The organism is Bradyrhizobium sp. BR13661 (assembly GCF_029892425.1).
GTDB lineage: Bacteria > Pseudomonadota > Alphaproteobacteria > Rhizobiales > Xanthobacteraceae > Bradyrhizobium.
This window is the reverse complement of the sequence record NZ_JARXWB010000041.1, coordinates 1-56814: the sequence shown is the minus strand read 5'-3', so window position 1 is coordinate 56814 and position 56814 is coordinate 1. Positions and strand designations below refer to the sequence as shown.

53 protein-coding genes and 7 pseudogenes (1 of these 60 only partly in view) are annotated in these 56814 nt (G+C 61.4%); 16 read left to right on the top strand and 44 right to left on the bottom strand.

What is annotated here, in order from left to right; all coding sequences use genetic code 11:
* The 9 genes and pseudogenes from istB to M2427_RS38095 all read right to left on the bottom strand — a co-directional run.
* Nucleotides 1-668, bottom strand: a pseudogene (istB, locus tag M2427_RS38135) (IS21-like element helper ATPase IstB) (its annotated part extends 55 nt beyond the left edge of the window); the annotation flags it as partial.
* Nucleotides 669-676: 8 nt separating this feature from the next.
* A pseudogene (istA, locus tag M2427_RS38130) lies at nt 677-2167 on the bottom strand (IS21 family transposase); the annotation flags it as partial.
* Nucleotides 2168-2793: 626 nt separating this feature from the next.
* A complete protein-coding gene (locus M2427_RS38125) occupies nt 2794-4671 on the bottom strand; it encodes a UvrD-helicase domain-containing protein (RefSeq protein ID WP_280711958.1) in 1878 nt (625 codons plus the stop codon).
* Nucleotides 4664-6067, bottom strand: a complete 1404-nt coding sequence (locus M2427_RS38120) for an AAA family ATPase (protein WP_280711957.1) — start codon at nt 6065-6067, stop codon at nt 4664-4666. The genes M2427_RS38125 and M2427_RS38120 overlap by 8 nt, the downstream gene beginning before the upstream one ends.
* Before the next feature lie 30 nt (nt 6068-6097).
* A protein-coding gene (locus M2427_RS38115) for an IS3 family transposase (protein ID WP_152343783.1) occupies nt 6098-7266 on the bottom strand; the annotation gives its coding sequence in 2 pieces (ribosomal slippage) (nt 6098-6978 and nt 6978-7266; 1170 coding nt in all).
* 56 nt (nt 7267-7322) lie between these two features.
* Nucleotides 7323-8264 (bottom strand): AAA family ATPase, encoded by a 942-nt coding sequence (locus M2427_RS38110; RefSeq protein ID WP_280711956.1) that lies wholly within the window; start codon nt 8262-8264, stop codon nt 7323-7325.
* 264 nt (nt 8265-8528) lie between these two features.
* Nucleotides 8529-8930: a hypothetical protein gene (locus tag M2427_RS38105; RefSeq protein WP_280711955.1), complete on the bottom strand. Its 402-nt coding sequence runs from the start codon at nt 8928-8930 to the stop codon at nt 8529-8531.
* 13 nt (nt 8931-8943) lie between these two features.
* Nucleotides 8944-9588 carry a hypothetical protein gene (locus M2427_RS38100; RefSeq protein ID WP_280711954.1) on the bottom strand — a complete coding sequence of 215 codons (645 nt, stop codon included), beginning with the start codon at nt 9586-9588 and terminating at the stop codon, nt 8944-8946.
* Between the two features lie 583 nt (nt 9589-10171).
* Nucleotides 10172-10355: pseudogene (locus M2427_RS38095) on the bottom strand (cold-shock protein).
* A 705-nt stretch (nt 10356-11060) separates the two neighbouring features.
* Between M2427_RS38095 and M2427_RS38090 the strand changes: the two are divergent.
* The 5 genes from M2427_RS38090 (at nt 11061) to M2427_RS38070 (ending at nt 18435) form a co-directional block, all read left to right on the top strand.
* A complete protein-coding gene (locus M2427_RS38090) occupies nt 11061-13010 on the top strand; it encodes a sucrose-6-phosphate hydrolase (RefSeq protein WP_280711953.1) in 1950 nt (649 codons plus the stop codon).
* 85 nt (nt 13011-13095) lie between these two features.
* Entirely contained in the window at nt 13096-14205 is a 1110-nt protein-coding gene (locus M2427_RS38085) for a PfkB family carbohydrate kinase (protein WP_280711952.1), read from the top strand.
* 21 nt (nt 14206-14226) lie between these two features.
* Nucleotides 14227-15327 (top strand): hypothetical protein, encoded by a 1101-nt coding sequence (locus tag M2427_RS38080; protein WP_280711951.1) that lies wholly within the window; start codon nt 14227-14229, stop codon nt 15325-15327.
* Nucleotides 15327-17243 carry a hypothetical protein gene (locus M2427_RS38075; protein WP_280711950.1) on the top strand — a complete coding sequence of 639 codons (1917 nt, stop codon included), beginning with the start codon at nt 15327-15329 and terminating at the stop codon, nt 17241-17243. The genes M2427_RS38080 and M2427_RS38075 overlap by 1 nt, the downstream gene beginning before the upstream one ends.
* A gap of 4 nt (nt 17244-17247) precedes the next feature.
* On the top strand, nt 17248-18435 hold the full coding sequence (locus tag M2427_RS38070; RefSeq protein WP_280711949.1) for a hypothetical protein: 1188 nt from the start codon (nt 17248-17250) through the stop codon (nt 18433-18435).
* 76 nt (nt 18436-18511) lie between these two features.
* Here M2427_RS38070 and M2427_RS38065 read toward each other — a convergent pair.
* From M2427_RS38065 to bioB, 9 genes and pseudogenes are all read right to left on the bottom strand, one after another.
* Nucleotides 18512-18697, bottom strand: a pseudogene (locus M2427_RS38065) (hypothetical protein).
* 130 nt (nt 18698-18827) lie between these two features.
* Nucleotides 18828-18998, bottom strand: a complete 171-nt coding sequence (locus M2427_RS38060; RefSeq protein ID WP_280711948.1) for a hypothetical protein — start codon at nt 18996-18998, stop codon at nt 18828-18830.
* 64 nt (nt 18999-19062) lie between these two features.
* Nucleotides 19063-19914: a pantoate--beta-alanine ligase gene (panC, locus tag M2427_RS38055; RefSeq protein ID WP_280711947.1), complete on the bottom strand. Its 852-nt coding sequence runs from the start codon at nt 19912-19914 to the stop codon at nt 19063-19065.
* A gap of 13 nt (nt 19915-19927) precedes the next feature.
* A complete protein-coding gene (gene panB, locus M2427_RS38050; protein WP_280711946.1) occupies nt 19928-20800 on the bottom strand; it encodes a 3-methyl-2-oxobutanoate hydroxymethyltransferase in 873 nt (290 codons plus the stop codon).
* Nucleotides 20801-20825: 25 nt separating this feature from the next.
* Entirely contained in the window at nt 20826-21281 is a 456-nt protein-coding gene (panD, locus tag M2427_RS38045; RefSeq protein WP_280711945.1) for an aspartate 1-decarboxylase, read from the bottom strand.
* Between the two features lie 195 nt (nt 21282-21476).
* Nucleotides 21477-22766 carry an adenosylmethionine--8-amino-7-oxononanoate transaminase gene (locus tag M2427_RS38040; protein WP_280711944.1) on the bottom strand — a complete coding sequence of 430 codons (1290 nt, stop codon included), beginning with the start codon at nt 22764-22766 and terminating at the stop codon, nt 21477-21479.
* Nucleotides 22763-23395: a dethiobiotin synthase gene (gene bioD, locus M2427_RS38035; RefSeq protein ID WP_280711943.1), complete on the bottom strand. Its 633-nt coding sequence runs from the start codon at nt 23393-23395 to the stop codon at nt 22763-22765. Before bioD ends, M2427_RS38040 begins: the two co-directional genes overlap by 4 nt.
* Nucleotides 23392-24546 carry an 8-amino-7-oxononanoate synthase gene (locus tag M2427_RS38030; protein WP_280711942.1) on the bottom strand — a complete coding sequence of 385 codons (1155 nt, stop codon included), beginning with the start codon at nt 24544-24546 and terminating at the stop codon, nt 23392-23394. The genes bioD and M2427_RS38030 overlap by 4 nt, the downstream gene beginning before the upstream one ends.
* Nucleotides 24547-24669: 123 nt before the next feature.
* The gene (gene bioB / locus M2427_RS38025) at nt 24670-25710 is read right to left on the bottom strand and encodes a biotin synthase BioB (protein WP_280711968.1); all 1041 of its coding nucleotides are present in this window, start codon (nt 25708-25710) and stop codon (nt 24670-24672) included.
* Nucleotides 25711-25850: 140 nt separating this feature from the next.
* Here bioB and M2427_RS38020 point away from each other — a divergent pair, with 140 nt between their 5' ends.
* The 4 genes from M2427_RS38020 to M2427_RS38005 all read left to right on the top strand — a co-directional run bounded on the left by M2427_RS38020 (nt 25851) and on the right by M2427_RS38005 (nt 28884).
* Complete coding sequence (locus M2427_RS38020) at nt 25851-26489, top strand: GntR family transcriptional regulator (RefSeq protein WP_280711941.1); 639 nt, start codon at nt 25851-25853, stop codon at nt 26487-26489.
* A 102-nt stretch (nt 26490-26591) separates the two neighbouring features.
* Entirely contained in the window at nt 26592-26891 is a 300-nt protein-coding gene (locus M2427_RS38015) for a Dabb family protein (RefSeq protein WP_280711939.1), read from the top strand.
* A gap of 5 nt (nt 26892-26896) precedes the next feature.
* Nucleotides 26897-28291, top strand: a complete 1395-nt coding sequence (gene pabB / locus M2427_RS38010; RefSeq protein ID WP_280711938.1) for an aminodeoxychorismate synthase component I — start codon at nt 26897-26899, stop codon at nt 28289-28291.
* Nucleotides 28288-28884, top strand: coding sequence for an aminodeoxychorismate/anthranilate synthase component II (locus M2427_RS38005; protein ID WP_280711937.1), 597 nt, complete (start codon nt 28288-28290; stop codon nt 28882-28884). The genes pabB and M2427_RS38005 overlap by 4 nt, the downstream gene beginning before the upstream one ends.
* 121 nt (nt 28885-29005) lie before the next feature.
* Here the strand turns inward: M2427_RS38005 and M2427_RS38000 are convergent, their stop codons facing one another.
* The 4 genes from M2427_RS38000 to M2427_RS37985 form a co-directional block, all read right to left on the bottom strand.
* Nucleotides 29006-30082, bottom strand: a complete 1077-nt coding sequence (locus M2427_RS38000; protein WP_280711936.1) for a relaxase/mobilization nuclease domain-containing protein — start codon at nt 30080-30082, stop codon at nt 29006-29008.
* Complete coding sequence (locus tag M2427_RS37995) at nt 30079-30597, bottom strand: MobC family plasmid mobilization relaxosome protein (RefSeq protein WP_280711935.1); 519 nt, start codon at nt 30595-30597, stop codon at nt 30079-30081. The genes M2427_RS38000 and M2427_RS37995 overlap by 4 nt, the downstream gene beginning before the upstream one ends.
* 415 nt (nt 30598-31012) lie before the next feature.
* A complete protein-coding gene (locus M2427_RS37990) occupies nt 31013-31993 on the bottom strand; it encodes a ParB/RepB/Spo0J family partition protein (protein ID WP_280711934.1) in 981 nt (326 codons plus the stop codon).
* Nucleotides 31983-32744, bottom strand: a complete 762-nt coding sequence (locus tag M2427_RS37985) for a ParA family protein (RefSeq protein WP_280711933.1) — start codon at nt 32742-32744, stop codon at nt 31983-31985. The genes M2427_RS37990 and M2427_RS37985 overlap by 11 nt, the downstream gene beginning before the upstream one ends.
* Nucleotides 32745-33485: 741 nt before the next feature.
* On the opposite strand from M2427_RS37985, the gene M2427_RS37980 reads away from it, so the two are divergent.
* Together M2427_RS37980 and M2427_RS37975 are read left to right on the top strand one after the other, a co-directional pair.
* A complete protein-coding gene (locus M2427_RS37980; protein WP_280711932.1) occupies nt 33486-33746 on the top strand; it encodes a WGR domain-containing protein in 261 nt (86 codons plus the stop codon).
* A gap of 104 nt (nt 33747-33850) precedes the next feature.
* Nucleotides 33851-34156 (top strand): HU family DNA-binding protein, encoded by a 306-nt coding sequence (locus tag M2427_RS37975; RefSeq protein WP_280711931.1) that lies wholly within the window; start codon nt 33851-33853, stop codon nt 34154-34156.
* 17 nt (nt 34157-34173) lie between these two features.
* Here the strand turns inward: M2427_RS37975 and M2427_RS37970 are convergent, their stop codons facing one another.
* Nucleotides 34174-34317 carry a hypothetical protein gene (locus M2427_RS37970; protein ID WP_280711930.1) on the bottom strand — a complete coding sequence of 48 codons (144 nt, stop codon included), beginning with the start codon at nt 34315-34317 and terminating at the stop codon, nt 34174-34176.
* A 61-nt stretch (nt 34318-34378) separates the two neighbouring features.
* Entirely contained in the window at nt 34379-34690 is a 312-nt protein-coding gene (locus M2427_RS37965) for a DUF736 domain-containing protein (RefSeq protein WP_280711929.1), read from the bottom strand.
* 647 nt (nt 34691-35337) lie between these two features.
* Between M2427_RS37965 and M2427_RS37960 the strand changes: the two genes are divergently transcribed.
* Nucleotides 35338-35571, top strand: coding sequence for a hypothetical protein (locus M2427_RS37960; protein WP_280711928.1), 234 nt, complete (start codon nt 35338-35340; stop codon nt 35569-35571).
* Between the two features lie 178 nt (nt 35572-35749).
* Here M2427_RS37960 and M2427_RS37955 read toward each other — a convergent pair whose 3' ends face one another.
* From M2427_RS37955 to M2427_RS37930, 6 genes and pseudogenes are all read right to left on the bottom strand, one after another.
* Entirely contained in the window at nt 35750-36226 is a 477-nt protein-coding gene (locus M2427_RS37955) for a hypothetical protein (protein ID WP_280711927.1), read from the bottom strand.
* Between the two features lie 47 nt (nt 36227-36273).
* Nucleotides 36274-36601: pseudogene (repC, locus tag M2427_RS42185) on the bottom strand (replication initiation protein RepC); the annotation flags it as partial.
* Nucleotides 36602-36810: 209 nt separating this feature from the next.
* Entirely contained in the window at nt 36811-38043 is a 1233-nt protein-coding gene (repC, locus tag M2427_RS37945) for a plasmid replication protein RepC (RefSeq protein WP_280711925.1), read from the bottom strand.
* Nucleotides 38044-38307: 264 nt separating this feature from the next.
* Entirely contained in the window at nt 38308-39324 is a 1017-nt protein-coding gene (repB, locus tag M2427_RS37940; protein WP_280711924.1) for a plasmid partitioning protein RepB, read from the bottom strand.
* Nucleotides 39324-40526 carry a plasmid partitioning protein RepA gene (gene repA / locus M2427_RS37935; protein WP_280711967.1) on the bottom strand — a complete coding sequence of 401 codons (1203 nt, stop codon included), beginning with the start codon at nt 40524-40526 and terminating at the stop codon, nt 39324-39326. Before repA ends, repB begins: the two co-directional genes overlap by 1 nt.
* Before the next feature lie 516 nt (nt 40527-41042).
* Nucleotides 41043-42126 (bottom strand): annotated as a pseudogene (locus tag M2427_RS37930) (hypothetical protein).
* A 140-nt stretch (nt 42127-42266) separates the two neighbouring features.
* Here M2427_RS37930 and M2427_RS37925 point away from each other — a divergent pair.
* Nucleotides 42267-42536 carry a type II toxin-antitoxin system VapB family antitoxin gene (locus M2427_RS37925; protein ID WP_280711923.1) on the top strand — a complete coding sequence of 90 codons (270 nt, stop codon included), beginning with the start codon at nt 42267-42269 and terminating at the stop codon, nt 42534-42536.
* A 299-nt stretch (nt 42537-42835) separates the two neighbouring features.
* On the opposite strand, the gene M2427_RS37920 is transcribed toward M2427_RS37925, so the two are convergent.
* Entirely contained in the window at nt 42836-43204 is a 369-nt protein-coding gene (locus M2427_RS37920; protein ID WP_280711922.1) for a DUF5615 family PIN-like protein, read from the bottom strand.
* Complete coding sequence (locus tag M2427_RS37915; protein WP_280711921.1) at nt 43204-43437, bottom strand: DUF433 domain-containing protein; 234 nt, start codon at nt 43435-43437, stop codon at nt 43204-43206. Before M2427_RS37915 ends, M2427_RS37920 begins: the two co-directional genes overlap by 1 nt.
* Nucleotides 43438-43631: 194 nt before the next feature.
* On the opposite strand from M2427_RS37915, the gene M2427_RS37910 reads away from it, so the two are divergent.
* Together M2427_RS37910 and M2427_RS37905 are read left to right on the top strand one after the other, a co-directional pair.
* Nucleotides 43632-43949 (top strand): hypothetical protein, encoded by a 318-nt coding sequence (locus M2427_RS37910; RefSeq protein WP_280711920.1) that lies wholly within the window; start codon nt 43632-43634, stop codon nt 43947-43949.
* Nucleotides 43937-45070 carry an RHE_PE00001 family protein gene (locus M2427_RS37905; RefSeq protein WP_280711919.1) on the top strand — a complete coding sequence of 378 codons (1134 nt, stop codon included), beginning with the start codon at nt 43937-43939 and terminating at the stop codon, nt 45068-45070. The genes M2427_RS37910 and M2427_RS37905 overlap by 13 nt, the downstream gene beginning before the upstream one ends.
* Nucleotides 45071-45131: 61 nt before the next feature.
* Here the strand turns inward: M2427_RS37905 and M2427_RS37900 are convergent, their stop codons facing one another.
* The 3 genes from M2427_RS37900 to M2427_RS37890 are packed head-to-tail and all read right to left on the bottom strand — an operon-like array spanning nt 45132 to nt 48677.
* Nucleotides 45132-46172, bottom strand: a complete 1041-nt coding sequence (locus tag M2427_RS37900) for a TniQ family protein (protein ID WP_280711918.1) — start codon at nt 46170-46172, stop codon at nt 45132-45134.
* Between the two features lie 5 nt (nt 46173-46177).
* Complete coding sequence (locus M2427_RS37895) at nt 46178-47056, bottom strand: TniB family NTP-binding protein (protein WP_280711917.1); 879 nt, start codon at nt 47054-47056, stop codon at nt 46178-46180.
* Nucleotide 47057: 1 nt separating this feature from the next.
* Nucleotides 47058-48677 (bottom strand): Mu transposase C-terminal domain-containing protein, encoded by a 1620-nt coding sequence (locus M2427_RS37890; protein WP_280711916.1) that lies wholly within the window; start codon nt 48675-48677, stop codon nt 47058-47060.
* A 133-nt stretch (nt 48678-48810) separates the two neighbouring features.
* Here M2427_RS37890 and M2427_RS37885 point away from each other — a divergent pair, with 133 nt between their 5' ends.
* Entirely contained in the window at nt 48811-49917 is a 1107-nt protein-coding gene (locus M2427_RS37885) for an RHE_PE00001 family protein (protein WP_280711915.1), read from the top strand.
* A gap of 162 nt (nt 49918-50079) precedes the next feature.
* On the opposite strand, the gene M2427_RS37880 is transcribed toward M2427_RS37885, so the two are convergent.
* The 9 genes and pseudogenes from M2427_RS37880 to M2427_RS37840 form a co-directional block, all read right to left on the bottom strand.
* A complete protein-coding gene (locus M2427_RS37880) occupies nt 50080-50394 on the bottom strand; it encodes a DUF736 domain-containing protein (protein ID WP_280711914.1) in 315 nt (104 codons plus the stop codon).
* A 641-nt stretch (nt 50395-51035) separates the two neighbouring features.
* On the bottom strand, nt 51036-51962 hold the full coding sequence (locus M2427_RS37875) for a zincin-like metallopeptidase domain-containing protein (RefSeq protein WP_280711913.1): 927 nt from the start codon (nt 51960-51962) through the stop codon (nt 51036-51038).
* Nucleotides 51963-52252: 290 nt separating this feature from the next.
* Nucleotides 52253-52840 (bottom strand): hypothetical protein, encoded by a 588-nt coding sequence (locus tag M2427_RS37870; protein WP_280711912.1) that lies wholly within the window; start codon nt 52838-52840, stop codon nt 52253-52255.
* Between the two features lie 389 nt (nt 52841-53229).
* Nucleotides 53230-53556: a hypothetical protein gene (locus tag M2427_RS37865; protein ID WP_280711911.1), complete on the bottom strand. Its 327-nt coding sequence runs from the start codon at nt 53554-53556 to the stop codon at nt 53230-53232.
* On the bottom strand, nt 53553-53732 hold the full coding sequence (locus M2427_RS37860) for a hypothetical protein (RefSeq protein ID WP_280711910.1): 180 nt from the start codon (nt 53730-53732) through the stop codon (nt 53553-53555). The genes M2427_RS37865 and M2427_RS37860 overlap by 4 nt, the downstream gene beginning before the upstream one ends.
* Nucleotides 53729-53926 carry a hypothetical protein gene (locus M2427_RS37855; RefSeq protein ID WP_280711909.1) on the bottom strand — a complete coding sequence of 66 codons (198 nt, stop codon included), beginning with the start codon at nt 53924-53926 and terminating at the stop codon, nt 53729-53731. Before M2427_RS37855 ends, M2427_RS37860 begins: the two co-directional genes overlap by 4 nt.
* Before the next feature lie 3 nt (nt 53927-53929).
* Nucleotides 53930-54778, bottom strand: coding sequence for a hypothetical protein (locus M2427_RS37850; protein WP_280711908.1), 849 nt, complete (start codon nt 54776-54778; stop codon nt 53930-53932).
* A complete protein-coding gene (locus M2427_RS37845) occupies nt 54775-55251 on the bottom strand; it encodes a hypothetical protein (protein WP_280711907.1) in 477 nt (158 codons plus the stop codon). The genes M2427_RS37850 and M2427_RS37845 overlap by 4 nt, the downstream gene beginning before the upstream one ends.
* A gap of 91 nt (nt 55252-55342) precedes the next feature.
* A pseudogene (locus M2427_RS37840) lies at nt 55343-56716 on the bottom strand (plasmid partitioning protein); the annotation flags it as partial.
* Nucleotides 56717-56814 lie beyond the last annotated feature (98 nt).

The following is a 56814-nucleotide window of genomic DNA, read 5'->3' as shown; positions in this document are numbered from 1 at the left end:
GTCAATCGGTCGAGCAGCGCGGTAGTCATTTTGGCGTCGCCGAACACGCTCGGCCATTCGCCGAAGGCGAGATTGGTGGTCACGATGACGGAGGCGCGCTCATAGAGCCTGCTGACGAGGTGGAAGAGAAGCTGGCCACCGGACTGGGCGAAGGGCAAATAGCCGAGTTCATCCAAAACGATGAAGTCCATCCTGGTCAGATGCTCGGCGAGCCGACCTTGCCGTCCATTGCGGGTCTCGGTCTCGAGGCGATTGACGAGGTCGACTACGTTGAAGAAGCGGCCGCGGGCACCGGATCGGATGCAGCTTCTGGCGATGGCAATGGCCAGGTGGGTCTTGCCTGTGCCGGTGCCGCCAACCAGCACGACGTTGCGTTGTTGGGCAATGAAGCCGCCGCCAGCTAGATCATTGACGAGGGTCTGATTGATCGGGGTGCCGTCGAACTGGAAGTCGGCGATGTCCTTGGCAAGCGGCAGCTTGCAAATGGTGAGCTGGTATTTGATTGACCTGGCTTGCTTCTCGTTGACCTCGGCGTTGAGCAGGTCGCCGACAATGCGCTGAGGTTCGTGCTGGCGCTTGACGGCGATTGCCATGATCTCGTCGAAGGCAGCCTTCATGCCGTAGAGCTTGAGTTCGCCCATGAGGTCGAAGATTTGGGTTCGTTCCATCAGATGGTCCTCCGGAGGTTGTCGTAGCGGGCACAATCGGCGATCGGCGCATGACGGAGCGTCAGTGCGGCTGGCGTCATGATGTTTGCTGGTGGAGCGGGTTCACGTTGACGGGCCAGGATATTGAGCACGACATCGGCGGAATGGACGCTGTGACTGAGCGCTTCGGCACAGGCCGCTTCCACTGCAGGCAGACCGTCAGTCAGCACCGCGTTGAGGATGTCGACCATCTGCCGATTGCCATCGTCGGTGCTGGCAAGCTTGCGCCGGATCCGCTCGATCGCGGCCGGCAGCACCCAGTCTTTGAAAGGAGCACCGTTGCGCAAGGCGCCGGGTTTGCGGGCGAGCACTGGCACATAATGCCAAGGGTCGTAGACGGTATCGCCGCGGCCAAAGGATCGCGGGTGCTCGGCAACGATGCCTCCATCCTGACGGATCACGATGCGATCGGCATAGGCTTGAACCTCGACCGGGCGCCCGACGGCGCTGGCTGCGACCGAGTACTTGTTGTTATCGAAGCGCACCAGGCAGGTCTTCGAGACCGACGCCGTCACCGCATGGAAGCCGTCGAAGCGGCCGGCGTAGGGCACGAGCTTGGGGCGTTCGGCTTCGAACACGTCCCAGATCGTCTGATCGATCAGCTCCGGATGGCGATGTGCCTTGGCGTAGGCGATGCATTTGTCGAGCAGCCAGGCATTTAACTCGTCCAGACTTTTGAACCGCAGCCGCGGCGTGAAGAAGCGCTCCCGGACCAGCCCGACCTGGTTCTCGACCTGCCCCTTCTCCCAGCCCGACGCTGGCGTGCAGGCAACCGGATCAACCAGATAGTGGCTGCACATCTGCAGGAAGCGGCGATTATAGCGGCGATCCTTGCCGACGAAGATCGTCTCAACCGCAGTCTTCATGTTATCGTAGATGCCGCGCGTGCAGGTGCCCTTGAACAGGGCGAACGCCCTGTCGTGGGCGTCGAAAACCATCTCCTGCGTCTCGCGCGGATAGGCCCGCACGAACAGCATGCGGCTGTGGCAGAGGCGGACATGGGCGGCCTTGACCATCACCGTGGTGCCGCTCAGCAGGACCACCTCGTGGCTCCAGTCGAACTGGTACGCTTCGCCCGGTGCAAAGCTCAGCGGGACATAAGCAGCCGCGGTCGATTGCCCGCGTTCTTTGCTCCACCGCCTGGCGTAACGCCGCACCGCATCGTAACCGCCGTCATAGCCGCGGCCGCGCAGCTCTTCGAAGATCCGGATCAACGTCAGCTGTTCACGAGCCGATTTAACCGCGTTCGCCGCGAGCAATCCGTCAAGCTCTACGGCCCATCGTCCCAGCTTTGGCCGCGGCTGCACCTGCCGCTCGTACTCGAAGGAGGTCTCTCCGGACCTCAGCACCTTCCGGACCGTGTTCCGCGACACCTTCAGGTCGCGGGCGATCTCCTTGATCGTCTTGCCCTTGATGAAGTGCTCGCGCCGAATCCGCGCAATCGTCTCCACGACCAGCATCCCCGACCACCTGCTTCATTCCAAAGCAGGCAGCGCAACAGACCAACCTACAGGGGGTCAATTTTGGACGCCGATCCCCCGGCTTAGGGGGTCAATATTGCAGGCCGAATGACACAGAATGGGTGGTGGGCGTTGCCGCCATTGGGATCGACGAACCTGAAGTGCGCTTGCCGGAGAACGGCCCTCGATGCGCGCGATCTTGCGGAGCGAACCACGCGAGCGCCGAACTTACCGCACGATGAGCATTGGATGTCGGCGCGGATCGCGTCGCCAGACGCGCTCAGAAGCTCAGCTCCATCTCGTTCCGACGTCGGATTCTGGCCTGTCATCAACATCGCGAGCTGGTCCACATCGAGTTCGCGGGCGAATCTGACTGAAAAGGCAGTTGCGGGCATTTTCCCCCCAAAGCACATTGATTCTCGTGCGTCGGACAGACGAACGATCGACGCAACGGTACACTAAATATCGGCATTGGCTTGAGGACGAGGTCTCATGAACCCCTACATCCGTGCCGGCAAACACCTCGCCGCTCCCCCGCCCGACGTGCCCAGCCGTCGGCTTTGTTTGCTCCTTCAAGCAACCTTGGATGACCGCAACGGCAACGGCAACACCACTTCGCTCACAGATCACACCACAACCACCTCGGCTTCGCCGCTCGCGAACCACTCGCGCTCGACGACCTTGCGCACCAGCTCCTCGGGCGCCTTTGTGTAGCATACGATGGCCAGGCTCTCCTCCGCCCGACTACAGGTGACATAGAGGAGGCGCCGGGTTCTGTCGTTGCTCGTTTCCGAGCCGGCGGCCAGATTCTTGCGGTCGGTATCGCTGGGCGGTTCAACACCAAAGAGCTTGTCGTATTTGAACAGGAAGCCCCGCGCCTCCTCGTCACTTATAACTACCATGACTCGCGGAAACTCGAGCCCCTTTACGCCTTGATGTGTACCAAACGGTGATTTTCCGCTGACGTATTCGTTGTAGGCCTCAATTTGCTCGAAGTTGGTGTTCAGCATCTCGCGCCAGGCCAAGATCTCTCCGGCCTCTCGCTCCTCACTCTCATCCGAGGAAGTATCGTCCGGCGCCGCAAACGGCGCCAACGCCTCCGGAACATCAAAAAGCCCGCTGGCCGCAACATTCTCCAGCACTTCCCGGAACGTCGGCTTGTGCGACGATGCGAACAACGCGAGCAGAGCATCTGCCGCATTCTTTGCAAGCCTGAGCTGCTCGCTGCCCCCCGATTTGAGAGCGTCCGGAGCGAGCAGAGGTGAAGACTCGCGAACAATGCTTGTGAGGGCAAACGCGTCATTTGACCGCAGCGCTTTGACTGCCGGCAGCACCTGTCCACTGAAGAAATTCAACGACGGAGACGTTCCTTCGAGAAGCGAGGTCTGAACGCGGCTTTCTCGATAGAGCGGGCGAAACATCTCGGCAAAGCCGAACCGCACCGCCGCCATATGGTGTTCCAACGTCAGCGTTTTGAAGTTGCGAGGCTGATCTTTCCAGGCTGGATCGCCTGTGACTTCCGCCATTCTATCGACGACGTGCTGCTCGACGCGCTGCTTATCGCTGCCGGCTTCCTGAACCGCGAACAACCTGACGTGTCCCTCCGGCTTGTCCTCGCGCCCAATCTGAACGACGTCATCCACTTCGCTGCGAATGCGGTTGAGTAGGCGAATGACCCGGTGAGGACACCTATGGTTCATAGCCTTGCGCGGGAAGACCCAGCCGTGCAGGCCTTGGCCAAGATCGACCTTACCGTCGGCGTAAATGCGCTGCATCGTGTCCCCGAGTAAGCCGAGCCCAAAATGCTCCGCATTGTCACGCTGAACTTTCAGCAACGCTTCCATGAGGTGACGGTTCGTATCCTGGCTCTCGTCTACCAGCAAAATCGGGTATCGCGAAATCAAGAGGCGCTGAAGCGTGCCTTTTGACGTGAGAAACTCTGATGTGATGCCGATCACCTCAGCGTGGTTCAACGCGTCTCGGGTCCGATTGTCTCCGGTCGGGCTGTAAACGAACTTCACGATTCCATCGAGAGCGGCCAGGCGCCGCTTGCGGCTCTCAAGCGACCGGACGTTCTCTTGGTAGGTCTTGGTCGACCGATTCTTCGTACCGGCGACTGTTGTCTCAAGCTCCGCAATTCGGTTCGTCAATGACGTCCTTACCCAAGACCGGATGTCCTCATTGTGCCCGGATATCAAGGACCAAGCGAAGGCGTGTATCGTCGAGACGTCAATGCGCGGATCATAGTCCAACCGGCGAAGAATCTCGTCGCAGGCCGCATTGGTGTAGGTGATGACACCGAGCTTTTGCCGGGACAGCGCCAGACGCCGTCCAGAGCTCTGTCTTATGTGCTTGATAGCCTCAACCAAAGAACGCGTCTTTCCGGAGCCGGCACCGGCAAACAGAAAGAAGCTTCTGGGGTGATCCAAGTCCAGGCATGTCGCAATGACCCGATCGGCGTCTGAATCGCGATGATCATCGTCGCTGCGCAGATGATCAGGCATCTGCAACCTCCGGTTCCGTCGAGAGTAGTTCAACCTGCTTTCTTCTCAGTTGGTTGTCCAGCCACTCAAGCCCCTCTCCGATGTAGCGCGGGATCTTGAGACTTTCGAAATCCTCCGCCACCAGAATATTCAGTGCAAAAGCTCCTTTGTCCGCGTTGTTTCGGAGGGCCTCGAATAACTGTTCTCCGATCTTTGCTACGTCCGTTGCGCCCGCAATCGCCTCTCGGAACTTTCGGACCAAGCCCGCGCCTTCCAAGCGCCCGAAGAACGCCATGTTCTCAAACGCGAGCGCATCTTCGAATGTGTAAGGCAGAGCAGTCTGCGCAGTCGTGGCGGTCTCTGGCCAAACGACCTCGACCGGCGTTTGGTACGCCACGCAGACCTCGTGCATCAGAACACCCGGAAGCCTCTTGATTACGGCTCCATCCAGCAACTCATCAAGGCTCGATTTCTGCGGCAACCAGGTTTTGAGCGTGTCGTTGTTCGTCGTAAGCCCGGCACCCAGCTTCGGCTGGGCGGCGTGATAGCTGATCTTCTCTTTGGCCGTTTCTGTTGCAGGAGTCACTTTCCTCTCCTGGGCATCGAGATCCGTGATCACCAATGTGGTGAGCCCTAGGTGATGGACGAGCGGCTTGAGCCTATGTGCATGGCTACCGCCCACCTCGAGAATGGTGACATACCCCTGGTCCACCCTTGGGAAGCCGCGGCGAATGAAGTGCGGAAGTAACACGCGCTCGGCAGTTCCCTCGACAAGGATAAGAGCATCAGCAAAGAATAAATCCGCGTGCTGGGCGCGCAGGTAACGAGCGACAAAGCGCGATGTCTCATCCGACTGTCCGAACGCATTGGTGAGGTTCACGACGATAGAGACGGGAACCGCAATGCCGTTCAAGCCCGCAGGAAGGCGCCGGAAGTATCTCAAGCAATCATACTGGATTTCGTGGGCGACGTGACTGGAATGCGTGCTGACAATTAGCTGAGTCCTCAGCAAAGTGCTGGAACGTAAATCCTCATGCGCCCGGAGAACGTCGTACGCTTTCTTGATAAATACCTGTTGGACTTGCGCGTGCAGGTGCGCTTCCGGCTCTTCAACAAGCACGAGATGCAAGGGCTCGAATTCAGTCGCATCGGGGTTACGTGCGGCCTTGCCAACCCGCATCCATGCGTCGCGAAAGCTCATCAGGCGGAAAATCATGGAGATAAGGTTTTGATAGCCGAGGCCGTTGTTTGCCTCCGGCAACCTCGCGATCGGCACCAATTCGCCGCCTTCGCGCACCACGTCCACTTCGAAGGTAATGGCGGTCTGATGGTTCAGACCGTCTACAGGGTGTATTCGAGTCGCTACCCGCGGCTTGGGATCCGTGACTCCGGGGTATCCAAGCCCTTCGACCTCCATGAATGATCTTCCCCCGATAAAGTGGACGGGTTAAGCGGCTTTTAGCTCCATCTCGATCGGGGGGATATATCCGAGTGCGGAATGGAGCCTTGTCCGGTTATAGAATCCTTCGATGAAGCTGAAGATATCGCGCTGGGCCTCAGTGCGGGTCTTGTAGTTGCGATGATGGACGAGCTCGGTCTTCAGGGTATGGAAGAAGCTTTCCATCGGGGCGTTGTCGTAGCAATCGGCCCTGCGGCTCATTGATGCCGTCATGCCGGCCTCCATAAGGGTGCTGCGATAAGCGTGCGAAGCGTATTGCACACCCCGGTCGGTGTGACAGATCAATCCGGCCTGCGGCCGCCGCTCCCGGATTGCCATCGTCAGGGCTGCGGAGGCGAGCTCGACCTGCATGTGATCGCGCATGGCCCAGCCGACGATCTTCCGACTGAACAGATCCATGACGGCGGCCAGATAAAGCCACCCCTCGGCGGTCGGGATGTAGGTGATGTCGCCGAGCCAGACCCGGTTCGGGGCTTCCGCCGTGAAGTCGCGCGCGACCAGGTTCGGTGCGATCGGCAGGTCGTGACGGCTGTCGGTGGTGCGCACACGGCGTGGCTTTGCGGTGATGGCGCGGATGCCATGCCGGCGCATCGTCCGCTCGATCCGGCCGCGGCTGGCGCTGCGTCCCTGCCTGCGCAGAGCGGCATGGACGCGGGGACTGCCGTAGCGGCCGCTGCTGTCCTGATGGACCTGCCGTATCTCGGCCAGCAGCGCGGCATGGGATTTTGCCCGCTCGCTCACGGGGCGGTCGCGCCAAGCGTAGTAGCCGGCCGGCGAGACCTCGAGCACGGCGCACATCAGCCGCACCGGATAGGTGTTGCGATGGTCCTCGATGAAGCGAAAGCTCATGTTCGGGTTCCGGCAAAGATCGCGATCGACTTTTTTAAAATGTCGCGTTCCATCCGCAGCCGCTCGTTCTCCTGGCGCAACACGGCGAGTTCCGAAGCCTGGTCCGCCGACATCGGCGTCGCCTGCGTGGTGGGGCGCCACGCCGCCGATGCCGGCTCGCGCCGGAGCTTATCGACCCAGCGCCGCAGCACTGAGTCGCGCAGACCGAGCTCCTTGGCTACCGACCCGATCGAGCGGCCGCTCGACACCACCAACCCCGCCGCCTCGCGCTTGTACTCTTCAGTAAACGACCGACGTGCACGTTCCATTCAACACCTCCAGGCTCAACGAGCCTACTACAGGTGTCCACTCATTCGGAGGAAGTTCAGAAGGCGGCTTTGAAGCTTTCGGTGAGGCGGAGGTCGAACGCTTGCTGGGCGGCTTCGATCGCTCGAAGCGCATCCAGATCACTCGCTTCCGGATATTCGGAGGGATCGAGATGCTTTCGATAATAGGCCCGCAGCTGCTCAGACAGACGTTCTGGTGAGCGTGCCGCAAGACCTTCCTCGTCCTCTCGCTCATTCTGTGTGCCGCCAAATCCTCGCTGAGCGTTGATCTCGTTTACTCGTATCAGGCCGGCGAGCGGATCACCGTCGAGCGCGGGAACGAGCGGCGCGAGCTGCTGGGGTGCGGCAATCGAGTTCTCTGGCTCGACGAGCTTCGATGGATCGAGTGGATAGGATCTTACAATTAGATATTGATTTAACCGACGCGTCAGGAAATCCATCATGTCGGCCGGCCAGATTGTAAGGTTCTTCGGCTCGTCCCCTTCGGATCCTGGCAAAGCCCCGGCGCTAGCCCCTCTTATGGCAGTCGCGTCCGTCATTGCCTGCACGAAGGCCTTGTGAAACTCCACGGGATCCTTCGGCTCCAGCCTCAGTCGAACGCCAAGCAAACCTCCGTTCCAATCCAGCGTAGGCACCAGCTTGCTGACGTGGTGGAGTTCGGTTGAAGCGACCCGTAGCCAAACATCGATCGCCGGGAGGTGCGGTGTCCAGATATCGAGGCTGAGGTTTGGTGCAGTTCCGCCAGCGCGCGCCGCCATCCAATCTGCCCCGATCTTGTTCAGCGCGCCCCAATGCACAAGAGTTATGTCGTGGACTTGAAATTGGCGCTGCCTTGGTATGAGAAATCGCCGCATCGCCAGCATTGCCGACGTCTTGCCGCTGTTATTCGCTCCGACAAAGAGCGTCTTCTCCTCAGCGAGGTCGATCCGGACTGAAAGCAACTTTCTGAAATTTACGATTTCGATGAGACTTAGATACATTCCCGCGGGTCCTCCTAAGCGGATCAGAATATTCTGATGCCTACTATCTAGAATAGGTCAATTCGCTTACGACCCCCGACGAGTTGTGGATACGCTACCCACCATCCGCTTTGAATGGCGGGTAGCGTCAGATCATCGAGGAAGAGACCCGCTCTTGGGAGCGCATCCGGTGCTCGCGCGGTGACGTCGCGGAAAGATTTATCGCTACCCTCACCGCGATGTCGCTCTGACGGGCATCCGAGCTTGCTTGCGGGCATTGCGCGATCACCCGCAGGGCGGGATACCGCTGGCCCTGGCATTTGCTTCCGATGTCTCTCCCACCTTGAAGCCGCCGCTCCAGATACTGACCGTCGGATCATCTCCCGATTTCGTATAGCAGTAGCGCGCGGAAGACTGCGCCAATGAGGCATTTGGGTTGTCGATTGCGTTTCGCAAATTGAGGACCGAGGCGCAGTGCAGCAGGATGTCGGTGATGTCGTCGCTGTGCAGAGATGGCACATCCAGGTTTGTGATCATCGTGCGCACGCGTTCATCACGATTATCCGCGCCCGGATTCGCAGTCGGCAGATTGACGGCAGGCGGTTGCCTTGCCGGCATCGCTTGAGCCTTTTTCGCCTTGTCCTTCGGCTTTGCGGCCTGACCAGCTTTTTTGCGCGAGCCGTTCACTGTGTTCCTCCTCTTACGGAATTATGCGGGTACCACGCAGACCGGCTCTAAGCTGTTGATTGATATGAAACGCCTGCGCCAGCGGCGACAGTGACTTGCCGCCCTTTGCCAGGGGTCCGAAGGTGAAGACGACTTGATGCGTTCGCTCGCGCCCTGCACTGAACAGGTTTCCAGACGGGTTCACCGTGCCGGTCGTAAACTTCCACGTCGGTGTGATGTCGCCTGAAATCGTCTCCTTGATCGAGACTGTTTGCGTCAGGACGTTCTTCTCGTCCTTGATCAGCTCGACGTTGTCCGGATCGCTGGCCAGGCCGAGCTTGACGATTTGAATGCGGGACTCGAGCAGGGGCAGGATCTTCAGATCGATGTCCACCAGTGGCGAGCCCTCTTTGTTTCCGGAAGGATCGCGGCAAGGACGCTCCGTGCTGTTACGTTGAAAGAGATTTGGCTTGTAGAGCGCTGCGATCGGATAGAAGACGTTGAAGTTGTTCTCGTTCATCGCAACGGCACCGCCGCTGATGCCGCCTGCGAGACTGAACACCGGCGAGAGTGGAGACACTGGCTCCCAAAGACCGGTCGGATTGACAGTCGAGTTTTCCGAGACCGTCAAGTCCGTCGCAACTTCGACACCCCACCCGACGAGAAAGCTGCTGTACACGCGATGATTGGCTCGTTCGCGAGCTTGAGCCAGATCCTATTTTACCGCCAATGTCACCGCGTAGCTCAACTCGCAAACGATACTGCGAATGAGCGTCGAATTCATATCCTCGACTTCGCGCGAGCTGGATTTAGGCCAATCCCTTTGGCTTGGAATGTAAGTGCCGCAGCCGGTCAGCGACAGGCAAGCGGCCCCGAATACGAGGTGCCGCAATCTCATGACAACATCGCCTTTTGCCAGCGAGCCAGTTGGTCACTGGCAAGCCAGGCTGAAAACAGTCTGAAATCATCCTGCGACGCTCCCAATTCCCATGCGAAGCATTGAAGTGGCGCTACCATGGGTTTTGTGAGCCCGTAGGCACCACCTTAGGACCGGTCAAATGTGGAGTCTGTCACCGGCGTGCAACAATCCGACAATTTGTGATTGTTTCGGCTATTGGGCTAGCGCCGGACCGGTCACTTCGCCGGGCAAGAAAACGGCCTCAGCTACACCGGGGATAGGCTGAGGCCGTGGGGATGCTTGGTGGCTGAACGAGAAGCCAGGTCAGAATGCCTCGGGGCCTGGCTCGGTCCCCGGCGCTTGGTCAGCCAATGCGCAGGTTTTCCGCGCTCATCTTGCCTGAACGTCCGGCTTTCACCTCGTAGCTGACCCGGGCGCCTTCCGCGAGGCCGGTGTAGCCGGCCTTCTCGACGGCACTGATGTGCACGAAGACGTCGGCTCCTCCATCCTTTGGTCGCGTTGAACCACTTCACGGTACCGATTGCCACTGCAATATCTCCAAAATGAACTCGCGCGGTCTATCGAAGAGCGCCGCCCCGGCTCTCACGTCTATGCTAGGCGCCCTTTACGCGGGCTCAATCTCTTGCGGCGGAGACGGTTCCTGCGCGCGATCGCGCGCGGCGGCGCAGTCACCAAAGGCGTCCTCTCGCCTTCGGGCCGCTGCCCGGTCTTCGGCTCAGCTCGGCCTCGCGCACCATCCCGATCCAGTTGCTCGAGGGTCTGAAGAAGCTGCCTGCCCTCCGCGGTGATGATCCAACACCCCGCCTCACGCTCGATCAGCCTTTGCCCGAATATATCGAGCTCGGGTGCGCGGCTGGCGATGCGCGTCATGCGCGCAGGCCACTCCGGCCAGCTGCTGTAATAGAGGGCCAGGTGCTGCTTGACGACTTCGATATGGTCCAGCTGCGCGCGTCAGCGAGAAGCGGGACATAAGATATCGCCCCTCCTCGGCTCCCAAGCGTCGGCGACGCCGTCGCAGGACGACGACCTGAAAGCAGTCGATGTAACGCCAATCAAGCGTCGCAGGGCCGCCAAAGCGTAGTTCTGCGCCGTCTGAACGAGCCCCGAAGCCCTCCGATGGCAGCTTGCTCGTGCCTACAACAACCCAACTTGCCGCCCACGTCGCTAGCCATTGGCGGATTGTTGAAAGCGGCGACAACTACGCCGCAATGTAATTGTTCCCTATTTGTTCTATGTATGATAAGGACGTAGACCTCATCTGTAAGGTAAGCGAGAAAGTGGCTCGTCCGTACGCGCAAGAGATTGAAAAACTTACCGAAACGCTGGCGTGGGCCGGATCGGCATCGATCGACGATTTGGCTCGCGCAGTGCGAACGGCCGCGCTCGGCCCCCTGGTGGCCGTCGGCTCGGGCGGCTCACTCAGCGCCGCGCACTTCCTCGCTCAGGTCCACCAAAGTTTATCCGGCCAGCTTGGACAGACGGCGACCCCTTCCGAGTTGCTTAACGCGCCTGCGCCACGTTCAGCCGCGATTTGGCTCTTGAGCGCTGGTGGAAGCAACGTCGATATCAATGGTGCTTTCGACGACGCGGTGGCGCGCGAACCTCGCCAGCTTGCTGTCCTGTGCGGACGCGCGCAAAGCCGATTGTCGGATACAGCGCAGCAGCACTCCTACTGCGATCTGCTGCTCTACGAGCTGCCAGCTGGCAAGGATGGCTTTCTGGCGACCAATTCCCTCTTCGGCTTTTGCGCCCTGATCTTGCGGGCCTATCTGGCAGCGACCCAAGCAAGTGCCGACTGGGACGCCATTGAGCAGCAAATGTCTCGCCTGCTCTCAGTAGAAAATCAAACGATGTGGCGCAACTCCACCGAACACTTGTGGGGGCGGTCGACAACGGTCGTGCTGCACAGTCCGAATGCCCGAGTTGGTGCGATAGATCTGGAATCAAAATTCACCGAAGCAGCAATCGGGAACCTTCATTACGCTGATTGGCGAAACTTTGCGCACGGACGTCATCACTGGTTGGCTAAGCGTGGAAGAGAGAGCGCGATCATTGCACTCATCGGCGATGACGAACCGCTCGCGGAACGGACACTCGCCCTGATACCCGATGATATCCCGGTCTCTCGCCTCCGATTGCCTGGCCCACCGGAAGCGGCCTCCCTTGGCGCCCTCGCAGCGTCACTGCTGCTGACGGGATGGGCGGGCGAGGCCCGAGGCATAGATCCCGGCCGGCCGGGCGTCCCTGAATTCGGACGAAAGCTTTACGGTCTCCCGCTCAAGAAGTCCGCAAAATCGCGTCGTGACGCGGAGATTGCCGCGATCGAACGAAAGGCCTTCGCATCGCATGCCCAGCTTGTCGAACGCGGGCAGCTTACGTTCTGGCAGAGCGCGTACAACGACTTTAACGAACGACTGCATGCAGCATCGTTTGCCGGCGCCGTGCTCGACTATGATGGCACAATCGTAGACGCGCGCGCGCGCACTCTGCCGCCTGAGAAAGACCTTGTGCAGATCGTTGTCCGCCTCATCGAAGATGGCTTGGTCTTGGCCATCGCGACGGGACGCGGAAAATCGGTGCGCCTGTCTTTGCGCGAAGTCCTGCCGAAGCCAGTGTGGTCCAGGGTGACGATCGGCTACTACAACGGTCTCGAGATCGCCCCCTTGAGCGAGGATGGTTCACCGAACGATACGACCCGGCCGACAGAGGCTCTGGCCGCGGTTGCCGCTCGTCTGCGAGCCCAACCGGAGGTCTCTCTCTGTGCGGAGCAGACGGATCGCGCGCACCAGATCACCTTGGAGCCCAAGCATTCGTTGCGAGAAGATCATCTGTGGCTGCTCGCGCAGCAGGCAATTCTGTCGGAGGGGGCCAGCGGAGTTCGCGTCGTGCGATCCAGTCATTCGATCGACATTATCGACGCCAAGCGCGCCAAGGGAGCCGTCGTCGATGCAATGCGAAACCGGGTTGGGAACGGCGCCATACTATGCGTGGGCGATAGGGGACGCTGGCCGGGTAACGATCACGAATTGCTGGCCGAACCCCTTTCGCTGAGCGTTGACGAGGTCAATCTCGACCCTGCGACGTGTTGGCACCTGGGCTCCGAAGGATCCCGGGGGCCGTCGGTTCTGCTCGAATACCTGAGGAGGCTGCGTCCGCGCGACGGTCGTTTCCTGTGGGAATGATCCGAAAAATCGACAATCGGGTCGCTCGATGCACACATAAGTTGTAACTTAGCTGTCCAATTCGCCCCTGAAGGGAGCAGAGTAGATGCCCGTCAGATCCCAGCGCGATGCCGAGCCAGCGCCGACTATCAGGTCGATGAAGGCGCGCGGTACGAAACAGGCCGGAAGCAAACGCCCTACCGCGTTCGGATCCGGCTTGATTGCGCTCGATCTCATCGTCAGTGCTGATTCGTCTTCGTCATTTCAGGCTCATGCTGGCGGGACGTGCGGCAATGTGCTCACCGTGCTCGCCTATCTGGGATGGGAGTCCTATCCGGTTGCGCGACTTGGCAACGATGCCGCCTCCCAGGTCTTACAGGCCGACATGAGCCGATGGGGCGTGCATCTTGATCATGCTCGCTGCACCCCCAGTGCTCACACCCCGATCATCGTGCAGCAGATCCGCCGCAAGCGCGACGGCACCCCCACCCATTCGTTTTCCTGGGCCTGCCCTCGTTGCGGCAAGCGACTACCCAGCTTCCAGCCGATCACCCGTACCGTAGTGGATTCGATTGCGCCTCACCTTGCGTCGGCAAAGGTTTTCTTCATGGATCGCTTGTCGAGAGGCATTCTCGACCTGGCCGCTCTGGCTGCCAAGAATGGCGCCCTGATCATGTACGAGCCATCGGGCGTTGCCGAACCGCGACTGCTCCGGGAGGCGATCGAACTTGCTCACATCTTGAAATACGCGGATGCGCGTCTTTCGGAAATCGAGAGGGCATGGACCGAGCGCGCGGCAACAGCGATCGAGATTCAGACCATGGGCAACCGTGGACTTCGCTACCGGCATAAGCTTGGCAGCAAGCGAAGCAACTGGCTCAGCATTCCGGCCATAAATGCCCCTCGGCTGGTCGATACCTGCGGCTCCGGAGATTGGTTCAGCGCCGGCTTTCTCACCGAGATATTCAGACTGCAACCTGAGGGCTTGTCAAAATTGAAGGCTGCCCAACTGACGCAGGCGCTTCACTACGGTCAGGCGCTCGCTGCCTGGAACTGTGGTTTCGAGGGAGCTCGAGGCGGCATGTACGCCTCGACCAGAAACGCGTTTCAGAAGCAGATCGCAAAGTTGCTCGAGGGCGGCACCCCTGCTCTCCCGACATCCGCCAAAGCGACGGTCGAAGCCGAAAGTCTCGCCTGCCCCGCTTGCGTCGCGTGAGGGCATCATCCCGGAGGAGGAATGAAGGAAGAACTTGCGAAGGGCCTGCTCGCTCTGGTCATGGAGTGGGATGGGAATCGGCTCGCTCAGGAACTTCCGCGATTGGATCGGATGGCCCGCTTCAAGTACGACGAATATCAGCAATTCGGTCCAGGTCAAAAATTTCTCGAGGCTCTTTGCCTTTGGTTGCAGCAGTTCAGAACGACGACCGAGCGTGAAACCGCTTACGCCTTCGTGCGTGATCGCGTCGTCTTCGTTTCCGCAGCGGACATGCGTCATCTCGTCGAGTCCAGTTTCCCCGACGTTATCCGGCCCTCATTGATCACCGACGTAGCAGCCTCCATCGGAATCGCCCCCCACTGCATTACTGAAGTGATCCGTCATCCAGACTATAAACGCTCGCTTCGTCAGACGCTTTTCCTGGGGCTAAGCGATGGCTCGAGGATGGATATCTTTCGGCGAGCAGCTTCCCTGGACAATGAGCAAGTCTGGCAGGCTTACGAGATCGGCAAGCCGAAATCAGCGGGTATGCTCAAGGATTTGCAATCATCTCTTGGCGACGCGAATGCACAGTTTGCTCGGATTGTCCTGATCGACGACTTTTCAGCGAGCGGAATTTCCTACATCCGTAAAGAAAAAGATCAGTGGAAGGGCAAGCTGGTCAAGGCATTGAAGCAATTTCAGCCCGGCGAAGACGCCTCCTGTCTGATCGAATACTCAACGATCAAGATGCAAATCGTTCTCTATGTGGCGACCAAGGCAGCCGTCGATTACATCGGCAGCCAGTTAGCCCTCTACTGCGAGGAGCAATCGGTTCCGGTACCTAGCATAACCGCGGTCTACGAGCTTGCTCCAGACATGGCGCTTGCCTCGCCCCGCGACAAGGAGTTTCTTGCACTGGTCGATTCCGACACTTACTATCGAACGCGCCCGCTCGACGAGCATGAGGCGAAAGGCGGAACAGACACCATCAAGCGCGGGTTTGCAGCTTGTGCCTTGCCTTTGGTCCTTGCGCATAATTGTCCCAACAACAGCATTTATCTCCTCTGGGCCGATCCTCTCGAAGTCGGTAGTGCTCGTGGCCTCTTCCCGCGCATCGTGCGTCATCGCGAGGCCTTATAGTGGCTCGGAACGCTTTTGCCATCCGGACCTCCGAGACATCCTCGCCGGACGAGATTTTCTCGCGATACTTCGCGCCCGAAGTGCTGAGCATCCTCCCTCAGGATCTGTTCGCCACAAGTGCGCTGGTGCTGCGGAGCGCCCCTGGCGGGGGCAAAACATCGCTTTTGCGGATATTCACTCCGGGTCCTCTGATTCAGGTCATTCGTAATCGACATCTCTCACCGCACGACGAAATTCATCGAAGCCTGGCCCAGCTCGGTGTGGTCGACGAGGCGACGGCGCTCGCGTTCGGAATCCTCGTTCCCTGCGCCAGTGGATACGCCGAAATCGGCCCTCAACTCGAAGAACGGACGTCGCGCGCGCTTTTTCGCGCTTTGGTGAATGCTCGCGTCATCCTCCGGACGCTGCGAGCGCTGTGCACGCTCCATGATCTCGAGTATCCCAACGGCTTGGGCACGATCACCTGCGAGTACGCGGCCTCGTTGTTCGACGGGGGACCTATTCCGCGAACCGCCGACCTCAGCGTCCTGCGCGCATGGGCCGAGGACGTCGAATCTCGCTGCTTCGCTCAACTCGACGCCATCGGGAACACATCCGTCGACCTGCCTCTCCACTTGCAGTTCGATGCTGTGCTGTGGCTGTCGCAGGTGTCGTTCGTCATTCATGGCAGGGCCGTAGCGGCAAAGCCAATCGTTATGTTCGACGACGTCCACCGGCTCCGGCCGTGGCAAAGAACGCTGCTGTACAGCGAACTACTTGACCACCGGCAGGGTGCTTCCGTCTGGTTTGCCGAACGAACCTATGTGATCAATCCTTCCGAGCTTCTGACAGGCGCGATCCCGCGGCGCGACTACGAAGAAGTGCGCATGGAGCAGGCTTGGAGCACCGCAAAACCCAAGCAGTACCTGAACTTTGTGACGTCGATTGCAAATCGCCGCATGGCGCAGATGCGCACCGATCTGGAAAGCTTCGGCGACTATCTTTCAAACACCGTCACGGACTACGCGACTCAAGACAAAATCGCAAAAGCCTTGCCAGAGATAGAACGGAGGGTTCGCGCCCTGGCCAGTGGTAGCGGGCTCTTTGACGAGTGGATCGCAAGCGCGGCTTCCGCGGCGGCAGAGCCTTTCGATAAGGCCATCGAATGGACCCGAATAGGCATTCTCATCACGCGTGAGAAGCAGAAGGTTCAAGCGTCCCTGGATTTGGCGCCTCTCTCTGACGACGATCTGGAAGCTCGAACAGGCTCCGGCGTGCCGGCCGCTGCAGAGAGGTTTGTCTGCAACAAGCTCGACGTACCCTATTTCTACGGAATAGAACGCGTGGTGCGCCTCAGCTCCTATAACGTCGAGGAGTTTCTCCAGATCTGCGCGGTCCTGTATGACCATATTTATGCGCAAAAAATCACGCGCTCCCGCGGCAGTGGCCCGGTATCGGTCAGCGCAAAACTCCAGAACGACGCCCTGACCAAACTTGCCGAGAAGAGGTTCAAAGAGCTGCCCCGCCTGTTCGCGCTGGGCCCCCAGGCGCAAAGACTCATCGAAGCAATCGGCCTCATGTGCCGTGAGAAGACCTACGAGCCCAACGCGCCCTATGCACCGGGCGTCACGGGCATTGCCCTTTCCACGCAGGATCGCGAGGCGCTGGTGCAAGCTGGGCGCGACGGTCCTGGCAACCCGTATTTCGAACTCGCCTCCACAATCAGCTCTTGCGTGGCGCAAAATCTGTTTGAAGTGCGAGACAATCACAAGCAAGACAACAAGACGTGGGTCGTCCTGTATCTAAACCGGCTATTTTGCGCGCAATTTGATCTTGTCTATCACGTTGGCGGTTGGCAACGCGTCTCGCTTCGCCGCCTTCAGGATTGGTCGCGCGGGGTGGTTCCGCGGGCGAATGAAAAGATAACATTGGTCTGACGATATGTGGTGGGACCCCTACAACCTATATCGAGCCGAGCAGTTCAGCGCGTTTTGGCGCAAGCATCTGGAGAACGGTGAGCGGAGGCTGCTGTTCATCGTCGGAGCCGGATTCGATCCACGTGTGATGGGCCCCGCGAAAGAGATCATTACCTGCGCTCCTGACGCTACGCGCAAGTGTCTGGCAATCGACATGTCTGAGGGATATGGCACGGACGCTGCTGCGTCCAAACTCGGCAGCAAGAACCTGACCGGCTTGAAAGCGTTGTTTCCTGCCGATCGACTTGAGGTCAGACATCTGGTTACGACAGACGCGGACGGAATTAGAGACGTTTCACGAAGTGCAGCTGTTCTGTTTGCGGATTTTGAGACCTGGATTTCGGACTACACCGACATCGTTGTCGATATCAGCGCACTCCCTCGCCTGGTTTATCTCACTCTGCTCAATACGCTGCTCACCCACCTCGTGAAGCCGGCCTCCGAAACGCCACTTGGCTCAACAATCAATCTCCATGTCGTTTATGCGGAATCAGCAGCGATTGACAGCGCCATTGCCAAGTTTGAGATCGACACAGATCTCGCACCTATCCAGAGCCTGGCAATCCGGCTCGACGAAGAAGCTTCTTTGGGCTGGCCGGTCGTCTGGTTTCCGGTGCTGGCGGAGGACGTGCTCGAGCAGCTCACTCGCATCGGTGAGCGCACCAATCCCGATGAGATCTGCCCGGTACTACCCATTCAGTCCGCAGATGCTCGCCGCGGCGACAACATCATTAATGCCTTGGGAGAATTCCTGTTCGATCGCTACGATGTCGATATCCGCGACATCTTGCGGGCGACCGAATGGAATCCGTTCCAACTCTATCGCTCGCTGATGCAGACGATGGCACGCTACGAGGACAGCCTCAAGCTCGCGGGCGGCGCAAAATTTGTCTTGTCGCCCTTGTCGAGCAAAGGCCTATCCATAGGATGCTTGCTGGCGGCCTTCGAGAAGCGGGCGACCGGCAATCGCGCAGGGGTCCGCGTCGGCATGGCGCACGTCGAATCCAGGCGGTATGAAGCGGTCAAGATACAATCGAATCCGAAGTATCAGCTCATTTCCGCCTGGGTCGCGGGTGAATGCTATAGTGTGACCTCACACAAAAAGCAGACCGAAGAAGTGCAGCAAGCGCTGATCGGCGCGGACGCCAAATGACAGTGCGGCCGATTCGATCGAGGCGTCCCAAATCCGTTTCTGCACGGTGTCCAAGCGGAAGCGGGGCAATTGCCGCTCACGGCCCTGTCGCGAGCCGCACTTTCTGGCTAGCTCCGAAGGCCTTCGCTTCGTAAGAAGCGGCAAGCACAACGCCACCGCCGACGGCGATTGGTTTGCCGCGCAACGAAGGGTCAAGCAGCTGCTCTACCGAGGCTTAGAAGGCGTCCAGGTCCGCATGCAGGATGGTGGCTGTCGTTGCCATCCCGATCGTTCGCCCCGTGACGTTTCGAGGACGTTTTAGCGAAAGAACATAATGAGAACATTCGTGGCGGGTGTCAAGCCACAGAGTGCGATCGAAGCGATGAATGGCGTCCTGATCCGAGTCGCCAAATCTATTCTGCGGGAAGATTGGACAGCAGCGTCTTCGTCGCCTGAGAAGGTCGGCCAATACGGCGGTCATATTGCTCCGCCAGGTCCAGCAGCCTCCTTCTGGTGAAGGGGTCTGCCTTGTCCGCGAGATCCCGAACGATCTTGGCTCTGTCTCTCAAAAATTGTTCGTCCACGAAAACACCAATCCACTGAAATCTCAATATGCTGCGCAGTTTTGTCGTTTGGCTTTGAATTGCGCTACGGAGTTGGCAAATCCAATATTACGTTGTCGATCAACCGGGTCGAGCCGACGTAAGCTGCCGCACAGAGCGCCGCGGAGCACCGAAGCGGACTCTCAGCAGTCTTGAGCGTATCACCGTCGACAAGTTCAAGATACTGCAGTCGGTCAACTGCCTCTAAATGCCCCTTGGCGATCGCAATCAGCTTTTCCACGTTGCGCTCTCCTGAGCGAAACGCATCAGCCGCGGCGAATAGTCCACGACTGATGGCAAGGGCCCGCCGACGTTCTTCCTCACTGAGATACCTGTTGCGACTGCTCATCGCGAGCCCGTCCGGTTCGCGAACGGTTGGTACGGTGGCGACCTCGATCGGAAGATTGAGGTCAATTGCCATCCGACGCACGACCGCGCATTGCTGAAAGTCCTTCTGTCCAAAAAACACGACGTCCGGCTGCACCATGTTGAACAGCTTGCAGACTACGGTCGCAACACCGCGAAAATGTCCAGACCTGAACGCTCCGCACAGTGGTTTCGCGAGTTCGCCGGGTTCAACGAAGGTCTCAAATTGAGTCGGATAGACTTCCTGAGCATCCGGCGCAAACAGGATCGCAACACCAGCATCGCGGCACAGTTTCTCATCACGCAGGAAGTCACGCGGATATGTGCTGAGATCCTCGTTTGGTCCAAACTGAGTGGGGTTGACGAAGATGCTAACGACGGTGACCTCGCATTGCGCCCGGCTCGCCACGATCAGCGCCAGGTGGCCATCGTGGAGATAGCCCATCGTCGGCACGAATCCGACCCGTTGATCGGCGCTGCCAGCCTTTGCGAGAGTGCGGCGAAGCTCAGCGACCGTCGTGATTGTTTGCATGTCGAGCTCTACATCAGGTTAGGTTGGACGGCGCCCAGTTGGCGATTGCCTCGCCGAGGCCTTCAGGAAGACGATAGGACTCTTGGTGTCCCGGGAACGCACCACTGCGAACATCTGTCGCCCAGCGCGAAAGCGCATCGTGCAACAACTGGAAACCTTCCACATAGGCGCGAACGAACTTTGGCCGATGACCTTCGGTCAGGCCCAGCACATCGTGAAACACGAGGACCTGCCCTGAACAGTCCGGACCGGCGCCGATTCCAATCGTCGGTATCGTCAAGGAAGAGGTGGCACGAGCAGCAAGCTCAGCCGGAATGCCCTCCAACACCAAAGCGAAACAGCCGGCTTCTTGCAGACGGTGGGCGTCATCGAGCAGACGCAGCGCTGCATCCGCTTTCCGGCCCTGCACCTTGAAGCCCCCCATGACATTAATGCTCTGTGGGGTAAGACCCAGATGGCCCATCACCGGAATCTCGCAATCGACCAACGCACGTACCATCTCGATACGTTTGTCCCCGCCCTCGAGCTTCACCGCGGCTGCACCTCGCTGCAGGAATCCGCCGGCATTGCGTATGGTTTCCTCGACGCTGAGGTGAAAGCTGAGAAACGGCATATCGGCGACGAGCAGAGCACGAGGCTTGGTGCGTGCAACAGCCTCCAGGTGATGGTTCATCATCGCCACGCTGACGGGCAGCGTGTTTTCAAATCCGAGACAAACATTGCCGACACTGTCACCGACGAGGATGATATCGACCACGGGATCCGCGATACGTGCCGCAACCGCGTCGTAGGCGGTGCTCACGACGAGGCGCCTCCCCTCCTCCTTCCACCGCTGCAGGATGGGAATCGTAACGCGCTCAACCGGCTGCTCCGAAACGTGGCTCATTTTAGATACCCATCCGTCGACGACCTCAGTTCGATTCTGCAGTCCGAAGCGGCACGGCTTTGATGTCGCCCAACTCGCCGATTATCTCGAAGCCATAGCGACCCGCTGCGTCCGAAGTGACCGAGTATGTGAGGCGATCAGCAATCTGGTTGCTGCGATCGAAAGTGAGAATCCTCGGCCTCAATTCTACAATTCGCCGGTCGTCCAGGTATGACGAACTGCAGATGATCAGTTGGTCGCCAACCTGGCAGGTGCGCGCAGCGGCGCCGTTGAGGACACAGCAACGCGAACCGCGCGCGCCGAAAATGACATAAGTCGAGATGCGTGCCCCCGAGTTCTTGTTCCAAATCTCCACGAACTCCATCGGCAGGATGCCGGCTTCATGGCAGTGATCCGGATCGAGGGTGATTGACCCATGATAGTGAAGATTGGCCTCCGTAACATGGATGCCATGCAGCTTGGCAGCGAGTACTTTTCGCATCCTGAAAGTTCCTCTCAGTCTCCACACATCCTCGGAGCTGCGCCTTCTATGCAAGTCGAAAGAAAACAGTCAAAGGGAGGACGAAAAAAGAAATATACATCCCCAAAATAGCTGGCCAACGCATCAAAACATCCAATGGTCGCGCGATCATGAGACGAGAACCTGTGGCCGCTATTTGGTCGTGCGGACAGGCGCTCACGTATGCCCGGTCCATTCCGGCCTCCACAGCGCGTCGGCAGCATCGTTTATTGCGGCGTAGATTTCGTTGAGGTCCGCCGCCGTGACGCTATAGGGCGGCATAACGTAGATCGTATTGCCAAGCGGGCGCAGTAGCAGACGACGATCGTTGAAGAACGCCTGAAGCTTCGGACCGATATTCGCGAGGTAGCCCTCGTCGCGCACTTTCAGCTCAAGTGCCGTGATGGTACCCATCCGACGGACATTCCTGAAGCGTGCGTCCGCACGAAATGGCTCGATTTGCTTCTCCTGCATTGCAGCGACGGATGCCAAACGCGCGTAAGTCTCTTGATTGCGCCAGAGACTGAGGTTCGCCTTTGCAGCCGCGCACGCGACCGGGTTTGCCGTGTAAGAACTAGAGTGGAAGAAGGTGCGCGTACGGTCTTTCGAATAGTGCGCGTCGAAAATATCCGCGCGGCAGAGTGTCACCGCGAGCGGAAGCGCCCCTCCCGTGAGGCCTTTGGAATAGCAGACGATATCGGGCGTGACATCCGCCTGCTCGCACGCGAATAACGTTCCGGTGCGGCCCCAGCCCGTCATGACCTCGTCGGCAATGAACAGCACGTCCGAGGCCTCGCAGATCCGCTTCATCTCTCTGAGCACCCAGGTTGGGTACATCAGCATCCCGCCCGCCCCCAATATGAGAGGCTCCACAATAAATGCGGCTGGAATTTCGTTTCGACATGCAGACTCGAGCGCATCGAGCGTCGCCTGCTCAAGGCCTTTCGCAGGGAACGGGATTGACGTAACATCGAACAGCAGGGGCCCGTACGCCGCGTTTAACACGCCTCGGGCACCGACAGACATCGCCCCAATCGTGTCGCCGTGATAGGAGTGCTGCATCACGACAATGCGTATTCGCTGCCTGCCGATATTATGCCAATAGCCGAGTGCCATTTTTAAGGCCACTTCCACGCTGGCTGAGCCGCTGTCGGAGAAGAAGACATAATCGAGGCCACGGGGTGCGAGTTTCAAGAGTAGCGCCGCAACCTCCTCGGCCGGCTCGTGGGTGTAGCCGGCAAAGATGATCTGGTTGAGCTTGCCTGCCTGTTCCTGAATGGCGCTCACAATATGTGGATGGCAATGACCATGCGTCACGACCCACCAGGATGAGATTGCATCTATGATACGACGACCATCCGCGGTATGGAGATAGGCACCATCACCACGCACAATCCTTGTCATCTGGTCCTGAAGAGCGTGCTGCGTGAATGGATGCCAGATTGGCGACTGTCTCTTTGGCATCATGGTTTGAAATCATCAGCATGGAAGGCGGTTTTGAATGCGGCTTGCAGCGTTCCTGGCGTGAGAGGAGAAAGCCACGGCAATCGCCCCAACCAACGCACCCGCCCGATCTCGCAAATTGCGCTCTCAGTCTCGGAATTTCTTTCGCCAATGAATGCAATCCCAAGAACGTCGATCTGGCGCTTTCGCAGGGCCTCTATCGACAGCAGCGAGTGATTGATTGTACCCAATGCTGTCCTCGCGCAAAGCACGATGGGAAGCCGCCATCGCTCGAAGACGTCAATATAGAGAGTGTTGCCAATCAGCGGCACCATCAGCCCGCCGGCTCCCTCGATCACGAGTGGCCGCTCCCCCGTGTCTGGCGATCGAAGCGAATCCGCGTCGATGCGAACTCCGTCAATTTCGGCGGAATGATGCGGCGAAGCAGGCGTTCGAAGGCGGTAAAGCTCCGGCACGATACGATCGACGGAGAGACCGCCAAGCCGCGCGACGAGCTCTGTATCGGTCTCTCCTTCGAGACCGGCTTGGATCGGTTTCCAATAGTTCGCGCCGAGGAGATTGGCGAGGCCGGCGCAAAAGACGGTCTTGCCAATGCCGGTATCTGTGCCAGTCACCACGATGCGCTTACTCATCGCGGATCGCCCCAAGTCTCTTCGACTAACGCATCAAGCATGTCGCATACATCATCTTCGCTGACGTTAAGCGTCAGCGAAATTCGCAACCGTGCCGTCCCTGCCGGCACGGTCGGCGGCCGTATCCCACGGATGTCAAAACCGCGAGCCTGCAGCGCAGAGGCGAGCCGCATGGCACGCGCATTGTCGCCGACAATGTAAGGAACAATCTGTGAATTCGAGGGACTTGAGCGGCCGCGCAGGTCGATCTCACGATGTGCGAATGCGACCAGATTGGCCAGGCGTTGCTGCCGCTCGGGCTCCTCCTGCAGGATCAGGAGCGCCTCCTGCACGGCAACCGCCATCAATGGTGAGGGCGCGGTGGCGAAGATGAACGGACGGCAGCGATTGACCATGAAGTCGCGCAGCACGGTGGACGCAGTGACGAGCGCGCCGGCAGCGCCGAGCGCCTTGCCGCAGGTATGAACGACCAGGAGATTTTCGCGCCCCTCATAGGTCGCGGTGAGCCCTCGTCCCTGCTCGCCGTAGACGCCTGTGGCATGAGCTTCATCCACCATCAGGAACGCATCATGCCTGTCGGCTATTGCGACAAGCTCCTTGAGCGGTGCGAAATCGCCGTCCATGCTGTACAGGCTTTCGGCTACGATCCAGACGCGGCCCGTTCCGCCCTTCGCGCGCCAGTCGCGGATTGTGTTTTCGACCGACGTCGGATCGTTGTGAACGCTTTCGCGAAATTCGGCTCGTCCGGCCCGTGCGCCTTCGTGAATACTCGCGTGCACGAGAGAATCGAGAACCAGCAGATCGCCCCGTTGCGGCAGCGTCGTCAGGAGGGCGAAATTTGCGACATATCCGCCGCTGAAAAACAGCGCCGTCTCCGCTCCGAAAAAGCGTGCGGCCTCTGCTTCGAGCCGTTCGTGCTCGTCGCAGTTGCCGCGCAGAAGCCTTGACCCACCGGCCCCGATCGGACTGCCGGCTTCCAGCGCCGCCGCCACAGCCTTCTTCATGCGCGGCGCGCTCGCCAGCGCGAGATAGTCGTTCGATCCAAAATCGATGCCGGAGCGGGGCGCGAGGCGCCGCAGCCGATCCTGCTCGTTCAGGGCGCGCAATGCGGCGCCATAAGTGGCCACCTTGTCCGTGCGTATTGAAGTCATCAATTGATCCCGTGTGCAGAGGGGGTGTTCGTGCAAGTCATTCGGGCAGCGGCCAATCACGAAGCCCTGCGTGTTCCCGACATTTCAAGATTCTCCCGGGGACCGCGGAGGCGGGGTTTGGCCTCAACCGCTCTGAACGTTATCGTGAGCCGGCGCGGGTTGGCCGGTGACCGGTCGCGCCTGGTCGAGATTGGATTTGATGCCGAGCCGCCCGAGCAGCTCCGCATCGAGGTCGCGCTGCGGGTTTCGCGTCGTGAGAAGCACGTCGCCGATGAAGATCGAATTGGCGCCAGCGAGAAAGCACAGCGCCTGCAATTCGTCGGTCATGTATTGCCGCCCGGCGGACAGCCGCACCACGCTTTGTGGCATCATGATGCGGGCGATCGCGACAAGCCGCGCGAGACTGATCGGATCCGGCCGCTCCGCGGTGTCGTTGACCGGCACGCCCTTGACCTCGTTCCAGAGGTTGATCGGGACGCTTTCCGGATGGCTCGGAAGATTGGCGAGCAGCACCAGCATGCCGAGCCGGTCCGCGACGCCCTCTCCCATACCGATGATGCCGCCGCAGCAGACCTTGATGCCCGCCGCGCGCACCCGGGCGAGCGTGTCGATGCGATCCTGCAAGGTCCGGGTGGTGATTATCTGGCCGTAGAATTCAGGCGAGGTGTCGACATTGTGGTTGTAGAAATCGAGGCCGGCCTCGCGCAAGCGCTGCGCCTGCTGAGCCGTCAGCATGCCGAGTGTCACGCAGGTCTCCATTCCGAGGCCCTTCACGGCGCTGACCATCTCGCAGACCTGATCGAGGTCGCGGTCCCTTGGACTGCGCCACGCCGCTGCCATGCAGAAGCGCGCCGCGCCGGCCGCTTTCGCGCGCTCGGCAGTGGCGATCACATCCGCCTTGTCCATCAGCCGCGTCGCCTTCAGCCCCGTGTCATAATGCGCGCTCTGAGAGCAATAGCCGCAATCCTCGGGACACCCGCCGGTCTTGATGCTGAGGAGGCTCGCGGTCTCCACGTGATTAGGATCGAAGTGGCGGCGGTGAACGGCCTGGGCACGGAATAACAAGTCGGAAAACGGCGAGTTGTACAGTGCCTGCGCCTCCGCACGGGTCCAGTCATGGCGGACAGGTTCGATGTCGCAGCCGTCGTTCGGTTTTGCTTCCATGCCATAGACCCTCTGAGCCATAAGTCCTTCCTCAGTGCGCATCTCATAGATAATCATATTGATTATCTATAATTATTCTGCCATGGATCATGCTAGCGGACGTCGCGTGTCAGCGCATCCGATTTTGCGATAGATAATCTATGATAATGGAGAACGAGAACACGACGACCGCGCAACGCATTGCCCAGTCAATCGGGGAGCGCATCATCAGCGGCGCACTAGAGCCAGACGCACCGCTCCGGCAGGACCATCTCGCGAGAGAATTCAACTCGAGCCACGTCCCTGTGCGGGAAGCTTTTCGGCAATTGGAGGCGCAACATCTCGTTCGGGCCGTGCCCCGCCGCGGCGTGCGCGTTGCGCCGCTTGACGCCAGCTCGGTGAAGGAGATCGCCGAGATGCGCGCAGCGTTGGAAGTGGTCGCGTTGCGCAATGCCGCGCCGAAGCTCACGTCGGCTCATCTGGCGCGGATTGAGCTGGCCCTGATCGAAGCAGACAATGCCGAGACGATTCAGGAGTTCGAGGTCACCAATCGCACGTTTCACCACGCCCTGGTGGCACCCTGCGCAATGCCGCGACTCCTCGCCTGCCTCGATGGACTGCAGCTCGCAAATTCGCGTCTGGTGTTCGCGATGGCGCGCAGTGCCGGATGGCGACCGCGCTCCAATCAGGATCACCGCTTGATCCTGCAAGCGTTACGATCGCGCAACATCGATCAGGCCTGCGGTCTGCTCGCGCGCCACATTCAAACCATTGAGCGCCTCGCCTTCCCCGCGTCATGATGAGGAACAACAATCGCACGGCACCATGCGGCGTCCGTCGCTGGTGTGATACCAAGATAGCCCTGCGATCAGCCTTTCATCTCACACGAGCCATAGCCAGCCATGATCCGCCACATCGTCTTATTCACCGCCAAGGACAAGACCGACATCGACCGGATCGTCGATGGCCTCTCGGTTCTTACCGCCATCCCACATGCACGCCGACTCGAGATCGCGCGCAACCGCAAGACCGACCAGCTCGGCAATGACATCGACGTCGTCGTTTACGGTGAATTCGAGAATGATGCTGAGCTCGCCGCCTACAAGGCGCACGATCTCTACAAGGAATCGATCAAGCGGGTACGACCACTGCGGGAACTTCGGTTCGCGGCCGACTATAATTTGGCGGATGTCGGCCCGTAAGTCTTATGCATATCCGCGAATTGCCCTGGATCGAGCCGGTCACGGCGATGCGACGTCTCGCACATCGGCCGCACCTCACGTTTCTCGACAGCGCAGCAAAACACGAATTACTTGGACGCTACTCATATCTGGCCTGCGATCCCTTCAGCAGCTACGTAGTCGCGGACGGGCGCGCGAGCTGCAACGGCGAGCCTCTCGAAGGCGATCCATGGCACGCCCTTCGCGCGCTCCTTGCTAGCTACCCGCAACACTATCGCCCCGATTTCCCCCCGTTCCAAGGCGGCGTGGCCGGCTTCTTTTCCTACGATCTGAACAGGACCCTGGAACGGCTGCCACCGCCGGCAGCGCAGGGACAAGGATTTCCACAATCGATTCTACATTTCTACGACGTGGTCCTCGCCTACGACCATCGCGATCAAAAATGCTGGATCCTTTCGACCGGATGGCCCGAGCAGGACCCCACACGTCGCAGCAAACGCGCTGGCCATCGCGCCGATGAGTTTGCGGCGCTGCTTGCAGGCCCAAGTTCTCCACAGAACCGCTCCCATACCGCAGCGAGCTCATGGCATTCGAACTTCAGCCGCGATAGCTATGTCGCGGCCGTGCAGCAGGTCATGGACTTGATCCTGGCCGGAGATATTTTCCAAGCCAACATCGCGCAACGCTTCAGCACCAGGCTGTCGAGCCCGTTTGATCCGCTCGCCTTCTACTGTCGGCTACGGGCATTGAACCCGGCGCCCTTTGCCGCCCTTCTGCGTTACGGCAAGTTGACCATTGCATCGAGCTCGCCGGAACGATTCCTCAGACTCGATGGGCAACAGGTTGAAACGCGCCCGATCAAGGGCACGATCAGGCGTTCCGGCGATCCGCAGGAAGATCGGCAACGCGCTGAATTGCTGCTTGCAAGCGAGAAGGACCGCGCCGAAAACGTGATGATCGTCGACCTCCTCCGAAATGACCTGTCACGCGTTTGCACCGCGCACTCCGTGAAGGTTCCCGTTCTGTGCGGCCTTGAATCTTATGCTTCTGTGCACCACCTGGTTTCGGTCGTCACCGGCAAACTCGCAGCTGATCACGATGCCGTCACCCTGCTGCGCTCCTGCTTTCCTGGCGGCTCGGTCACCGGGGCGCCGAAGGTGCGGTCGATGGAAATCATCGCCGACATCGAACGTGTTGCGCGTGAGGTCTATTGCGGGGCCATCGGCTTCATCAGTTTCAACGGGCAGATGGATACAAATATTGCGATCAGGACCGTCACGATCGACGATGACCTTGCGGTTTTTCATGCCGGTGGCGGCATCACGGCGATGTCGGAGCCAAGCGCTGAATACGAGGAGACACTCGCAAAGGCGCAACGCATCTTTGACGCATTTCGCGCAGAGACGAAGGGTGCGTCATGATTGCGATCATCGACAACTACGATTCCTTCGTCTTCAATATCGCTCGCTACTTCCGGGAACTCGGGGAAGCGACGGAGGTGGTCCGGAACGACGCGACCAGCGTTCGCGATCTCGTTCGGCTCCGGCCACGCGCGGTAGTGATCTCGCCGGGGCCGTGCACGCCAACGGAGGCTGGGATCTCGACGGCCGTTGTTCGTGAACTCTCCGGCCGGGTCCCGATCCTCGGCATCTGCCTTGGACACCAATGTATCGGAAGCGTTTTCGGCGGTAGGGTCGCGCGCGCATGTCGCCCCATGCACGGCCAGGCCTCGCACGTTACTCATGATGGCCGAGGGCTGTTCAAGGCACTGCCGTCGCCGCTTCGCGTTGGGCGCTACCATTCTCTCATTGTGCAGCTCGATGATGCGTCGGGATCTTTGCTGATGGTAACGGCGCGTTCAGACGACGGCGAGATCATGGCAATCGCACATCGCGATCAACCAACTTATGGCGTGCAATTTCACCCGGAATCGATACTGACTCAGTACGGACCCGCAATATTTTTGAACTTCTTGCGACTTGCTGAGGCTTCCAATCATTTCGTGCAAACATAATAGGCTCCCGGACGATGGGCAGATGAATTCGGACCGGGAGCAAAGTCAGCCACGTTTCGGGGGTTCGAGTCGGGGGAGGGACGCGAACCCCCGACCCCAGGATTATGATTCGTGCGCTCGGTTATCTGGTTCGCTCATTGCCTCGTGCTTTGTCGCCCCCTTCTGCATCGATGCCCTGGTCCGCGCCGCGCCGCCGAGTATTGGCAAGCTCCGAAAGCTCGTTCTTCAGCGCATGCCGGCGAGTTTCAACGGCGGGCATGTCGTCGACGAATTGCCGAACTTGGCGAGCTAACTCGTGATCTGCTGCCGCTCCAGAGCGCTGTAGCTCCGCGGCATATTCGAGATATCGCCGCCGGATCGCGTCCTGACGTGACTTAATCTGTTCATCCCAAGGGAGTTTGGCGGTCCTGCCGCCCCTCACCTCCGAAAGCACCTCCTTACGGGCGAGCCGATCGACATCGGGCGTGATCTTTCGCTTGCGGAGAGCGAGGACCGCCCCGCGATCGGCCTTTCGAACGCGTCCGCGGGTTCGCCGCGGCGTTGCCTCCGCTGCAATCCCGCGAAGCCTGAGTTCGCCCGCAAAACGTTCGCGCCAGGCCTGAAGATCGGCCTTACGCGGGTTGAGGCGCTTGCGGTCATGGCCCAGGGACCGAACGGTCAAGTGCACGTGGGGATGCTTGTCGTCGAGATGCTGGACGAAAACGTAGTCGTGATTGCCATCGAACGTCTCGATGGCAAAAGCCCGAGCTGAATCCTTGACTGCGATGGCATCGGTGCCAGCCGGCATCGATAGAATGATGTTGACCGAGAGCGACCCATCGCGGCGACGCTTGTCGTCGAAACCGGCATCATCCTCCCAGCGTTGCTGCAGATCTTTCAGTCCGGAACGACCCGTCAGAGCCGCGCCCTGCTCTGTTTCCGCATTGAGCTCCCCGTTTCGCGTGATGTATGCGAGGTGCGACCTCAGATGCGCCACGCTCTTGGTGCGACCAGTGATCTTGACCATCACCTCTGGCGCTCGGCGCACGATGCGTTCGAGCTTTGCACGCATCGCCGGCGTAAGGCGGCCGGGGACAGCTGGATCGGAAATATCCCACTCGGCTCGCCGAGGGCGCCGATTGGGCGTTTCCCAGACATACGAGATCGGCGGAAGTTCGGACACCAGGTCGGTCGGCCGGGTCGAGTGGCGCCGACTCATCGCCGCCCGTCCCAATAATCTGCGTTGCCATTCAACGCATTACGCAATTGCGCGAGCTCCCTTTCAATGACCAATTTGGCCTCTTGAATTGCGGATAAATCGGGCTCAACCGCCCTGCCCTGCAGCACACTGGTGTTTGCGGCGCGCGCGATCTGGTTGATATTGCCGCCGATCCGGTTGAGCTCGCGAACGATCGCACGAAGCGCGTCGTGCTCGTCCGGGGAATGCTGCACCGGTGATCCCAATCGCGAGCGCACCAGCGCAACGATCCAACCGGTTCGCGTCATGCCACGCTGATGTGAGACTTCCGCGAGCTGCCGCATCTCGCTCTCGCGAAATCGCACCGTCACCTTCTCCGGCCGTCCGACCGGCAATGCCAAGATGCGCGGCGCTGGCGCAGCAAGTGCATCAGCAATGAGACGCCGCAGCAGCGCGGATTTACCGCCCTGGGTAGCTGCAAGAACTGAGAACTCTGCCGCGACTTCGTCGGAGACGCGAAGCGAAATCAGAGCCATGCACTCCGATCCCAATCGCGATGTAATACATCGCTGGCGCGAAGCCTATCCTGCACTAGAAAAGGCGAAACCCTCCACCCCCTCCATGTTGGTTCAAACCATCGGGCTCGGCAGGCAAGGCTCGGGAGTTGCTCCAGGTCACAGCCGACGATCGATGAGGAGAGCTCTTCTGGGAAGGACGCAGCCGTCGCCCGTAATGCTTGTACTCCACGAACACCGCGCGGGCAGATTCGCAACATTGGCACTGAATATGTGGACCGCGGCTTTCCAGCAGCCTCCGGCCTCTCTACGGCGCTGTGGAGGGCGCGTTCGGCCTCCGGCTGCTGCGCTAACGCGCCATCCTTCGGATGGGAAATCCGCTCCGCCGGCGCACCAACTGTAGCAGCGTTTCTGAGGAGGCTGTCTAAGACCAGCTTCATGCCGACAGGATCTCTTCGATTGTGATGGTCGATGCTGGAACCTCTTCCGCTACTTCTGCGCCATCGATCAGCAGCACGGCATGGCGTGAGCCTCGAGACGCGAGTCGATCGACCAGAAGACAGCCCGTGCGATCTTGGTGACGCACTCTGATTGTCAGCGATGTACTCATTCTCGCGTTCCGATCGACTGAAGAGTTGAAGGACCTTTCCGCGATCGCCGTCACGCGGTCTCTCTCCATGGGTCGCAATGCCGTTTGCGGTGCGATCTCGCTTCGTGGTGGTTGATCTCCAGGGGGGCCCTCGCCATCAGCAGGGGAACCGCGGACCTCGGTGCGAATTTTGCGGGCCAACTGACGGGCGTGTGCATCGGTGAAGCTCTCCTGTGCTGCGCATAAGGTCTCGACGGCGTTGGGCTGCTCACGCCAAGCCTGGTAGAGCTCATACACAGCACGGATTGACGAGCCAGCAAGCTTCGACCGAAGGAAGTCCGGCATATTCTTGACCGACGCGTAGCGAGACACCCAGTCCCTGGGCTTACCGAGCTTGCGCGAGATGTCAGCCTGGTTATCACCCTGCTCCAAGCGGTCCGCGATGAACGCCGCAATTTCGGGGGCATTGAGGTCATCGCGCTGGATATTCTCGATCATCTGGACATAACGATCCGCAGAACCAGCGGCATGAATGAAAGCCGGCATCACACGGAGCCCGGCGCGCTTAGCAGCACGATACCGCCTCGCACCCATGACGATCACGTACCGGCCTTCCTCGGTCGCTTGCCGCAGCACGATCGGTTGCAGCACTCCATGCTGAAGGACCGATTCCGCAAGCTCGTCGAGCTTCTGTTCGTCGAAGCTGCGCCGGGGCTGGTCCGGATCTTCGTCAATACGGTCGATAGAGATGCAAGTCGGTTGCCCGATTGTGGCGGCACCATCTTCCGCGGCGGCGATGAGCTGCTTAAAGCTGAGATCAAGCGCCATGTATCGACTCGTTCATCTGCGCGACGATCTTGGCGAGAACATCGCGGATTTCCCGACCAGCCTCCTGCGCAGAGCGGCGCTTCAGTTTCCAGACCGGCAGGCGTTCCGCGACGGCCTCAGCGTAGCCATCCCTTGCAACGATCTGGCCCGGAAACACATATTTGCCGGCCTCGCGCAAGAGCTGCTCCAGATGCATCCTTTGACGGGGCGATTTCGTGTTGAAGTTCGAAGGCAGCAACCCGAGGAACTTCGTATCCTGGCGGCCATAACGCCTCTGCACACCGATCACGGTCTGCATCAGACCTTTGACGCCCTTGATCGAATAGTCCTCCAGATAAATAGGAGCCAGCACATGCGACGCTGCAACCAAACAGCCGACGCTGCGAAGTCCAAGTGAAGGGGGCGTATCGATGACGCAGGCATCGAACTGATCCGACGCGATAGCGAGGTTCTCTTGCAGAGCCGTTATGGCGGCTGCATTGCTGCGATCGAGATCCGTCAGTGAGCTATCGGCCGGCGCGAGCGTTAGGCCTTCGTCGTCTCGAGGTACGACCCGTATCCCCGGCTTGAACAAATCCGCGGCTAACGTTGAACCGGCGTAATGCCTCAACGTATCCGTCGCATTGCTCTGCGCATCAACGTCGATCATGAGAACGCGGAGATTTGCTTCCGCCATGAACCAAGCCAAATGTACAGCAAGAGTCGTCTTGCCGACCCCGCCCTTTTGATTGTTGATGACAATTGTCTTCATCTTGAGGCCCGAAATCGGTCCAACGGCGCGGGAGTCATGTCCTTGTCCATCATGTCCTGAGGGATGTTGGTTTGAACCAACAGACGATTGCGAATCTAATCACCGGAACGATCCTGAAATTCGTTCGGCGAATCCCCTGTCATAAGAGTCAGGTCCGTCTGGAGCCATCGGGAGGAGCAAATTGCTAGAAGCCAGACCGAGATCGTGATTGTTGCTGGACCACAGCGACACGATCGCGAGAGGATCGTCACGCGAATGCGCGGAGACCGCTTGTGGGCTCCGGGAGCGTCGCCGCGGCGGCGCGAGTAGAGCCGTCCCCGGAGGGGATCGCCCAAGCGCACACTGTTAAGACTGGACCCGCAGGATACGATTTCTCTATGGGATAGCTATCTGCATCGATGGGAATACGTTTTACCTATCGCGAGAAAGATTGGTGTCGCCTGCCTCGAATGCGTCGGTGCAACGACAATGTGCCGACCCTGTCGAATTGGCCGCAGGAAGCTTTAGATCAAAGACCGATCGCTTGCGACCGGCTGTTTCAATAAAGACCGTCGCAATTGCAAGCTCGGCATTGCGACGCGGGCATCCCGGTACCGAAGTCTCCGCCGCGGAAGGGTTTAATCCCACGTCGGGTCGGCGCAATTTCCGGCGAAATTGACCTATCGATAAAATGAATCGACCTGCCCCATCGATTCATAAAACTCATTGGACGGAGCTTGCGAGGGAAGCAAGAATCCGCCCATGCCGAAACTGGAACCAGAACCGCTTCATCTGCGCCGCATCGATGCCGCGCGCAATATGCGGCGGTATTATTCGCTGTCCACGCAGCCGACCTTGTTCGGAGAAACGTCGCTGATCCGCAATTGGGGCCGGATCGGCACGAATGGCCAGACCATGGTGCAGACCTTCGACGGCAGTGCAGAGGCGGTCGAAGCGTTCGGACGGCTCGAGCGTGCCAAGCGGAGGCGCGGTTACGCTGCAGCGGACGGAAAGCTGTCATAGTGACAATTTTTCGGGGACTGCGGCTCCGCCTGTGATGTCGGCTCTATCTGTTCCACTGCTTTGATGTCAGACGAGCAAAATCGAAACAAGACGGAGCTCGTCCCATGACGACTGCCAATGAGATCGCCGAGAAGATTGCGGCCGAGAACGACCTGACGAAGGCTCAGGCGAAAACCATCGTCGATAGCGTGTTCAAGGCGATCGCTGATGCGGCCGTAAGCGGGGCCGAGACGAGCCTTCCAGGCTTCGGAAAGTTCAAGGTCAAGGATAGCCCCGCTCGTGAGGGCCGCAATCCGTCCACCGGCGCAACGATTGCGATCGCAGCTTCCAGGAAGCTGACCTTTACGCCTGCCAAAGCCATCAAGGATGTTCTGAACGGAGGAGCGGCCCCGAGCGACGGCGCATCGTAAGTCGCAAGACAAGGGGCTTATGCCCGCTCCTCGGCTGCGAGCGCTTCGTTGCGTCGGCGGATGAGTTCGGCCAGCTCGCGTTCGAGCGCCTTGCGCTCCGCCGGCGTGAATACGCATTCGCGCAGCTCGGCGCGCAATTCTTCAATGGTGTCGATGGTCATGATCGCATCTCCTGTCGAAGGGAGCAGGCCCCGCCTTGCGGCGGAGCCCACTGGCTGGGCCTCAGTCCCGGTTCGGCCGGGACCAGATCAGTTGGAGGCCTTCCGCACCCTCAACCTCGGTCAGAGTGGCGTAAATCGGAGCGGGGAAGCTCGGATCGTCCAGCTTGACGGAGAGGTAGTCGCGCTCGCTGTCCTTGGCGGTCTTCTGCCAGGCCGCACCTAACTCGACGTTGCCCGAGTAGATGCGGAAGTGCGGTCCTTTGTCGGACGGGTTCTCGACGCGGATCAGCTTGGCCTTGACGTTGAGGTTGAGCGTCTTGATCGCGCCGGAGAAGCCATTGCCCGTGGAGGTGAAGGTGCCGATGGTAGCCATTATCTCATTCCCTTGGTTTTCTCGGGCCGCGCCTATCGCGACCTCGATGGCGGTCGTGAGACCGGAGGCGATCGACCTGCACCCAAAGGGCCGAAATGAAATGGAGGGCGGCCGGCAGCGACTTTCTTGAACCGCGAGGAATGGCGCGCAGCGCCAGGGGAAGAAAGTCGAGGACGGACGTTGCGGGGACAAGATCGAGAGCCCGCGAAGCGGGATCGGCCTTCGGTCAGACCAGCCTCTATCGAGGACGCAGATGGGTGCGCCCGTCGCGAAAACACATGGAATGAAGACGGGCGGTCCTAATCGGTTCAGCCATTCGGATCTCAAGGCAACGGGCGCAGCAGCAAAACGCAGTTCACCTTAGCCAGGCACCTAGACCACGCGTCGTCACTCGCAATGGAGATCGTCGCTATCAGCAAACCCGGCGCGTCGGTCGAAGTTGCCATCGCAAGATTGATAACGAGGCCAGCGATGTGTCCGCCCTGTGGATGCAACATCGCCCTCCGCATCCGTGCCGCCCATCCTGCGAGACGTCAAAAGTACTGGCGGGAGTGGACAGGCCGGTCATCGACCCGGTGTATCGTCGCAGAACTCGGGGATGTGACTTAAAGTCGATCTGCACCTCCTATCGAGGAAGGACACAGACGATGTCGGAAATCTCATGGCAACGAGACGGAATCGACCCTGGCTGGTTCATCGCCGAAGGCGTCGGATCGATCCGAAGCACGGCCAGCTATGGGAAGCCCGGCGGGTGGTGGTTCCTCCCCGCTTGGCTGCCTGACACTGGAGAGAACGACATCGGTCCGTTCAAGACAAAAACTGCCGCACTAAAAGAGGCGCAACGCCTCTCGGCTGCCCAAGATCTAGCGGCCCAGAAGTAATCGCGGTATCGGGCATCGGCCGCTGTTTGATGCTGGAAAAGTTGGAACGGCACCACGCTCCCGAGAGCGGAGCCTTATCGGACGTCGCGCCAACGCCACCGAAGGTTCTTCACCGCCCTCTCTCGACGAGTCAGCCCTGCAGCATTGAACCGCGCCAGTGCAGACGCGGTGCGACGAATCATCGCCTGCGCCGCGCAATCTCGTCAGCGACCATGCCCTGCGCCCGCACCAGCCGCTCATGCAGGGTCTCGAACATATCGAGGATGTCATCATTCGGTTCATTCTTGCCCTGCTCGATGGCTTCAGCAACGAGTTCATCGAGGGGTGTCTCCTTCAATCGGCCCTTCTCCAGAAGCTCTTCAAACAGGCCATCGCTGTTCGGCTGTGGTTGGATACGGCCGTCAGAGTTGCACCAGGCAGTGAATATCTGCTGTCCCAGAACGGCGCCCTCGACCATCTCCGCATCCAACGGAATCAGCGTTCCCCAGGCCTCGCCCGCTTCGTCGGTGAACCCTGCCACGTACATCCGTTGCTCCACGGCGTCTTCATCGCGAAGTTGGAAGAACGGCGTGAGGTTGATTGGAGTGCATTTTGCCATGACGATCTCTCCGAACAGCTTTGCGTCGACACAGTGCAGCCGGGTCAGCGCGGGCACCTTCGATCACACGAAAAAGGCAAGGTCTGGGAGCGCGCCTCCTCGTCTCACGCCCGCTTCTTGTTCTGCCGCCGAGAATTAATCTGCGCCATCAGGATCGGGCCAAGCGAAAAATCGCCGAACTCGGATTTTCGCGTCAGACCGCGGCAGGTAGCCGCCGGCGGAATTGATCTCGGCCCCGCGCTGCTGGATGCACGCGACGACGGCGGCGGGCACCTCGCCCATGTCTGTTTGCGCCGCTTCCCAGGCACTAGGCTGATCCCGAGCGTCGATCGAACGACGGCCGCAGTCGCGAGAAAATCCCGCCGCCCTTGACGTAATCGACGATGTCGGGAGACACGCGTCGAGGACCATTCCCAAAGGATACGATCCCTCGGTAAAACGCCCCCTCGATCCGACCGGCCGCCCGCGCATGACGCCCGGGTACGCAATCGCCGCACGGACGATCTCGGGGTCGCCAGTCTCCTGCGCGGCGCCCTGATGAGAGAAATTGGATCTGACGCGGTAGCCAAGGCCTTATGAAATTCTGCCTCAGACCACGCATCAGCCCGAGGCGGTGGCGCAAAGAGACTCTTACCCATCCGTCAGGCCGTTCGTTTTTCATGGAGCCGTGAGTTGATCTGCGACATCAGAATTGGTCCGAGCGAGAATTCGCCGACTTCGGCTTTTCGTGTCAGGCCGCGCAAATATCCGCCGGCGGAACGGATCGCGTCCCCTCGCTGCAGGATGCAGCCGACCACGATCGCAGCTTGGGTCTCGCCCATCACGGTCTGCGCCTCCTCCCAGGCGCTAGGACTGATCCCAAGCATGGATCGAACGACCGCCGCCGTCGCCAGGAAATCGCGCCAATTCGAAATCCCAGCCTTCGCATAATCGACGATGTCCGGGCATGCACTCAGGACCATTCCCAACGGATACGAACTTTCGGCGACTCGCGATGGTTGAGGTTTTGGCTCAGCTCTCGCCGCCCTGCCTTCTTGAAGGCTAGGTTCAAGATCAATAGGGGCGTCTGGATTTGAATTCTGTATGTGGCGCTCAGAATGGGACTCATTGGCGCTCGGATTTTTGGATTTGATGTGCGCTTCCAGCAGATTGAGCACATCGTCAGCAAGTTGCGACAGCTCGTCGGCGATCGGCTCGAGCTCCTGGCGCGTCGCGGTGCGCGGAATCTGAGCGACCATCGTGCGGAAGGCGGCATGCACCTCCTGCCAATCGGCAGGCCCCTGCCCTGCCCTTCGCGTCGGGACGCCTTCTTCGATGCCAGTTGCAATCATCTTCGCGATGTCGCGCCGGCACAGCGTGATCCGCTCACGCACGAGCTTGAGCGCGCGGGCTTCGGCTTCGATATCGGCCGCCAGGCTCTCGAACTCTTCCGAGCGCACGACGAGCGGCGAGAGATCGAAGCCGAAGGCGAGTTCGATTTCGCCAGCATCGTCCTTCCGGGCATACCGCTTCCCATTCGGACTGTCGCGCCGAACGATCAATCCCGCGTCGACCAGCACAGCGAGGTGACGCCGTAGCGTCGATGCCGGCATGCCGTGCGCCCGTCGACTGAGCTGATGGTTCGATGGGAAGACGATCAGATCATCCTCTCCTGTCAGCGCCGTCTCAGGATGGAAGGTCAAGAGCGCGTTTAACACCGAGAGCGAGCGCTCCGACACCCCAATACGTGGCCGTGCCGTGCAGATGGCGTGGAAGATCTTCCATTTGTGCACGATCTTTTCGGGGGGACGTTCGGTTGCGACCATCTGGCTTGCCACATGGGCAAGCATCAGCGATCGCCGCCCAAAGGGCGTCGTTGGAGAGTGTGACTGCATGTCTTTGCCTCATGCGGGCAAAGAAAATCTGCTCGCCAAAACGGCGCCGTTGCTAAAGACGCTTGACTGCGATTCGCGAAAGTGATTCTCTGTCAGTCGCCAAACGTGACGAGAGAAGGCTTTCGGACGGAGACGTTCCGGGGGCCTTTTTTCTTTTTCCGCTATGCTCCTGTGGTTAGAGAACGGAAACGCGGGTACGCATCGCATCGCCCGATCATGAGAGGTCCGGACGACGCCATATCCAAAGCGGCAAGACGCGCGATGTCATTCATCGGTGCGCCCCTCGCGAAAAGATCGGTAGAGTTCAGGCAGCCGCGAAATCACAAAATCCCCAAACGCTGGTGCTGCCTTTTCATCGAGCGCTAGCGTGACGCGATCTGCGCGACGTTCAATCTTCACGATCTTCTTGCCGTCGTCATCGGCCCAGGTCGTCGGCCGCGGGGCTTTGGGCTTGCGGGGCGCGAGCGCGGCGAACGCGATCGCGAACCGTTCATCGGAAGTAGCACGCACAAAACGATCGCTAGCAACGCTGTCAGCTAATGCCTTTTGGTCGTGGCGACCCACCATCCGCTCTGCCAGCTCCATCCAGCGCCGGCGGCCGGTCTTGGGCGCTGGCCCGATCGCATCGACTAGGCTCCGTGGCAGGGTCCGCGTGACAGAGATGAGGCGGGAGAGCTCTGTCTTGTCGACGCTGAGCGCCGCCATGATGATCTCACGTTTGAATCCACGATCCTCGAGCGCGGTGGCATAAGTTGCCCGCTCAATGAAGGACAGATCCTCCCGCTCGCCATTCTCCTTGCCTTGTGCCACCACCAGGTCTTCGTCGCTGAGGTCACGGACCACGGCCCGTGCGGGATGGCCAAGTTCGGCGAGCGCACGGACGCGACGATGGCCATAGGCAATCTGAAACCGGCCTGGGCTGGTCGGATGCGGGCGAAGGAGGATCGGAACCAATTGCCCATTGGCGCGAATCGATTCGACGAGAGCGGAGTGCTTCTCGTCGACGCTCTTCATGCGATCCGGGACGATCGAGGCATCAATCAAACCTGGGGCGATTTCAACGACGGTTTGACCGGTGGTGAGTTGTTCGGTCAAGGCCTTGGCGGCGTCGCGCTCTGCGGACAGCATCTCGAGCGAACGGCTCATGGCACCGACTGCCCCGCGTGAACCGAGTGTTGGTTGGGATGGTCTCCGATTGTCGCTTAGCTCACCTGACGGCGGTTCGTTGACCGCGGTCAACTTGTCGTCCATGAGGTCAGCAAGCAGGTTTTTGCGACCCATTAGGCCCTCCCCCATGCAGCCTGGATGAGGCTTTGAATTTCGCCATTGACACTGTCCAGCGATTCCATCGCGCGGTCGTAGGTAGCGCGTGTGAACTGATCGCGACTGACCTCATAGAGCGTTTGCTTCGTGATGCCGGCGTCCGAGATCGCCGTACTTTTCAGCATCATATTGGTGAGCATGCGATCGCCGAACAGCGAGCGCATGAAGCCGACCATTTGGGCCTGCGGTCCATCGCCGGGCTCATAGCGCGTGACGAGATAGCGCATCCAATCGTAATTCATGTTGCCGCCTGCCTTGGCTACGACGGCAAGGAGATCGGATGTCATGATCAGGAATTGGCACATCGACATGACATCGAGCATTTGCGGATGCACGGGAATCAGAATTGCGGTTGCTGCGCAGAGCGCGGAGAGCGTGAGAAACCCAAGTTGGGGCGGGCAATCGATTACGACGACGTCGTAACGGTCCTGGACCGTGGCGAGGGCACGGGCAACGCGGGCAAAGAACAGCGGGTCACCCGACTGGCGCATAGCCAACGCTTTCGGGGTTTCATGTTCGAATTCCATCAACTCGATGTTGCCGGGAACGATGTCGAGCCCCAAAAAGTAAGTCTGCCGAATGATGTCATTCAGCTCGCGACGCGCGTCGTCATAGCGGATGGCGCCGTAGAGAGTTCCGTTCTCCTCAACGTCAAACTCTGGCTGATAGCCGTGCAGCGCGGAGAGCGAGGCCTGCGGATCGAGATCGATCGCGAGCACTCGATAGCCCTGCAGCGTGAGATGTTGAGCGAGATGCGCGGCGGTAGTGGTCTTACCCGATCCACCCTTGAAATTGACGACGCCGATGACTTGCAACTGTTCGCCCGCGACGCGATGCGGTCGGTATCGGCGAGCGCCTTTGCCGGATTCGTCGAGATAAGCACGAAGGCTCTGAATGTCCTCGAATGTGTACGACCTTCGACCCGTTGGAGTGGTGTCTGGCTGAGGGCCCCTTCCCTCCAGCGACAATTGGCGGAGGTAGCCGTCATTAATACCGACGAGTTTAGCGACTTCGCCGGATGTGAACCGGCGGAGATGCTTGCGGGCTTTCGGCGGGAATAACTTAGTTCGGTGGGCATGAAGTTTCGCGGAGAGTTCCCGCGCGTCGGCCGCGATCGTATCGTGGATCGCCGGGGGCGCGGCCGACGGGATTGGCGCCATCGCTTGTTGATCGTTCAGGGCCACGGCTTTCTCGCGTAGTTACGAATTTCGGATGCAGGACATGCGCAAAGCGTGGCTAACTAGGCCCGATTCTGAGCGGTCGCGCAACAATTAAAGGGTAAACAAATCCTTAACGGTGATTTCCGGTTGCCTCGCGCAAATGGAAAAGTTGACCGCGGTCAACTTTCTCCAGTTGGGCCGAATCGGCCTCTATGAAGTCTACCCTCTTCTGCTTCGCAGGAAACCGAATCTAGGTGCCTCGCGCCGAGCGCAGGCTTGGCGACGCCAATAGCTTCATGCCCTTCCGCCGGTGCAAGGTCCCATTGCGCAACTCGCCGCGTCATCGCTGCGCCAAAGCGAAATGTTGTGTAGCCCGGGCCTAAAAGCACCGTCGACGTAGCTGATCGTGCCTCTCCATCGGCGGGATCAGCGAGAGCGCGTCAAGCTACGGTGCGCACCGGTTTGGGTGTCGGAAAGCCAGCGCGCGCCAGGTAAAATCGTCCGTGGGCGGCGCCATCAAAAGCCGTAGCTTCGATCCGCCCAGCGCAGCAGCACGCGAGCGTCGGGATCGGGCAGGCGAACACGCTGCGCCTTCAGGCCTTGCGCAATCGCCAGGCCGATGTCGGGATCAACCCAATGCCCGTGGGTCATCAGGAAGAACCAGCCGAAGGACAGGCCGACCTCACTGTCCACGGCCTCAATCCGATCCATCAGCAGATGCACCGAAACATCCGATGCCGTGAGCAGCCGCTCCTTGGGGGGCTTCAGCGGCCGGGGGATGAAACCGACTTCGCGCTCGCCCTTGTGGGTATAATCACGAACATCGAGCGCCCAATGCTCAAAGACGCGATGGGCGCGGGCACTCGATCCCTCCCAGTCTTGAAAGAAGCGCACCTCCCGCGGCACGTAGTCGAACCAGTCGGGGACCGCCTCGAGGAATGGCGTTTCGCGCGTTCCCTGCGGCCCGACTTCGCGGATCACGCGCCGCTCCATCTCGGGCCGCTTGGCCTCCCGCTTGTCGCGCTCGACTGCAGCGATCGAGGAAACTGCGGATATGGACGAATGCGCCGCCGGCGCGGTCGAGCAGGCGGTAGACCGGGCCGCCGAGGCGATCCGTCTCGGGCAGGGACTGGCGGAGCCAGCTGGGATCGAGCAGATCCTCTTCCCCCCAAGGTCGATAGTCCGGATTGACGATCGGACCAGCGCGCCACTCGATTTCTCGGCCAAGTCCGATCTGGATATAATCGGCGGCCCCGGGCCCGGTCGGGGCGAAGACGAAGGCGCTGGTCCCACGCCACTCGGTGATCTGCAGATCAGTGTCTTTCAGGCGCGTCCAGAGCCCCTTGATATCCCCGCCATCTTTGGCGAGCTCGGCCGTCATCCACTGCCGCAGCTCCCCGGCTCGGGTGCAGTCGGGCCGAATGACCGATCGGGTGTCGCGCCAATAATCATCGTCGACGCGGGCCAGGCTGAAATCGAAGCTCGGAAAGGCTGCGGCGAGCGCGGGCATGAGATCCGCGTCGGCCGAGGCGGGATCGAGTCCTGCCAGAACGGCCTCGATCGAGGCCGCATCGGGAATGCGAAGAGGGGTGGCGCTCATAGAATGTTAACCATAAAAATTTTGGCCTCCGCCGAGTTCTTATGAGCTTTCCCATCAGATTTGGCGAGAATCCCCGGCCTTCACGAGAAGTATCCGGAATGTTGTATAAAGATACACGATACACGCTAGAGGAGCGCCTCATGGCCTTCCATATCAAGAATCCGGAGACCGACGCGCTGGCCCGCAGGGTCGCCGCGCTGAAGAAAATCGGACTGACCGAGGCCGTGCACACGGCGCTCGCCCATGAACTTGAGCGCGAGCAGCGCAGGCCGTCCTTGGTCGACCTAGGCGTCCAATTTTGTCGCGATTTGAGGACAAAGGCCGATCCGCAGAGCAGCAAACCTGCCGACAAGGCGTTCCGCGACGGCCTGTACGAGGATGCAACGCCGAGTTCAACGAGGCCGGGGTGACTCTGCTCGATGTTGGTGTCGACTTTGGCCGGAAGCTGCGTGCCCGCGGCAATGCCCGCCGGGGGGAAAGGCTGCCGATAAGGTATTTCGCGACGGTCTGTTCGACGACGCCTGACCACGATCGCGCTCGCGCAGACGGCCGGCGCAGACCGAAAAGACAGCGGAAGGGGCGAGGGGGGGGCTGGGCTGGCATGGTCTCTCGTCCATCCGGGGACCGGGCGGCGGGATTTGCAGGCGCCTAGCCGCCAGAATCGCCGATTTGCGGGTTGATTTCCGACCCTGTCGATAAACGGTGAAGTTTACGACCCGAGCGGGAGAATTCGCACCCGCGCCCGGTCGGGATCGATGGAGACCAGGGCGCCTTCGGCGAGCTCGCGCTCGGTTTGTGCGATTGCACGGAGCACGGCGCTGCCGATCGCCACTGGCGTCAGCAGATCGGCGCGGATCTGGATGACGCTCGGCTTGCGGCGCTGCGTCGCGGCCAGGATCGTCGAAAAATCGAGGTCGTTGGTCACTACCACATGATCGTGCGCGGCCGCCCATTGCATCAGCGTGCGATCGGACGCGTCCGCAGCACCCACCGCTGACCAATGCGCCGCTTCGAACCCCGCGTTCTGGAGGAAAGGAACCCAGCTCGGCGACAGGTTCATGTCGATCAGGAATCGCATCAGGATGCGCGCTGCAGATCGACCTCGCGCTCCTCGGCGCGCCAGGCGGCGTAGCGCAAGGCCTCGAGCACGTCCTCGCGCGCGAGATAGGGATAGTCGGCAAGCAGCGCATCGATGCTGCGGCCGGCACCGATCTGGCCCACGATCATGCCGACGGTGACGCGCTGGCCACGTATGCAGGCTTTCCCGCCCATCACGGCGGGATCTTGCGTAATTCGCCTAAACTCATTCATGCGTTTGACCTCGACATCGCAACGCCAGCCTATCATAGTCGGCGCCCAGCGGGCATTCGAGATGATAGGACATCCGGGAAGCAGGCTCCCCCGCAAGAGGAGGGGGACCTCAGGGGCCCGGGGACGCGATTCCCCCGACACCATCGATGAGGGCTGGTTATCGATAGTAAGAGCCATCCGGAACCGGCATCGCCATGACGGAAGCCATTCGTGTGTTAGCTTCCGTTTCGTCGATTCCTGTTAAGGTTATCAAGACCTTGCCACCCAGCTACAAAATCCCCGATCCGCTGCCGTGGGCCCAGCTCGTTGGGCCGCTTGTCGCTTTCTGTTATCGATTTCAATTTGCAACGCTTAGCGGAAAATCGGTGCACGCTTTTCCGCTTGCGATTTCAGCAGCCGTCCGACAGCGCTTTGATCCAACAGATATTTCGACCCGGGCCTTCGGAACCCTCGGAAAGACCGTCGTGACCGATCCTCACAATTCCAAACCGGCCGCCCGGTGCCCCCTTTGAGCGCCCGCCTCCCCGATCCGCTGCCATGGCGCGAGCTCGCCCGACCGCTCGCACGCGCCGAAGACACACTGGCGCGGCTCGACGAGCGGCTGCGAACGAGCCCCATCCGCGACGGCTGGATCGCGAGAACCCACTTTGCGGACGCGGTCGCCGCGCTCTGGCTCGAGGGTGAGCTCGTCCATATCGAAGACCTTGTGCTGCACGACGCCGGCATGGACATCCGCGCGCCCACCCACGAACTCACGCGTGCCCATATGGTGTTACGCGCGCGCCGGCGCATCGCCGACGCCGCGCCCGGTTGGGCTCTGTCACCCACCGGTCTCGAGGCGCTGCGGCGCAGGGCAGGGGAGTCGGACCCAAAGCATCCCCAGGTCGAAGACCCGGAGCCCGACGACGACGGTGACGAAGCGAATCCAGAGTTCGAGCCGCCGCTCGCCGGGAACCGCGAGTTTGCCGAATTGTTCGCCTCGGTCGACGCGGCCATTGCCCAGGCCGACAGAACCCTCGCCAGCGAACGGCCGCTCCCGGCCGCGCCGGCTGGCGAGCGCGATCCGCTCGTTTACGACCTCGACTGGGACGAGGACGCGCGCCTCGTGCAATGGCGCGCCATCGTCGACGAAACCCGCAATGTGCCGCCGACTCTCGCCGCTGCGATCGCCCACGAGGCCTGGAGCGCGATCGAGCCGCTGCAGCGCGCGTCCGGCCTCGGCCGCCTGCTCGCCGCCGCTGTGCTGCGCGACCGCGATAAGACCCGCGCCCATTTGCCATGTCTGGCCGAGGGCGCGAAAGCCGTGCCGCGGGAACGCCGCCGGGCGCGCGACGCGACGACGCGTCTCGTGGCCGAGCTCGAAACCATCGCCGCGGCGGCGGAAGAGGGCCTCAAGCAGCATGACCGCTGGCTCCTCGCCCGCACGCTGCTCATCCGAAAACTCGACGGCCGCCGCTCCACCTCGCGGCTGCCCCAGCTGATCGAGTTCGTGATCTCGCGACCGCTGGTCTCGGCCGGCATGATCGGCAAGGCGCTCGGGATCACCCCACGCGCCGCGCAGAACCTCGTCGCCGAACTCGCCTTACGCGAGGCGACCGGAAGGGGACGGTATCGGGCGTGGGGCGTCTTGTGAGCGCGCGGGATCCTACTCCCTTCGCGCCGGCGCCCCGCGACGCGCCCGGCGTCGTCTTCGATCAGGTCGCCAGACTCTTGCGTGCGCCGTCGTCGGCGCCGCGACGCGTCGAGCGCGAGCCGCGGCGAACGGCGCAACCATAGGCCGCCAGCAAAGCCGCGAGGTCGACGCCAGGCGGTTGCGCTCGCGCGAACCGCGGCGATCTCTGATGCGCGTCGAGGAAATCCGCGAAACGCGTGATCAACCCGTCACGGCCGCCGGTGGTCGCGGCAATTCGACATCGCCGGGGAACGGCGCGGTCCGCAGCGACGACGCGCTCATCGTCGGCCCTTTGTGCGAGCTGCTCGAAGCAACGGATGCGCGCCGACGCCGGCAGGCTGGTGAGCGGCCGGCCGGCCCCGACGACGCCGACGACGACGGGAACGCGCAGCAAGCGCGCAACCCATTCGTGGATCGTCGGCGATCCCTTGGCGATTTCGGCCTTGCAGATATCGTCGATCGACCGTTCCAGCCGCCGCGCCGCCAGCCCGACCGATATCTTGGCGGCGCCGCGCAGATCGAAACCGCAGCGCACGCAGACGTATTGCGGGACTAATTCCGTCTGAGCGAAGGGAACGATCCCGGCGCGGCAGGCGGGACATCGATCACGCAGACCGCAGCGATGCGTGAAACAGGAAATGCGCGACGCCAGTCGCCAAGACCGCCGAAAATAGGGGGCGCTATCGTCGGCGAGGCACACAGCGCAATATTGGATCCAGGTCGAACGGCTCCGGCGCGCGGTCTCGCGCAAAGGCAGCCAAAGCGGCGCCAACGCTCCATCCGTCATCGCCATCGCCGATATCGCCTCGCACGCGACCCCCGTCCGAATGCCGAGCCAGGCCGCGACGTCCTCGGGGAGCCGCGCGTCGAGGCGAGGCGACCACATGCCTCCTCCCAGCCCGAGCCCGCCGGCGAACGACCGCGGCGCGACGCCGTTCGCGATCGCGAGGCGATGAAGCCAGCTCGACAGCAATTCGTCGGGTTGCGGGTCGACGGCGGCGGGCCACCGATCCCCGGCGACATCCTGGTATCGTTCGCGGATCTCGATCGCGAAGCCCGTCACTTGGCTCACAGCAGACCCTCGCGCAGCCGCGCACCGCGGCGTCGCGACACCGGGACGTAATCCAGCGCGTCAATCGAGGACCGGGTGATCCGCTCCGCTCCGGACCTCGCCGCCGCGACCGCCGCCGCCGTGACGACCGCCACGATCTCGCCGATCAACCCTTCCGAAAGCCGGAAGATCTCACGCGCCAGTTGCTCGTCGGAAAGATCAGAGCGGCGCGCGAGCGGCAGGGCGCTTTCGAGACTGTCGAGCAACGTGAGGAATTCGTCGTCGTAACGCCATCGCGGCGCGGCGAGCAGTTCGAACCGGCTCGCCATTTCGTCGGTCGCGTTGATGAAATCGTACACCGCGACCTCGCCGATCAAAACCGGCGATATGTCGAACTGACGACCGATCCGCCGCAGGAACGCCAGCACCGCCTCCACGTCGCGCGATCGACCGCGCAGCGCATTGTGGAACTCGTCGAAAATCAGGATTCTCGGCTTCAGGCCGTCGAGCAGATGATCGACCTGCTCGGCCTTGCGGCCGACGTCCCGGCTGTTTCCCGTCGGTGCCCGGAAGGCACGCAGAATGCTTGCGTAGAAATGGGCGAGTCCTGCGCCCTCGCGGGTCTGGACCACCCACACCCGCTGCGTCTCGCAGGCCTTCAAATGCGCGACGGCGAACCGTTCGGCGATCATCGTCTTGCCGTTGGCGTAGGGGCCGACGAGCATCAGACCGCGCGTGCGTAAACTTGGCGACCGGGACAGCAATGCGTTCAGCCGCTCAAGCGCCTGCGTGGCGAGGTGATGTCCGATCCATCGCGGCGCCTCGATGTAGGCGATCCGATCCTCCAGACTGCGGCCAAGATACGGGCGAACATGATCGAGCAGATGGTCGACCATCTCACCAATCCTCGACCGGCAGCCGGCGCTTTTCGCGGACCGGGCGCTCGGCGGGAACCTCCGACGCAGTCGGGCACATGGCCTCATAGAGCTTGCCGGCCTCCGCCGCGTGACTCCGGCGCACGGCGTCGCGCAGTTCGACCTTCGATGGCTTCGATCCGCCGACGATCTCGGCGATCTGGCGCTGAAACTTCACCTTCTCCGTGTCCGAGCGCGCGGTCGCGGCGCGTCGACGCGCGCGGTCGCCTTCGTGCTCCCACAGCGTTAACGACGCGAGCCGCCCATCGCGTCGTCCGACGGACCGAAACTCCCTCGTTTCCGGATCCCGGACATAGATGTGGCTGATGTCGCGAGGATCGTATCGTACCTCGAGCCGACCCAGACGGTCGCGCCGCGGGACCAGGCCGCCCAGCCACGGCGAATAATAGTCCAACGCGAACAGACTGACGCCCTGCGGCGAAAGGCGCCGCTCCATCCCGGGCAGGAACGCCAGCACGACCCGCGCCGGGTCGTCCTCGAAACGAGGAAGATCCCGGCTGTGTCGCGCCCATTCCGCCGCCGGCGTCTTCAGGGTCTTCGCGTTCTGCTGCAGATTGTGATCAATCGCGGCGAGCGCCACACATCGCTCAAGATCGGCGAAACTCAGGCGAGCGCGCCGCTCTGCGGGATAACTGTCGCGGTCCGCCACCGATCGACCCGTCGATCCCGGATGCGTCGCGAGAACGCTGTTCAGCTTCCCGAGCAGGCGTTCGATCACGCCACCTTCATGGACCCGGCCGCGATCGCGATAACGAATCCGGACGCCATAATCCTCGCAACCACGCTGGAAGGCGCGCCCTTTGAACTCTTTCGCGGAATCGGTGACGAGCAGCCGAGGTCGCCCGAACATCGGCCAGCGATGCTCGATGCCGCGCGCGGCCAACCACGCCTCCTTCGGACACATCGCCTGCGCGAGGCATAGGGCGACGGACAGCGCCGAAGGCTTTTCGAGGGTCAGACAAAAGCCGAGGATGCAGCGCGTCGCCACGTCCGCGATGAGGGTCAGGTACGCCCTTCCGACGAAGACGCCTTCGCCCTCCACCACCTCGACGAACTGGATGTCCGTGGGCGTGTGATCGATCTGACAAACCTCGAGCGGGTTCGAGGCGCGGATATAACCGGGTCTCGGTTTGAGCCGCAGCAGATGCTTCGGGTTCGCTGACCGCTTCCTGGCGAGTTCCTCAGGGCTGAACAGCGAGGGAATGCGGCGGTCGACAGCGCCATAGGAGGGCGCGGCGAGTCCGGCCTCCTCACAACGGGCGCGGATTTCGGCTACGACCGGCGCAAGCGGCGGCGCCTCCAGCGTCAGCCATTGCGCTCGCAACGTCGCCGCGATGATGTCCTCGACTTCATGGTCGAGCCGCTTCTTTCTCGCGCCGTTCGTACGCGGCAGCAGCGACGATACCCGCCGGTCGACGCGATAGCGCGCCAGCAGATTATAGACCTGCCGGGTCGAAAGGCGCAGCTCGGCGGCCGCCCGATCGACCGCCTGCCGATGCGGACCCGCCTCATCAAGGATCCCGTCGAGTTCGCGCGCAACGCGGCGCGCCGCCAGCCACGCCTCCTCCGACGGGGGCGCCAACGCAGAGGCGGTTGTTCTGCTTTGCGGTCGGTGCGGCAATCGAGCGGTCGCTGAAATCGTTAGCGGAAAATTCGGCTCGTTTTAGCCCCTAAACCTAAACAACATATGAGGATTGCGCTGATGAAATCGGGAAGTGAAAGCGACACCCCTTGCGACCGCCGAGGACGCGCTTGCCCGCCTCGACGAACGCCTCGCAAAGAGCCCAATTCGGGATGGGTGGATCAGCCGCAACCACTTCACCGACGCCTGCGCCAGTCTATGGCTAGAGGGCGAACTCGTCCACGTCGAAGATCTTGTTCTCCATGACGCGGGCATGGATATCCGCGCACCGACCCATGAGCTGACTCGGGCACGCGCCGTGCTGCGCGCCCGCCGTCGCATCGACCGGGAAAAGCCCGACTGGGCGTTGTCGCCGGTCGGCCTTGGCGCCTTGCGCGGCCTCGACGGGACGGGCGACCTGGAAGGGGCAGGCGTCGAGCGGGAAGAGGGTGGAGCAGGGGATTGCGATGCGAAGGAGGCCGGCGATGTGCTGGAGGCAGGGCTCGCACTAACCGCAAATGACGATCGGCTGTCTGAGGCGCTCGCTGCCGTCGATGCCGCGATGGCCAAGACCGATCGCGCCCTCGCCAGCGATAGCCCGAGTCAATTACGTCACGCGACCGATCGCGATCCGCTGCTCTACGACATCGATTGGGACGAGGACACCCGCCTCACCGCCTGGCGCACCAACCTCGATCAGACCCGCAGCTTGCCGCCAACGCTCGCAGCGGCCATCGCGGCCGACGCATGGCGCAGCATCGAACCGCTGCAGCATAGGCCATGGCTGGGCCAATTGCTGGCGGCTGCGCTGTTGCGTCAACGTGGCAAAACACGTTCGCATCTCGCCTGCCTGCACGACGGACTGAAAACCATCCCGCGCGAGCGGCGCCGGTCGCGCGACACCGCGACGAGGCTTGTCGCTGAGCTAGATGCGATCACGGCTGCAGCCGAGGCTGGGTTGAAGGCGCACGATCGCTGGCTCAACCAGCGCACGCTACTGCTTCGGAAACTAACAGGCCGCCGGTCGACTTCCAAACTGCCGGCGCTCGTCGACTACGTGTTAACCTGCCCGGTTGTGTCTGCCGGCATGATCGCTGAGGAATTGGGAATCACGTCACGCGCAGCATTGAGCCTGGTAATCGAGCTCGGCCTGCGCGAGGCTACCGGGCGAGGGCGGTACCGGGCGTGGGGAATCCTCTAGAGACCTCGGGCAGAGCGACATGCCCTTTGCTGGGTCGGCCGAGACAGATCGCACCGCGATCGAGCGGTCGGCCGACATACGCGCGTTCAAGACCTTCATCGTTGACACTGTCTTTCGGCAGGCGAAGGCCTCGCCACTGGCGAGGCCTTCTTGCGCGGGCTTTCAGTCGCGGCTTGGGCGAGACCAGATGAGCGAGTGGCCTTCCTCGCCTTCGATCTCGACCAGCGTCGCGTAGATCGGCGCCGCGAAGCTCGGGTCGTCGAGCTTGACCGAGAGGTAGTCGCGGTTCTGCTCCTGGGACTTCTTCTTCCACGCGGCGCCGAACTCGATGGTGCCGGCGAAGATGCGGTAGTCCGGGGCTTTCTCCGAGGTGCGGTCGGCCGCGACGATCTTGGCCTTCACGGTACCGAGGGCGAGAGTCTTGACGGTGCCCACGAAGCCGTTGCCATTCACGGTGAAGTTGCCGATGGTAGCCATGTTCGTATCCTCTTCGGTTCTCGGGCCGCGACCACCGCGACCTCGATGGCTGACGTTGACCGGAGGCGATTGGACCGCACCCGAAGGGCCGCAACGCAGTGGAGGGCGGCCAGGGCGAGGCTTTCTTGTCTCGCGAGGAATGGGCGCGCAGCGGCCAGGGGAAGAAAGTCGCGAACGGACGTTGCGGTCATGGAATCGAGGCGGAGCGCAGCGACGACGGCCTTCGGTTAGACATGCCAAATCGAGGACGCACTGGGCGCGTCAGGCCGACCGAGGGGATATGACTGGTGACAGCCGCGCACCGCACGACAACGACGGAGCCAAAGCTGATCGAGGGACTCGCCGGGCCCTGAAGGGTTCTTTCGAGAGTCACCGCGAGTGCGATCCCGGACGAATGCAATCGTGATGGCCGCTTTCACGCTGCCGCGGGAAGTCACCCATTCCGAATCGACAGACATTTCGGGATCACAGCGGCCCACGCGGCTGGTCCCGCCGCGCTGGACGAGGTTATGGGAAGTGCCTCCGCCTTCGGAAGACGCAAGCGCACGACTGGGCACGCAAGAAGGACCTCGCCGCGAGGCGAGGGCTTTGGTGAGCTCGTGAAAGGCTAAGAGCACGGGCTAGACGCGACGGCGTCGCGCTCATGCCGCTTGGTCGATTTCGGCCGGCTTCGGCTGAAGATCGTGCAAATAGGTAACGGCGCGCTGCGCGTGCGCCGCCGCCGAAAAGATGAAGCGCCTGTCGTTGGCCAACACTTCCAGCCACGACGCAAGGTAACTCGCGTGGTCAGCACGCGGCTCGAGCTCGGGTACGATGCCGAGGTCCGCGCTAAGGAAGCAGGCGCCGAGCTCGGCGACAAGCTCCTCGCGGGCGCGCTCGCTGCTGTCCTTCGCGTAGCGGCTGAGATCGCGATTGACGCGGTGCGCCGGCGCCGTCCAGTGCACGCACTCATGCGCGAGCGTGGCCGCATAGCTCTCGGCGTCGCGGAAGGTCTCGAACGGCGGCATCTGGATGAGGTCGAGCGATGGCGCGAAGAACGCCTTGTCGCCTCCGTGCCGGATGGTCGCGCCGGTGTTGGCGAAGAATGCGTCCACGTGCGCGATGCGCTGCGCCGGCGGCGCGCTCGGAGCAGGGCGCGCATAGTAGTGGTCGGGCAGGCCGTTGATCTGCTCGACGCAGAACACGGTGTAGGCCCGCAGGAACGGCACTGTCCGCTCGACGTCGTCGCCGTTGTCATTCGTCTCGGTCTTGGTGATCTTGTTTGCGTAGACCACCATCGTTCCGTTCTCGCCCTTGCGGACGTGGCCGCCGAGCTCGAGAGATTGCTTGAATGTCATCCAAATCGGCGACGTGAAGCCGCGCGACAGGGCTTCCGACCACAGCAGCACGACGTTGATGCCCTGGTAAGGCATCCCGTTGTGGCGCAGCGGCCGCGTGATACGCCCAGCCGCGCTGGCCGCATTCCAAGGTCTGATCCACGGCCGCACCCCGCGCTCCAGGTCCGCGACGATGCGATCGGTGATGCGCGCGTAGATGTCGGCGCGCGGTTTTCCTTCGTTCCTGCTCATTTCAATGACCTCCGTTCGGAGGCCGCGCCTGTCGCGGCCCCTCACGGCGTCCGCCGCGGCGGCATCACGCGCTCGCGCACCCGGCCGGGCCGCAGCGCAGCGGAGGACGGCGCAGCCGTTGCGCGGGCGCCGAATCCGTCGCACGGACCACCGACCGGGAGGGGCCACGCTGGCGCGACGCGCCGTTTTTCTTGTTGGATTTGCCGGCGACACGAAAAAATGGCCGGTCTCGCGACCAGCCTTCACAGCGGCAACATGTGGAAGGCGGGGCCGAAGCCCCGCCTTGAGGCCTATTCGAAGGCCGCTATCTGGGCCGCGGCGGCCTTCTTAGTGACGGTTTCGCCGGCGTGCTCGGCCTGCCGCTCGAAGGGCTTCCAGGCTTCGCCGATGACCTGCTCGTACGCGGCGACGGCGCCCTCGGCCGCCATGCGGAGCGCGTGCGCCTGGAGTCCCATGTCGGCCGCGAACTCGCGCTTGCGCTGCGCTTGGCTGTCGAAGCCGACGGGGCCGTCGAGGTCCTCATCGCGTGCGTCGTTGGCGAGCTTGGCGGTGGCTTCGCGCGCTTCGGTCACGGCGCGGGAGTAGAACTGGCCGGCGCCGTGAGCCGAACCAACGTAAGCGCCGACGATGCGCTGGAGGTGGATTTCCATCGCACGCTCGCTGAGGCCGTCCTTGAGGGCGTCGGCGGTCTCGATCACGAGTCGCTCGTGCAGCTCACGGATGCCGTCGCTGTCGAGGACCGCAAGGCCGAAGCTCTCGGAGATGCGCAATGTCTGCGCGGAGTCGGGACAGGCGAGACGAACCATTTCGAGCGTCGCGCCGCGGCGAAGCGGAATAACGCGGGCTGTGGCGCGAGAGGAGCGGGCGGTTTTGGTCATGATGAGATCCTTTCTCGGTTTCACCTAGGGAAGCGGTCGGGCCTTTGGCCGTTGCTCCCTCGGGTGCGGTCGACCAGAACCGGCCCCAGCGGGCCGCTTCAGGGGGCGGCGGCTGCCAGGGCGAGCATGGGCGGGTTGCGGGCAAGCGGGCCCTCGGGCCTGCGAAGGACGCGGCCCCCCATCGCGAGACGGCGGCCGCCGATCGCTTCGCGACTTGCCCTTGAAGCGGACCGCGGACGGTTCAGACCGCAGCACAAACCGAGGGAGTGACGGCCAAGGGGCAGTCCGCCTCTGAAACCGCGGGAGATCGAGGTCAATCCGCGCCACGCTCGACGTCGCGAACGATCTTACGCTCCGCTTGCGCGGGGATTCGTCACGGCCTCCGTCGTTCACCGCCACGCGGGGGAAGCGCGACCGCGGGCCCGAAACTCGGCGATCGCCGTTTCCTGCCGATCGAGCTTTAGCGTGAGAGCGTCGATCTCGCCGCGGTGGGCCAGGGCGAGCTCCGCGACATGCTGCTGAAACAGCCGCTCGTCCGCGTTCGTCCAGCTCGAGGCGCTTCGGCCGTGCGGCCGGCGTTTCGCCCGATCGGTGATCGTCATCCGCTCGGCACGTGCCGCGATCTGGCGCTCGATGATGCCCAAATGGCGCTGCGTCTCGGCTTGCGCGATCTCCATGCGCGCGAGCAGGAGGCGTCGGTCCAGGGGCTCGATCATCGCACCGTCCCGAGAGGCCACAAGGGCGGGGCGAACTTGTCTGGCGTGTCGTCGTGCGGAAGAGAGAATGCGATTATGGAGGAGAGGTCGTCGCCGGCAGTCATCCAGGCGACGGCGCTCTCTGGGTTGTTGTGCGCATGCACCGGGAGGTTCACGGCGACGAGATACGCTTTCATGACTGGATTCTGTCGGCGCCGGCCGGGTCTTGGCGCGGCGCGTGCACAGACAGGCGCACGGCGTGTTTCCAGGCGTCGACGCCGGTGAAATGCCGTCTGAGCCGCGGATGCCAGACGACGAGGACCGGCATTTCGCCGTCCTCGTCAGTGGCCGTGCGCCAGCCGAAGGCTTTGGCAATGAGGCGCCAGGGCATGGGTCACCTCCATCCGACGAAGTCGGAGGGGCCGCCGTAGAGCTGGTGGCGCGCCTCGTCGATCACGAAGCCGAAGCGGCCGACGTGATACTCGTTGGACGGAACGAGGAAGCGGCGTTCCTCGGTTCCAGGCCCGCGTTTCCCGCCGAGCGTGGCGACGGTTTCGACGAAGCCGCTCGCATGTTTGGACGTGATCGCCGACACCACGATCCAGTCCCGCACATGCACCTGGTCGAAGCCGCGGCGATCCTTCTCGCGGGATTCGCCCGGCTGCAGGATTGTGCCGGAGATCGCCTCCCAGGCGTCCGGCCAGCTGTCCTTGATCGTCGTCGCGGCGCAACGACGTTCGAACGCCGTGAAGATATCCGGGAAGGTGATCGCGACAATCGCCCATTCGGCGTCTTCCTCGTACCATCCACCCTTTGAGCGCAGCATGGGGTGGATGATGCGGTTTCGCTCGGCCGAGAGCTTGAAACCGCCGTGGCCAGCAGTGGAGTGCGACGCGACGCCCTCGGCATAGACGGTCGAGCCCTGCGAGAGTCCCCAAGGGGTATTGATACCCGTGTTCTCCTCGATCCGGCCGAGCAGCTTGCGCTCGCTTTGATGCTCGGCGTTTTCGAGCACGGCGTTGCGAAACGCCGCCTCATCGGCGAGCTCGCCGGAATGTCCGTAGAAGTCGCCGCGCGTCCATCCGCCCATCGGGCGGTTGATGCGCCAGCCCGTCGCGAGAAAATGCCGGCCATCGCCGGCCGGAACCATGGCGAAAGCCGTCTCGCCGACGAGCGCGACCAGAAGGCCGTCAGCGCTGCGACCAAAAGCGACGTCGTCGGGAGGAGGAAATGACGCGTTCATGCCGCGGTCCTCCCCTCGATGGTGTCAGCGCTGATCTCGTTGGCCGTCACTTCCTCCAGCACGGCGTGGGGATAGCCATGGCGTGTCAGCCACTCCGTCGCATCGGGCTCGTTGGTCGCGAGTTGGACAAGCTCGGCGTCGTCGCCGGCGCGGTCAAACACACGAATCGAGCCGACCGCCGGACGTTCGACGATGGCGAAGTGGAGCTTCGACTTCAGCGAGAATGTCCGATGGACACGCACGGCAACGACGCCGCCGGCGCCATAATCGGTCTCATGCAGGGTGAAACAGGCCGATAGCGAGACATTCCCGATGTCCCGTCCACCCTGTTTGCGGATGAGGCGGCCTCTGCTGTTGTTGGTCTGCCACGCGGCGAGCTTCTTCCTGAAGCGCGCCGGTGGCTGCGGCGTTCCGTCGGACCAGGCGACGATCGAGCCGATGGGAGCGTTGTCGATGATGGTGTGCGCGGACATCATGTCCTCCTTGTGTGCGCATGCGTGAAAAAGAAACCGCCGCCGGGATGACCGGCGGCGGTGGACCGTTCGGAAGAAAGGATGCGTGCCGCTATTCGGCCGCCTCCCTGAATGCCTCGGCTTCTTGGTCAGACAGGTCATCGCCGATGCCGGCGGTCTCCTCTTCAGCCTCGTCGGCATCTCCCGTCGTCGCGCTCGACGACAACCATTGCGAAAGCTTCGTGGCGTCTGGCGCGAAGAACGCGGAGGGATGGACGAAGTGTCCCTCCTTGAAGTGCTCGACGAGCGCAGCACGCGTGTCCTTCACGCGCTGGCGTGGCAGGACAGGAGTGTCCTTACACGATGCCTCAAGGGCAGGGCGCGACAGGCAGGAGAGGAAGTCCTCCGTACCCATGTGCGGAAGGAAGCTATCCGCGCCGATCACGACGCCGGCGATCCTGGCGACGATGCCGCTATTGGTGGCGTTCTCCCGGCAAGAGAAGACATCGACCAGCATGGTGCGCGCCGCGACACGAAGCGTATCCATGTCGAACGAGAGCTTGCCGTCGGCATCGAACAGCACCGCTGCGTTCTTCGCCAGGCGGCTGTGGCCGTAATAGGTTCCACCGCTTCCCGTCGTCACGGAGACGTTCTGGCTCGCGAAGGCGAGGACCAGAAGAGCCATCAGCGTGTCGTCCTCGATCGGCGCGCGGCCGAGCGCCTCGCGCAGCGCGTCGGTGCGATAGTCACCGATCATCTCGACGCCCTTGCGCGTCACGTCAGGACGGGGCCTGGAGATCTCGCCGACGTCGTCCGGAGCGTTGTCCGAACCAGTCGCGCCCTTGCCCTTCGGCTTCTTCGGCGCAGGCATGCGGTAGTGCACCGTCTGCACGCGGCCATCGCGGTCAAGATACATCGCCGTGCAGTCGGACTTCACCGGCTTGCCGTGGACGCGCTCGGCCTTCGGCGGCAGCTTCACCTCGCCGTAGTTGGTGGTCTCGGCGATGATGCCTTTCTTCGGCAGATTGGCCGTCATCCACTCTTGCTGCGTGCCGAGGAAAGCCTCGACGTCCGTCGTGTAGCGGCTGTCCTCGTCGGCGGGCGCGAAGAGATCTTCAACCCAATGAATGCCGTAGGCCTCGGCCAGGTCGTCGCCGAAGCTGGCGTGCCGAGCAAACATCCGGGTCTTCTGCAACGCTTGAGCGACACTCCACCACGAGACCTGCGGATCGGCCTTCGACGGCTTGTGCTTCTTCCAGACCTCCTTCTGCTCGTCGAGCGATGCGGCAGCGATCGTGCGGAGCTGGCGCTCGTCGGGCATGTCGCCCTTGGCCATGTGATCGAGCATCGCTGGCAGCACATTGGCCAGCAAACGAAGTTTCCTGATTTGACGCACCGACAGCGCGAGCGCGACGCCGATTGCCTCCTCTGTCCAGGCGAGCGCGACCAGACGCTCGATTGCGCGCCACTGGTCGACCGGATTCAGCGGTTAGATTATGCGTCAAGTGTCCTGTTAGCTGGATGACTCTGATTCTGTGGCCTTTCTGGCTGCATCCTGCATTTTGGGTGTATTTTTGGCTTTGA

Bases quoted from the DNA above. Each gene is read 5' to 3' on its own strand.
- panB (WP_280711946.1), bottom strand. From the start codon at position 20,800: ATGAGCCACGTTTCGGAGCAGCCGGTTGAGCGCGTTACGATTCCCATC.
- repB (WP_280711924.1), bottom strand. From the start codon at position 39,324: ATGGGTCGCAAAAACCTGCTTGCTGACCTCATGGACGACAAGTTGACC.
- M2427_RS38040 (WP_280711944.1), bottom strand. From the start codon at position 22,766: ATGATGCCAAAGAGACAGTCGCCAATCTGGCATCCATTCACGCAGCAC.
- M2427_RS37870 (WP_280711912.1), bottom strand. From the start codon at position 52,840: ATGACCAAAACCGCCCGCTCCTCTCGCGCCACAGCCCGCGTTATTCCG.
- bioD (WP_280711943.1), bottom strand. From the start codon at position 23,395: ATGAGTAAGCGCATCGTGGTGACTGGCACAGATACCGGCATTGGCAAG.
- M2427_RS37915 (WP_280711921.1), bottom strand. From the start codon at position 43,437: ATGAATGAGTTTAGGCGAATTACGCAAGATCCCGCCGTGATGGGCGGG.
- M2427_RS38125 (WP_280711958.1), bottom strand. From the start codon at position 4,671: ATGCCTGATCATCTGCGCAGCGACGATGATCATCGCGATTCAGACGCC.
- M2427_RS38085 (WP_280711952.1), top strand. From the start codon at position 13,096: ATGCCCGTCAGATCCCAGCGCGATGCCGAGCCAGCGCCGACTATCAGG.
- M2427_RS37910 (WP_280711920.1), top strand. From the start codon at position 43,632: ATGACGGAAGCCATTCGTGTGTTAGCTTCCGTTTCGTCGATTCCTGTT.
- M2427_RS37975 (WP_280711931.1), top strand. From the start codon at position 33,851: ATGACGACTGCCAATGAGATCGCCGAGAAGATTGCGGCCGAGAACGAC.
- M2427_RS37855 (WP_280711909.1), bottom strand. From the start codon at position 53,926: ATGCCCTGGCGCCTCATTGCCAAAGCCTTCGGCTGGCGCACGGCCACT.
- M2427_RS38015 (WP_280711939.1), top strand. From the start codon at position 26,592: ATGATCCGCCACATCGTCTTATTCACCGCCAAGGACAAGACCGACATC.
- repA (WP_280711967.1), bottom strand. From the start codon at position 40,526: ATGGCGCCAATCCCGTCGGCCGCGCCCCCGGCGATCCACGATACGATC.
- M2427_RS37960 (WP_280711928.1), top strand. From the start codon at position 35,338: ATGTCGGAAATCTCATGGCAACGAGACGGAATCGACCCTGGCTGGTTC.
- M2427_RS37965 (WP_280711929.1), bottom strand. From the start codon at position 34,690: ATGGCTACCATCGGCACCTTCACCTCCACGGGCAATGGCTTCTCCGGC.
- panD (WP_280711945.1), bottom strand. From the start codon at position 21,281: ATGCGAAAAGTACTCGCTGCCAAGCTGCATGGCATCCATGTTACGGAG.
- M2427_RS38090 (WP_280711953.1), top strand. From the start codon at position 11,061: ATGTATGATAAGGACGTAGACCTCATCTGTAAGGTAAGCGAGAAAGTG.
- M2427_RS38110 (WP_280711956.1), bottom strand. From the start codon at position 8,264: ATGTATCTAAGTCTCATCGAAATCGTAAATTTCAGAAAGTTGCTTTCA.
- M2427_RS37850 (WP_280711908.1), bottom strand. From the start codon at position 54,778: ATGAACGCGTCATTTCCTCCTCCCGACGACGTCGCTTTTGGTCGCAGC.
- M2427_RS37860 (WP_280711910.1), bottom strand. From the start codon at position 53,732: ATGAAAGCGTATCTCGTCGCCGTGAACCTCCCGGTGCATGCGCACAAC.
- M2427_RS38005 (WP_280711937.1), top strand. From the start codon at position 28,288: ATGATTGCGATCATCGACAACTACGATTCCTTCGTCTTCAATATCGCT.
- M2427_RS37980 (WP_280711932.1), top strand. From the start codon at position 33,486: ATGCCGAAACTGGAACCAGAACCGCTTCATCTGCGCCGCATCGATGCC.
- M2427_RS38000 (WP_280711936.1), bottom strand. From the start codon at position 30,082: ATGAGTCGGCGCCACTCGACCCGGCCGACCGACCTGGTGTCCGAACTT.
- M2427_RS37970 (WP_280711930.1), bottom strand. From the start codon at position 34,317: ATGACCATCGACACCATTGAAGAATTGCGCGCCGAGCTGCGCGAATGC.
- repC (WP_280711925.1), bottom strand. From the start codon at position 38,043: ATGCAGTCACACTCTCCAACGACGCCCTTTGGGCGGCGATCGCTGATG.
- bioB (WP_280711968.1), bottom strand. From the start codon at position 25,710: ATGGAAGCAAAACCGAACGACGGCTGCGACATCGAACCTGTCCGCCAT.
- M2427_RS37995 (WP_280711935.1), bottom strand. From the start codon at position 30,597: ATGGCTCTGATTTCGCTTCGCGTCTCCGACGAAGTCGCGGCAGAGTTC.
- panC (WP_280711947.1), bottom strand. From the start codon at position 19,914: ATGCAAACAATCACGACGGTCGCTGAGCTTCGCCGCACTCTCGCAAAG.
- M2427_RS37925 (WP_280711923.1), top strand. From the start codon at position 42,267: ATGGCCTTCCATATCAAGAATCCGGAGACCGACGCGCTGGCCCGCAGG.
- M2427_RS37990 (WP_280711934.1), bottom strand. From the start codon at position 31,993: ATGGCGCTTGATCTCAGCTTTAAGCAGCTCATCGCCGCCGCGGAAGAT.
- M2427_RS38070 (WP_280711949.1), top strand. From the start codon at position 17,248: ATGTGGTGGGACCCCTACAACCTATATCGAGCCGAGCAGTTCAGCGCG.
- M2427_RS37985 (WP_280711933.1), bottom strand. From the start codon at position 32,744: ATGAAGACAATTGTCATCAACAATCAAAAGGGCGGGGTCGGCAAGACG.
- M2427_RS37895 (WP_280711917.1), bottom strand. From the start codon at position 47,056: ATGGTCGACCATCTGCTCGATCATGTTCGCCCGTATCTTGGCCGCAGT.
- M2427_RS38020 (WP_280711941.1), top strand. From the start codon at position 25,851: ATGATAATGGAGAACGAGAACACGACGACCGCGCAACGCATTGCCCAG.
- M2427_RS37845 (WP_280711907.1), bottom strand. From the start codon at position 55,251: ATGTCCGCGCACACCATCATCGACAACGCTCCCATCGGCTCGATCGTC.
- M2427_RS37865 (WP_280711911.1), bottom strand. From the start codon at position 53,556: ATGATCGAGCCCCTGGACCGACGCCTCCTGCTCGCGCGCATGGAGATC.
- M2427_RS37920 (WP_280711922.1), bottom strand. From the start codon at position 43,204: ATGCGATTCCTGATCGACATGAACCTGTCGCCGAGCTGGGTTCCTTTC.
- M2427_RS38120 (WP_280711957.1), bottom strand. From the start codon at position 6,067: ATGGAGGTCGAAGGGCTTGGATACCCCGGAGTCACGGATCCCAAGCCG.
- M2427_RS38030 (WP_280711942.1), bottom strand. From the start codon at position 24,546: ATGACTTCAATACGCACGGACAAGGTGGCCACTTATGGCGCCGCATTG.
- M2427_RS37880 (WP_280711914.1), bottom strand. From the start codon at position 50,394: ATGGCTACCATCGGCAACTTCACCGTGAATGGCAACGGCTTCGTGGGC.
- M2427_RS38080 (WP_280711951.1), top strand. From the start codon at position 14,227: ATGAAGGAAGAACTTGCGAAGGGCCTGCTCGCTCTGGTCATGGAGTGG.
- pabB (WP_280711938.1), top strand. From the start codon at position 26,897: ATGCATATCCGCGAATTGCCCTGGATCGAGCCGGTCACGGCGATGCGA.
- M2427_RS37875 (WP_280711913.1), bottom strand. From the start codon at position 51,962: ATGAGCAGGAACGAAGGAAAACCGCGCGCCGACATCTACGCGCGCATC.